This is a genomic window from Streptomyces sp. NPDC059832 (assembly GCF_042731715.1).
In the GTDB taxonomy this organism is placed as follows: Bacteria; Actinomycetota; Actinomycetes; order Streptomycetales; family Streptomycetaceae; genus Streptomyces.
Genome location: NZ_JBHWIY010000003.1, coordinates 512,575 through 565,641, shown reverse-complemented (window position 1 = coordinate 565,641; position 53,067 = coordinate 512,575). Strand labels below are relative to the sequence as shown.

General features: G+C 71.8%; 52 protein-coding genes. 29 read left to right on the top strand and 23 right to left on the bottom strand.

The annotated features are described in order from the left end of the window. Positions 1–231: 231 nt before the first annotated feature. Positions 232–816, top strand: a complete 585-nt coding sequence (locus ACFV8T_RS07855) for an isochorismatase family protein (protein ID WP_385325537.1) — start codon at positions 232–234, stop codon at positions 814–816. Between the two features lie 118 nt (positions 817–934). Continuing rightward, on the top strand, positions 935–1,585 hold the full coding sequence (locus ACFV8T_RS07850) for a hypothetical protein (protein ID WP_385325536.1): 651 nt from the start codon (positions 935–937) through the stop codon (positions 1,583–1,585). A gap of 60 nt (positions 1,586–1,645) precedes the next feature. Here the strand turns inward: ACFV8T_RS07850 and ACFV8T_RS07845 are convergent, their stop codons facing one another. Further along, positions 1,646–2,614, bottom strand: a complete 969-nt coding sequence (locus tag ACFV8T_RS07845) for an oxidoreductase (protein ID WP_385325534.1) — start codon at positions 2,612–2,614, stop codon at positions 1,646–1,648. A 105-nt stretch (positions 2,615–2,719) separates the two neighbouring features. Here ACFV8T_RS07845 and ACFV8T_RS07840 point away from each other — a divergent pair, with 105 nt between their 5' ends. Then, the gene (locus ACFV8T_RS07840) at positions 2,720–3,334 is read left to right on the top strand and encodes a TetR family transcriptional regulator (RefSeq protein ID WP_385325581.1); all 615 of its coding nucleotides are present in this window, start codon (positions 2,720–2,722) and stop codon (positions 3,332–3,334) included. A 30-nt stretch (positions 3,335–3,364) separates the two neighbouring features. Here the strand turns inward: ACFV8T_RS07840 and ACFV8T_RS07835 are convergent, their stop codons facing one another. Further along, complete coding sequence (locus ACFV8T_RS07835) at positions 3,365–4,114, bottom strand: class I SAM-dependent methyltransferase (protein WP_385325532.1); 750 nt, start codon at positions 4,112–4,114, stop codon at positions 3,365–3,367. Positions 4,115–4,594: 480 nt separating this feature from the next. On the opposite strand from ACFV8T_RS07835, the gene ACFV8T_RS07830 reads away from it, so the two are divergent. Beyond that, entirely contained in the window at positions 4,595–5,185 is a 591-nt protein-coding gene (locus ACFV8T_RS07830; protein ID WP_385325580.1) for a TetR/AcrR family transcriptional regulator, read from the top strand. A 34-nt stretch (positions 5,186–5,219) separates the two neighbouring features. After that, the gene (locus ACFV8T_RS07825; RefSeq protein WP_385325531.1) at positions 5,220–5,840 is read left to right on the top strand and encodes a helix-turn-helix domain-containing protein; all 621 of its coding nucleotides are present in this window, start codon (positions 5,220–5,222) and stop codon (positions 5,838–5,840) included. Between the two features lie 72 nt (positions 5,841–5,912). Here the strand turns inward: ACFV8T_RS07825 and ACFV8T_RS07820 are convergent, their stop codons facing one another. Continuing rightward, positions 5,913–6,599 (bottom strand): GDSL-type esterase/lipase family protein, encoded by a 687-nt coding sequence (locus ACFV8T_RS07820; protein WP_385325530.1) that lies wholly within the window; start codon positions 6,597–6,599, stop codon positions 5,913–5,915. Positions 6,600–6,657: 58 nt separating this feature from the next. Here ACFV8T_RS07820 and ACFV8T_RS07815 point away from each other — a divergent pair, with 58 nt between their 5' ends. From ACFV8T_RS07815 to ACFV8T_RS07805, 3 genes are all read left to right on the top strand, one after another. Further along, positions 6,658–7,650 (top strand): WD40 repeat domain-containing protein, encoded by a 993-nt coding sequence (locus ACFV8T_RS07815; RefSeq protein WP_385325529.1) that lies wholly within the window; start codon positions 6,658–6,660, stop codon positions 7,648–7,650. A gap of 61 nt (positions 7,651–7,711) precedes the next feature. After that, positions 7,712–8,239: a GNAT family N-acetyltransferase gene (locus ACFV8T_RS07810; protein ID WP_385325527.1), complete on the top strand. Its 528-nt coding sequence runs from the start codon at positions 7,712–7,714 to the stop codon at positions 8,237–8,239. Between the two features lie 66 nt (positions 8,240–8,305). Next, the gene (locus ACFV8T_RS07805) at positions 8,306–8,710 is read left to right on the top strand and encodes a DUF4259 domain-containing protein (protein WP_385325525.1); all 405 of its coding nucleotides are present in this window, start codon (positions 8,306–8,308) and stop codon (positions 8,708–8,710) included. Here ACFV8T_RS07805 and ACFV8T_RS07800 read toward each other — a convergent pair whose 3' ends face one another. From ACFV8T_RS07800 to ACFV8T_RS07765, 8 genes are all read right to left on the bottom strand, one after another. Continuing rightward, on the bottom strand, positions 8,711–9,322 hold the full coding sequence (locus tag ACFV8T_RS07800; RefSeq protein ID WP_385325523.1) for a Uma2 family endonuclease: 612 nt from the start codon (positions 9,320–9,322) through the stop codon (positions 8,711–8,713). A 146-nt stretch (positions 9,323–9,468) separates the two neighbouring features. Then, positions 9,469–10,587 (bottom strand): phosphoserine transaminase, encoded by a 1,119-nt coding sequence (gene serC, locus ACFV8T_RS07795; protein ID WP_385325521.1) that lies wholly within the window; start codon positions 10,585–10,587, stop codon positions 9,469–9,471. Between the two features lie 96 nt (positions 10,588–10,683). After that, positions 10,684–11,892: a cytochrome P450 gene (locus ACFV8T_RS07790; protein WP_385325519.1), complete on the bottom strand. Its 1,209-nt coding sequence runs from the start codon at positions 11,890–11,892 to the stop codon at positions 10,684–10,686. Then, a complete protein-coding gene (locus tag ACFV8T_RS07785; protein WP_385325517.1) occupies positions 11,889–13,169 on the bottom strand; it encodes a cytochrome P450 in 1,281 nt (426 codons plus the stop codon). Before ACFV8T_RS07785 ends, ACFV8T_RS07790 begins: the two co-directional genes overlap by 4 nt. After that, on the bottom strand, positions 13,166–13,819 hold the full coding sequence (locus tag ACFV8T_RS07780) for an ATP/GTP-binding protein (protein WP_385325515.1): 654 nt from the start codon (positions 13,817–13,819) through the stop codon (positions 13,166–13,168). The genes ACFV8T_RS07785 and ACFV8T_RS07780 overlap by 4 nt, the downstream gene beginning before the upstream one ends. Continuing rightward, entirely contained in the window at positions 13,800–14,162 is a 363-nt protein-coding gene (locus ACFV8T_RS07775) for a DUF742 domain-containing protein (RefSeq protein ID WP_362195378.1), read from the bottom strand. The genes ACFV8T_RS07780 and ACFV8T_RS07775 overlap by 20 nt, the downstream gene beginning before the upstream one ends. After that, positions 14,159–14,602 (bottom strand): roadblock/LC7 domain-containing protein, encoded by a 444-nt coding sequence (locus ACFV8T_RS07770; protein WP_266415874.1) that lies wholly within the window; start codon positions 14,600–14,602, stop codon positions 14,159–14,161. The genes ACFV8T_RS07775 and ACFV8T_RS07770 overlap by 4 nt, the downstream gene beginning before the upstream one ends. After that, complete coding sequence (locus ACFV8T_RS07765) at positions 14,599–16,128, bottom strand: ATP-binding protein (RefSeq protein WP_385325513.1); 1,530 nt, start codon at positions 16,126–16,128, stop codon at positions 14,599–14,601. Before ACFV8T_RS07765 ends, ACFV8T_RS07770 begins: the two co-directional genes overlap by 4 nt. Before the next feature lie 293 nt (positions 16,129–16,421). Between ACFV8T_RS07765 and ACFV8T_RS07760 the strand changes: the two genes are divergently transcribed. Continuing rightward, a complete protein-coding gene (locus ACFV8T_RS07760) occupies positions 16,422–19,268 on the top strand; it encodes an FAD-binding and (Fe-S)-binding domain-containing protein (protein ID WP_385325512.1) in 2,847 nt (948 codons plus the stop codon). A 25-nt stretch (positions 19,269–19,293) separates the two neighbouring features. Here ACFV8T_RS07760 and ACFV8T_RS07755 read toward each other — a convergent pair whose 3' ends face one another. The 3 genes from ACFV8T_RS07755 to ACFV8T_RS07745 form a co-directional block, all read right to left on the bottom strand. Next, positions 19,294–20,022 (bottom strand): 2OG-Fe(II) oxygenase, encoded by a 729-nt coding sequence (locus ACFV8T_RS07755; protein WP_385325510.1) that lies wholly within the window; start codon positions 20,020–20,022, stop codon positions 19,294–19,296. Continuing rightward, positions 20,019–20,369 (bottom strand): tail fiber domain-containing protein, encoded by a 351-nt coding sequence (locus tag ACFV8T_RS07750; protein WP_385325508.1) that lies wholly within the window; start codon positions 20,367–20,369, stop codon positions 20,019–20,021. Before ACFV8T_RS07750 ends, ACFV8T_RS07755 begins: the two co-directional genes overlap by 4 nt. 101 nt (positions 20,370–20,470) lie before the next feature. Then, positions 20,471–21,010, bottom strand: coding sequence for a hypothetical protein (locus tag ACFV8T_RS07745; RefSeq protein ID WP_385325507.1), 540 nt, complete (start codon positions 21,008–21,010; stop codon positions 20,471–20,473). A gap of 600 nt (positions 21,011–21,610) precedes the next feature. Between ACFV8T_RS07745 and ACFV8T_RS07740 the strand changes: the two genes are divergently transcribed. The 5 genes from ACFV8T_RS07740 to tgmC all read left to right on the top strand — a co-directional run bounded on the left by ACFV8T_RS07740 (position 21,611) and on the right by tgmC (position 26,344). Then, entirely contained in the window at positions 21,611–22,546 is a 936-nt protein-coding gene (locus ACFV8T_RS07740) for a MarR family transcriptional regulator (RefSeq protein WP_385325505.1), read from the top strand. A gap of 294 nt (positions 22,547–22,840) precedes the next feature. Next, on the top strand, positions 22,841–23,296 hold the full coding sequence (locus tag ACFV8T_RS07735; RefSeq protein WP_385325504.1) for a DUF6879 family protein: 456 nt from the start codon (positions 22,841–22,843) through the stop codon (positions 23,294–23,296). A gap of 72 nt (positions 23,297–23,368) precedes the next feature. Further along, entirely contained in the window at positions 23,369–24,205 is an 837-nt protein-coding gene (locus tag ACFV8T_RS07730; protein WP_385325503.1) for a helix-turn-helix domain-containing protein, read from the top strand. 536 nt (positions 24,206–24,741) lie between these two features. Continuing rightward, the gene (locus tag ACFV8T_RS07725) at positions 24,742–25,209 is read left to right on the top strand and encodes a hypothetical protein (RefSeq protein ID WP_385325501.1); all 468 of its coding nucleotides are present in this window, start codon (positions 24,742–24,744) and stop codon (positions 25,207–25,209) included. Continuing rightward, on the top strand, positions 25,202–26,344 hold the full coding sequence (tgmC, locus tag ACFV8T_RS07720; RefSeq protein ID WP_385325499.1) for an ATP-grasp peptide maturase system methyltransferase: 1,143 nt from the start codon (positions 25,202–25,204) through the stop codon (positions 26,342–26,344). The genes ACFV8T_RS07725 and tgmC overlap by 8 nt, the downstream gene beginning before the upstream one ends. 44 nt (positions 26,345–26,388) lie before the next feature. On the opposite strand, the gene ACFV8T_RS07715 is transcribed toward tgmC, so the two are convergent. Both ACFV8T_RS07715 and ACFV8T_RS07710 read right to left on the bottom strand, forming a co-directional pair. Beyond that, positions 26,389–26,520 carry a DUF397 domain-containing protein gene (locus tag ACFV8T_RS07715; protein WP_385325497.1) on the bottom strand — a complete coding sequence of 44 codons (132 nt, stop codon included), beginning with the start codon at positions 26,518–26,520 and terminating at the stop codon, positions 26,389–26,391. Between the two features lie 258 nt (positions 26,521–26,778). Further along, entirely contained in the window at positions 26,779–27,681 is a 903-nt protein-coding gene (locus ACFV8T_RS07710; protein WP_385325496.1) for a LysR family transcriptional regulator, read from the bottom strand. A gap of 149 nt (positions 27,682–27,830) precedes the next feature. On the opposite strand from ACFV8T_RS07710, the gene ACFV8T_RS07705 reads away from it, so the two are divergent. After that, positions 27,831–28,814, top strand: coding sequence for a DMT family transporter (locus tag ACFV8T_RS07705; protein WP_385325495.1), 984 nt, complete (start codon positions 27,831–27,833; stop codon positions 28,812–28,814). A gap of 255 nt (positions 28,815–29,069) precedes the next feature. On the opposite strand, the gene ACFV8T_RS07700 is transcribed toward ACFV8T_RS07705, so the two are convergent. After that, complete coding sequence (locus ACFV8T_RS07700; protein ID WP_385325494.1) at positions 29,070–29,405, bottom strand: hypothetical protein; 336 nt, start codon at positions 29,403–29,405, stop codon at positions 29,070–29,072. Between the two features lie 103 nt (positions 29,406–29,508). On the opposite strand from ACFV8T_RS07700, the gene ACFV8T_RS07695 reads away from it, so the two are divergent. The 11 genes from ACFV8T_RS07695 to ACFV8T_RS07645 all read left to right on the top strand — a co-directional run bounded on the left by ACFV8T_RS07695 (position 29,509) and on the right by ACFV8T_RS07645 (position 42,608). Then, on the top strand, positions 29,509–30,450 hold the full coding sequence (locus ACFV8T_RS07695; RefSeq protein WP_385325493.1) for an ABC transporter ATP-binding protein: 942 nt from the start codon (positions 29,509–29,511) through the stop codon (positions 30,448–30,450). Then, positions 30,447–31,421, top strand: coding sequence for an ABC transporter permease (locus ACFV8T_RS07690; protein ID WP_385325492.1), 975 nt, complete (start codon positions 30,447–30,449; stop codon positions 31,419–31,421). The genes ACFV8T_RS07695 and ACFV8T_RS07690 overlap by 4 nt, the downstream gene beginning before the upstream one ends. A 45-nt stretch (positions 31,422–31,466) precedes the next feature. Continuing rightward, positions 31,467–31,871 (top strand): GntR family transcriptional regulator, encoded by a 405-nt coding sequence (locus ACFV8T_RS07685; protein ID WP_385325491.1) that lies wholly within the window; start codon positions 31,467–31,469, stop codon positions 31,869–31,871. Between the two features lie 355 nt (positions 31,872–32,226). Next, positions 32,227–33,024 carry a TIGR03084 family metal-binding protein gene (locus ACFV8T_RS07680; protein WP_385325489.1) on the top strand — a complete coding sequence of 266 codons (798 nt, stop codon included), beginning with the start codon at positions 32,227–32,229 and terminating at the stop codon, positions 33,022–33,024. Continuing rightward, positions 33,021–34,754 carry an acyclic terpene utilization AtuA family protein gene (locus tag ACFV8T_RS07675; RefSeq protein WP_385325488.1) on the top strand — a complete coding sequence of 578 codons (1,734 nt, stop codon included), beginning with the start codon at positions 33,021–33,023 and terminating at the stop codon, positions 34,752–34,754. Before ACFV8T_RS07680 ends, ACFV8T_RS07675 begins: the two co-directional genes overlap by 4 nt. Next, entirely contained in the window at positions 34,751–36,349 is a 1,599-nt protein-coding gene (locus ACFV8T_RS07670; protein WP_385325487.1) for an acyl-CoA carboxylase subunit beta, read from the top strand. The genes ACFV8T_RS07675 and ACFV8T_RS07670 overlap by 4 nt, the downstream gene beginning before the upstream one ends. 44 nt (positions 36,350–36,393) lie before the next feature. Then, on the top strand, positions 36,394–38,349 hold the full coding sequence (locus ACFV8T_RS07665; protein WP_385325578.1) for a biotin carboxylase N-terminal domain-containing protein: 1,956 nt from the start codon (positions 36,394–36,396) through the stop codon (positions 38,347–38,349). After that, positions 38,346–39,506, top strand: a complete 1,161-nt coding sequence (locus ACFV8T_RS07660; RefSeq protein ID WP_385325485.1) for an acyl-CoA dehydrogenase family protein — start codon at positions 38,346–38,348, stop codon at positions 39,504–39,506. Before ACFV8T_RS07665 ends, ACFV8T_RS07660 begins: the two co-directional genes overlap by 4 nt. Positions 39,507–39,556: 50 nt before the next feature. Continuing rightward, positions 39,557–41,167, top strand: coding sequence for a 4-coumarate--CoA ligase family protein (locus ACFV8T_RS07655; protein WP_385325484.1), 1,611 nt, complete (start codon positions 39,557–39,559; stop codon positions 41,165–41,167). Positions 41,168–41,289: 122 nt separating this feature from the next. Further along, positions 41,290–42,027, top strand: coding sequence for an enoyl-CoA hydratase family protein (locus ACFV8T_RS07650; RefSeq protein WP_385325482.1), 738 nt, complete (start codon positions 41,290–41,292; stop codon positions 42,025–42,027). Continuing rightward, positions 42,015–42,608 (top strand): TetR/AcrR family transcriptional regulator, encoded by a 594-nt coding sequence (locus ACFV8T_RS07645; RefSeq protein ID WP_385325481.1) that lies wholly within the window; start codon positions 42,015–42,017, stop codon positions 42,606–42,608. Before ACFV8T_RS07650 ends, ACFV8T_RS07645 begins: the two co-directional genes overlap by 13 nt. A gap of 62 nt (positions 42,609–42,670) precedes the next feature. On the opposite strand, the gene ACFV8T_RS07640 is transcribed toward ACFV8T_RS07645, so the two are convergent. After that, on the bottom strand, positions 42,671–43,780 hold the full coding sequence (locus tag ACFV8T_RS07640; RefSeq protein ID WP_385325479.1) for a citrate synthase 2: 1,110 nt from the start codon (positions 43,778–43,780) through the stop codon (positions 42,671–42,673). Positions 43,781–44,016: 236 nt separating this feature from the next. Here ACFV8T_RS07640 and pdxH point away from each other — a divergent pair, with 236 nt between their 5' ends. After that, the gene (gene pdxH / locus ACFV8T_RS07635; protein ID WP_385325576.1) at positions 44,017–44,643 is read left to right on the top strand and encodes a pyridoxamine 5'-phosphate oxidase; all 627 of its coding nucleotides are present in this window, start codon (positions 44,017–44,019) and stop codon (positions 44,641–44,643) included. 260 nt (positions 44,644–44,903) lie between these two features. Here the strand turns inward: pdxH and iscB are convergent, their stop codons facing one another. Beyond that, positions 44,904–46,235, bottom strand: coding sequence for an RNA-guided endonuclease IscB (gene iscB / locus ACFV8T_RS07630; RefSeq protein ID WP_385325574.1), 1,332 nt, complete (start codon positions 46,233–46,235; stop codon positions 44,904–44,906). A gap of 619 nt (positions 46,236–46,854) precedes the next feature. Here iscB and ACFV8T_RS07625 point away from each other — a divergent pair. After that, on the top strand, positions 46,855–48,210 hold the full coding sequence (locus ACFV8T_RS07625; RefSeq protein WP_385325478.1) for a PAS domain-containing protein: 1,356 nt from the start codon (positions 46,855–46,857) through the stop codon (positions 48,208–48,210). A gap of 87 nt (positions 48,211–48,297) precedes the next feature. Here the strand turns inward: ACFV8T_RS07625 and ACFV8T_RS07620 are convergent, their stop codons facing one another. Genes ACFV8T_RS07620 through ACFV8T_RS07605 form a run of 4 tightly spaced genes read right to left on the bottom strand, consistent with a single transcriptional unit; the run spans position 48,298 to position 51,903 of the window. Next, complete coding sequence (locus tag ACFV8T_RS07620; RefSeq protein WP_385325476.1) at positions 48,298–49,533, bottom strand: ABC transporter permease; 1,236 nt, start codon at positions 49,531–49,533, stop codon at positions 48,298–48,300. Beyond that, positions 49,530–50,312 carry an ABC transporter ATP-binding protein gene (locus ACFV8T_RS07615; RefSeq protein ID WP_385325474.1) on the bottom strand — a complete coding sequence of 261 codons (783 nt, stop codon included), beginning with the start codon at positions 50,310–50,312 and terminating at the stop codon, positions 49,530–49,532. Before ACFV8T_RS07615 ends, ACFV8T_RS07620 begins: the two co-directional genes overlap by 4 nt. Next, positions 50,309–51,349 carry a peptidoglycan-binding protein gene (locus tag ACFV8T_RS07610; RefSeq protein ID WP_385325473.1) on the bottom strand — a complete coding sequence of 347 codons (1,041 nt, stop codon included), beginning with the start codon at positions 51,347–51,349 and terminating at the stop codon, positions 50,309–50,311. Before ACFV8T_RS07610 ends, ACFV8T_RS07615 begins: the two co-directional genes overlap by 4 nt. A gap of 14 nt (positions 51,350–51,363) precedes the next feature. Next, positions 51,364–51,903 (bottom strand): hypothetical protein, encoded by a 540-nt coding sequence (locus ACFV8T_RS07605; RefSeq protein ID WP_385325472.1) that lies wholly within the window; start codon positions 51,901–51,903, stop codon positions 51,364–51,366. Between the two features lie 127 nt (positions 51,904–52,030). Between ACFV8T_RS07605 and ACFV8T_RS07600 the strand changes: the two genes are divergently transcribed. Continuing rightward, complete coding sequence (locus ACFV8T_RS07600) at positions 52,031–52,819, top strand: response regulator transcription factor (protein ID WP_385325471.1); 789 nt, start codon at positions 52,031–52,033, stop codon at positions 52,817–52,819. Positions 52,820–53,067 lie beyond the last annotated feature (248 nt).

The window sequence follows — 53,067 nt, the reverse complement described above, 5'->3', positions numbered from 1 at the left end:
AACAACTGACGAATCAACGTACCCAGATCATCACTCGACCCACGCGACTTCGACGACAGATTCGTCAGAACCTGCGCCCCCATGTCGAACTTCATGCCGGTTTTCCCCGTTCCATGCATGCGCTCACATCACATTGAGCTGAAGACCCTACCAACGGGCCCGGTGGTGCGTGGAAGCACCTTCCGATTCAAACAGGTGGAGGTGCCCGGCGACGGCGGACATGATGGCTCCATGAGCAATCGCGCACTTCCCGTACAGGCACTGGTCGTTGTGGACGTTCAGGCGGACGCGGTCGGCGGTGACCGGGCGGTGCCCGAGGCGGCCCGGCTCCTGGACCGGACGACGGATCTGATCGCTCGGGCACGCAGGGGCGGTGCGCTCGTCGTCCACGTACAGAACGACGGGCAGCCCGGAGCGGGGGACGAGCCGGGCACGCCCGGGTGGGAGCTCCACCACGCCGTCGAGGCCTCGCCCACGGAGGTCGTGATCCGCAAGACCAGGGACGACGGGTTCCACGGGACGCCCCTGGAGGGCCTGTTGACCGGGTCGGGGGTACGGGCGCTCGCCATCTGCGGCGTGATGTCCGAGATGTGCGTACAGGCGACGGCCCGTACGGCGTTGGCGCTGGGGTACCGGGTCGTCATGCCGCACGACGCCCACGCGACGCACGACATCCCGGCCGCGCCCGGAATCAGCGACAGGATCCCGGCCGCCGCGGTCTCACGGGTCGCCGAATGGGCCCTCGGCAGCGATCTGGAGGTCGTGCCGCACGCCGCGGACGTGGCGTTCGCCGCCCTTCCCGCGCGGGCCCGCTGAATCGGCCGGATCGGGAACCGCGGCGCCCGGTCCTGTCGTCATCAGGCGCGCCACCACGCGCGGGCCACGCCGAGTGCCGTGCGGGCCGCGCCCCATACACGCAACTCGAAGGAGCAGCATGAGAGTTAACGGCAGCACGCGACCTCGAAGCGGCAGCCGGAGCAGCACCGTATCCTCCTCGCGACGCAGCTCCCGTACGGCTCTCCTGAACGGCTCGAAGGCGGTGCTGGCCGTCGCACTCGTGCTGGGGGCGGCCACCGCCTGCAACAAGTCGTCGAGCGACGGGACCCACGCGGCCAAGGACTGGAAGGTCGGCGACTGCGCCGGGCCCGACAGCAGCGAGAAGGACGCCTACCAGCCCCTGGACTGCGGCGACTCCAAGGCGACGCTCAAGGCCCTGGAGATCAAGGACGGCGCCATCTTCTCCGATTCCATCCAGTGCCCGGCCGGCACGGACGCGATCATCTCGGTGAAGGTCTCCTTCGGTTCGGGTGACGCCAAGTCCGGCATCCCCAGCAAGACCATCTGTGGCCGCAACCTGACCGGCGACCACCCCGGTGACGCCGGTGCGGGCGGCGGCCAGCTGGTGAAGGGCGACTGCGTGGACGACCAGGCCAAGGAGGTCGCCTGCGGCAGCGGGGGAAGCGGTGTGAGCAAGGTGCTCGACCTGACGAAGACGGCCGAGCAGTGCCCGGTCGGAAGCAAGCCGCTGGAGCTGTTCCCGAGCCCGGGGCGGCCGTACGACGCGATCTGTACCGGCAAGGCCTGACCGGCCGGCGCCGGCCGGCGCCACGCCCACGAACACACCGCGGCCGGTGAAGCCCACGCTTCACCGGCCGTGCGGTGTCCCGGAGGAATCGACGGGCCCCGGGGCCGGGAACGCGAACCGTACGTCGGTCAGCCGTTCCGACAGCTCCCACAGACGGCGCCCCGTCCCGGCATCCGCTGCCGCCGGGGCCAGCCGCACCCGGGTCGGCCCGCCGCGCAGCTCGGCCGGGCCGTCCGGCCCGATGAACTCGCCGCCCCGTACGTCCGGGTGGGTCGCCGCGTACAGCTGCGGCAGTGCGCCGCGCGCCGGGGTCTGGGCGAGCGGGCGGAGCACGCGGCCGTACAGCAGCTTCACCAGGCCGACCGGCGCGCTCGTCTGCAGGTTGGTGGAGGTGTAGCCGGGGTGGGCGAGCAGGCTGAGCACCGGGCTGCCGGCCGCGGTCAGCCGCAGATGGAGTTCCCGGCCGAAGACGGCGTTGGCGAACTTCGACTGGTTGTAGAACCCCATCGGCGCGTACGAGCGCTCCCCCGAGAGGTCGTCGAGGAAGAGCCGTCCCTGCCGGTGGTTGGGTGAACTCACCGTGACCACACGGGGATCGCGCCCGACGGACAGCAGGTCGAGCAGTAGCCCGGTGAGCGCGAAGTGGCCCAAGTGGTTGCAGGCGAACTGGAGTTCGTGGCCCTGTGCGCTCAGCGACCGGGGCGGTGCCATCACCCCGGCGTTGTTGACGAGCACGTCCAGTCGTGGATGGTCGGCGCGCAGCCGGTCGGCGAAGGCCCGGACCGAGTCGAGGTCCGCCAGATCGAGACGGCGCACCTCCAGGTCGGCGTCCGGCTGCTCGGCGGCGATCTCCGCGGCCGCCCGGCGGCCCTTCTCCTCGTCGCGTACGGCGAGGATCACGTGTCCGCCCCGGAGGGCGAGCGCCCGGGTGGTCGCCAGCCCCAGGCCGCTGTTGGCTCCGGTGACGACGCACACCCGGCCGGTCTGGTCCGGGATCTGCTCGGTGGTCCAGTGCTGTTGCCGTGTCATGTGACACACGTTGCCCCCAGTGGCACTCGGTGTCAAGAAGTCTCCCGAGTGCCACAGAAGGCATGGGGTTACCATGAGGGGGTGAGCTCCCGCCCCGAAGTGACCATGGCCCAGCGCAAACGCCGTCTCGTCTCGGGCGAGCTGACCGAAGCGGCGCTGCAACTGCTGGCGTCGAAAGGGTTCGACGCGGTCACCGTCGACGAGATCGTGACCGCCGCCGGTGTGTCCAAGCGGACGTTCTTCCGCTACTTCGCGTCCAAGGAGGACGTGGTCGTCCAGTTCCTGGCCGACATGGGCGCCGGTATGCGCGAGGAGCTGGCGGCCCGCCCGGCCGGGGAGCGCCCCTCGGTGGCGCTGCTGCGCGCCGTCTCCGTCTCCCTCGCCGCCTGCGCTCACCCCGACCACTCCGAGCGGGCGCTGCGCGTGGTCCAGCTGATCCTGCGTACGCCCGCCCTGCGGGCACGCTTCATGGAGCGTCAGGCGCAGTGGCGCGAGGAGCTGACGGCGGAGCTGGCGCAGCGGACGGGGCTCGGGTCCGACGCCGATCTGTACCCGCGGCTGGCCGCCGGGATGGCGCTGACCGCCTTCGACGCGGTGCTGGAGCGGTGGAGTGCCGGCGACGGCGCCGAGGATCCCGTCGCGTTGCTGGACCGGGCCTTCGACGTGATCGCCCCGGCGCTGGACGCCGACGCGGGCCGGGGCGGCACCGCGGCTTCCTGACTCCCGCTTCCGCCGCCCGCCCCCAGTCGGTCAGACGCCCTCCCCGGCGGTCCGGCGGAACAGGGCCGTCCAGAGGAAGGGCTCGCCGAAGAGCGGGGAGTCGGACGGTTCGTCCTGCATCCGGCGGAGCTCGACCTCCGTCAGGTCCGAGAAGATCCGGCGCAACGACTCCGGTGTGTAGGCAAGGCCGCCCCGCAGGCCGCCCCGGTCGTAGAAGGCCTCGTCGGGGAGTTCGGAGCCCATGCCGCCCTCGCCGGACGCGAAGCAGGTGAGGGCGAAGCAGCCGCCGGGGGCGAGGACGCTGTCGAGCAGGGCGAGGTAGCTGATGCGGCGGTGCGGCGGCAGGTGGTGGAAGCAGCCGGAGTCGTAGACGAGGTCGTACGGGCCGGTCAGTTCCGTCGACGTGAGGGCGAAGACGTCGCCGCGATGGAACCGGACGTCGGCCCCGGCCTCGCGGGCGCGGTCCTCGGCCCACGCGAGGGCCGAGGGGGACAGGTCCACCGCGTCGACCTCGAAGCCCAGGGACGCCAGATGGACGGCGTTGCGGCCCGGCCCGCAGCCGAGCTCCAGGGCACGGCCCGGGGCGATCAGCCCGCGGTCCGCGTACGAGGCGAGGTTCTCGTCCGGCTTCGCCACGAAGAACGGCACGGGCTTCTCCCGGTCCGCGTAGAAGCCGTCCCACCAGGAGCTCGCGTCGGCCGTCCACCGGTCGGCATCCCGTGCGAACAGGCCGTCCATGAGCCTCAGTACGTCATCCGTCGTGCGTATGTTCCGGTCCATGTGGACCCCCCTTTCCACCAGGGGAAAGCGTAGATCCGCGGGGCCCGGGGGCCCAGTTGGGAAGGTGCCGGCGAAACCCGTCGGCGGCAGCGTGGCGGGCGGCCGGAGACGGGGTCGAGACCCCCGTCGTGCGGGCCTGCTCCGGGCGCCGGGGCACCCGCGCCGAGGCGTGAAGAGGCAGGTTTCGCGCCCCCCGACGGTGGTTTCTTGGAGAGTTCCGGAGGCGAGGGAGGCCCGGAGGTGATGGAGTCCGGGAGGTGGGCCGAGGGAGCGGGAGAGCCGCGAACGCCCCCCATACCAGCGACGGTTCGATGGGTAATCGGACTTGGCCGGGGTACCACCCTGCGCGGGCCGGAGTGCGTGGCGGACCCACCACCGACCGGGCGGAGCGGGGAGAGTGGGGGCAGCGGTACGGACGACGAAGGAGGACCGATGACGGGTGTCGTGGCGAGCCGGCGGAACGGGGCGGCCGGGCAGTCCATGGAGCTCCTGGGAGCACGGGACCGACTCCTGCGGGCAGGGCGCGAGTTGTTCGGCGCGTACGGGTACGCGCGCACGGGCGTCGAGGAGCTGTGCGCTCGGGCGAAGGTGCCCGTCCACGTCTTCCAGCAGGAGTTCCTCTCCCGGGAGGTGCTGCTGATGGCGCTGTACGACGAGGTGGCGACCTACGGGCTGCGCGCCGCCGAGAACGCGCTGATGGCGGAGGGCATGGAGGACTGCCCGACGTCGGAACGGGTCCGGCTGCTCTTCGAGGCCTACGTGAAGGCGGTCACCGAGGACCGGTGCGCGGCCCGGGTGGCCTTCGTCGAGGTGCTCGGGGTGAGCCGCGAGGTGGACAGGCACCTGGCGACCTGGCGGGCGATGTGGATCGAGTTCCTGACGTCCGAGGCCGAGCGTGCCGTGCGCCGGGGCGAGGCGGTGCCGAGCGACCACACGGTGACCGTCACGGTGCTGAACCACGCGGTGGACGAACTCATGGCCCACCACGGCCGTCGGCCCCGCCAGGTCGACGCCGAGTGGCTGACCGACGAGCTGACCCGGCTCTCGCTGGCCATGATCCTGTCGTCCTGACGCGTCCGGCGCCGGGACTGCAAATAATGGGGAGATGGAAGACGGCGCGGAGCACGCGGAACGACCGGACGACGAGATCACGACGGTCCTGACAGGCGTCGGCCCGCGCCTGCGGGCCCTGCGCCAGGAACGCGGCACGACCCTGGCGCAGCTCGCCGAGACGACCGGGATCTCCCTCAGCACCCTCTCGCGCCTGGAGTCGGGCGGCCGCAAGCCCACGCTCGAACTGCTGCTGCCGCTGGCCAAGGCGTACGGGGTGCAGCTGGACGAACTGGTCGGCGCCCCGGCCACCGGCGACCCGCGCATCCACTTCCGCCCCTTCACCCGCGACGGCATGACGTTCGTACCGCTCACCCGGCACCTCGGCGGACTGCACGCGTACAAGCAGATCCTGCCCGGCGGCCGTGGGGCCACGGGGCCGCTGGAGCAGCGGGTGCACGAGGGATACGAGTGGCTGTACGTGCTGGCGGGGCGGTTGCGGCTGCTGCTGGGGGAGCACGATCTGGTGCTCACGGCCGGCGAGGTCGCCGAGTTCGATACGCGTACGCCGCACGCCTGGGCCAGCGCCGGGCCCGATCCGGTCGAATTCCTCAGCCTGTTCGGGCAGCAGGGGGAGCGGATGCATGTGAGGGCCCGGCCTTCCTCGGAGCGGTGAGCCGCCCCGCCCCCGGGCTCGGAGCCGGAGGTCCGGCGACCGGTTGACTCCGCCGGGGCGCGACGCGTCCGGTCACGGGCGGGGCGTGTACGGGCCGCCCAGTCCCCACGCCTGATGCATCGCGTCGGCGAACGCGCCCGCCAGCGCGTGCTCGCCGGTGGGACCGGGGTGCGTTCCGTCGTACGTGTCCTCGTGGATGTCGTACCCCGGGGGGCGGGAGGCCAGCAGGACCGGGGACATCGGGTCGTCGAGGTCGGCGACGGCCTTCGCCAGCAGTTCGTTGAAGCGGTCGCACTCGGCGGCGAACGGGGCGTCCGACTCGGCCCGGATGTTCGGTATCACGGGCATGAGGACCATCTTGACGTGCGGGTTCGCGGTGCGCGCCGCCGCGATGAACGCCCTTGCGTTCAGGGCGGTCTGTGCGCTGTCCGTGTAGAACCCGAGGTCTATCAGGCCGAGCGAGACGAGCAGGACGTCCGTGCGGTGTCCGGCCACCGTGCCGGCGATCACCGGGGCCATGTGCAGCCAGCCCTCGCCCCAGCCGGCCAGGTGGGTGCGGGCGTCGGCGGGGAAGTCCGGCGCGCCGTACGCGTGACTGACCGGGGCGCCCGCCGCCGTGTCGTACAGCGTGCTGCGCGGCCCGACGATCGCGAACGGCTCACCGAGGGCGGCGGTGAGGTGCTGCCACATCCGGTAGCGCCAGGTGAAGTCGCCGGCGCAGCCGATGGTCATGGAATCGCCGACAAACGTGAACCGCATGGCGTCATCATCGCGGATCGCTCCTGCCGCCTGCGACGTGACGATGGACACTTGTGCCATGCGTTCGTACCTGACTGTGTCCGGAGCCGCCGCGCTGCTCCTCCTCGCCGGGTCGGCTCCGGCCGTGGCCGACGACGGAGCCGACCGGAGCTTCACGATCGAGGACCCCCGGATCACCGAGTCCAGCGGCCTCGCCGCGAGCCGCGCCCACCCCGGCATCTACTGGACGCACAACGACAGCGACGACGGGCCGTACGTCTACGCCGTCGACTCCCGGACCGGGAAGACCGTGGCGACCATCACCATGAAAGGGGTGGGCGAACCCCGCGACGTGGAGGCCATCTCGCTGGGACCCGACGGCAATCTGTACGTCGGTGACATCGGCGACAACCTGAACGGCAGCTGGGACCACGTCTGGATCTACCGCTTCCCGGAGCCGAAGCAGCTGAAGGACGCGACCGTCGGCGCCACCCAGTTCGACGTGAAGTACGCGGACGGCCCGCGCAACGCCGAGGCGCTGATGGTCCACCCCATGACCGGGCGCGTCTACATCGCGTCGAAGAACGAGGATGGCGGCGGGCTGTACGAGGGCCCGGCGAAGCTGACCACCGGAGCCACCAACGTCTTCCGGCGGGTGGGTGAGGTGCCGTGGGTGACGGACGGGGCGTTCTCGCCGGACGGCAAGGAGCTGGTGCTGCGCTCGTACTTCAGCGCCCGTGGTTACGTCTTCGAGAACGGCAGGCTCGGCGCCGACCACGCGGTCCGGGCGCCGATCCAGCGACAGGCCGAATCCGTGACGTACACGGCGGACGGCTCGGCGCTGATGTTCGGCTCGGAGGGGGAGCAGAGCGACGTGGAACGGGTGGATGTGGACAGCGGCGGCGCGGGCGGCGGGAAGTCGCCGTCCCGGGGCGGCGACGCGTCGGCCTCGTCCGCCGGAGCGGGGAGCGGGGGCACCGGGGACGTGAAGGGGACGACCCTGACCGGGGTGCTCGTGCTCGCCGGCATCGGCTTCCTGGTGCTCATGGGGCGCCGACGGAAGGGGAACTGAGGACGCCGCGGCCCGGCGCACACCGGGGCGCGCGTAGGGTCGGGGCCCTATGGAGAGCCAAATGATCACTGAGCCCGAACCGTTCGCCACCGCACGGCTGGACGCGCTGCCGCTGCGGGTCGCGTACGCGGACGAGATGGCGGCGGTGCTCGACGACCCGGCCCTGCACACGTACACCGGGGGCGCCCCGGAGACCGCCGACGAGCTGAGGGCCCGCTACGGACGCCAGACCGCCGGTTCGCCGGACCCCGGGGTGCGGTGGTGGAACTGGGTGCTGCGGGTACGGGGCGAGGGCCGCCTGGCCGGATACGTCCAGGCGACGGTGGACGTGCCGGGCGCGGAGGCGGAGATCGCCTGGGTGGTCGGGACGCGGTGGCAGGGGCGCGGGTACGCGAAGGAGGCCGCGGCGGGGCTGGTGGCGCACCTGCTGGCGGTGGAGCCGGAGCCGGGGGCGGTGCGTACCGTCCTCGCCCACATCCATCCGGACCACGACGCCTCCGCAGCCGTGGCCGGTGCGGCGGGGCTGGGACCGACGGAGCAGTGGTGCGAGGGCGAACGGCGCTGGGAGCGGGGCGCGGGAGAGGACTGACCCGCCGTTGTCAGTGGCAGGTGCGAGAGTGGTCCACGTACGGACAGCACTTGCGGAGGGGACCTCATGGGCACCTGGGACACCGGCCATTTCGACAACGACACCGCTGCGGACTTCTCGGGGAAGATCGACGATGCGCCGGAGGCGGGGCGGGAAGCGGTGATTCGCAAGGCCCTGGAGGGGGCGGTCGCTCCCTCGGACTACCTGGACAGCGACGACGCCGTGATCGCCGTCGCCTCGGCCGCGCTGGTCGCCTCCCAGTGCCCGGGTGGCGAGCCGGTGACCACCGCGTACGGCCCCGACAAGCCGCTGCCCGTCCTCGCGACGGACCTGCGCCCCCTCGCGGTGAAGGCCCTCGACGCGGTGCTGGGCGAGAATTCGGAGCTGCGCGAGCTGTGGGACGACGCGGGGGACAAGGAGTGGGCCCCGGGCATAGCCCGCCTTCGGGAGGTCCTGGCGGCGGCCGGGTGATCAGGCGCGGGGGCGGCCGGCCCGGATGAGTTCGGCGACATCGAGGGTCACCGGGGCACCGATCGACTCGGGCAGCGTGACCGACTGCCCGGGGGCGTACACCTGGTGGCTCTCGTAACCGCCGCCCATGGGCTCGGTCAGGACATGCACCCGCCCGTGCCTGCGGTCGATGATCACGTAGACCGGGATCTTGGCCTCGGAGTAGGCGGCGACCTTGTTGCGCAGGTCGTTGTTGTAGTTGCTGGAGGTGACCTCCAGGACGAGACGGAAGACGGCGGGGTCGTAGCAGTTGTTCTCGACCAGATGCCCGTCGAGATCGGCGTCGACGATCGCCAGGTCGGGGATGGCGAAGTCCGCAGGGCTGCCGGGGAGCCACACTCCGAGTGCCTGGATGACCTCCGTCTCGCCGTCGTCGAGACCGGCTGCGATGAAGGGGCGCATGATCTTGGTCAGCGCTCGGCCGTGCGGGCCGTCCGGGGGTGGGGCCACGGTGATGACGCCTCCGATGATCTCGACACGGCAACCCGGGTTCTGCTCCGCGAGCCTGTTGGCCGTGTCGAGCAGCGAATCCGGCTCACCGTCACAGGGGTGCTCCACTGCTGCTGCAGACATTGCGGGCCTCCCGAAGGGGTGATGTCGAGGCCATCATCGTAGGCCGGTCCGGTCGCCAGTGCCCGAAAGCTGTTCCGCCACCCGACCGAGTGAACGAGGAAGGGCCCCGCGCAACAGCGCGGGGCCCTTCCTCGTGCGGGTACGCGTTACAGCTTCTCGATCGCGTAGTCGATGCAGGCGGTCAGCGCCTGGATGTCCGACGGGTCGATCGCCGGGAACATCGCCACGCGCAGCTGGTTGCGGCCCAACTTGCGGTACGGCTCGGTGTCGACGATGCCGTTGGCGCGGAGCACCTTGGCGACGGCGGAGGCGTCGATCTCGTCCGCGAAGTCGATCGTGCCGATGACCTGCGAGCGCTTCGCCGGGTCGGTGACGAACGGGGTCGCGTACTTCGACTCCTCGGCCCAGCCGTACAGGTTCTGCGCCGACGCGGCCGTGCGGCCGGTGGTGAAGTCCAGGCCGCCCTGGGTGTTCATCCAGGTCAGCTGCTCGTTCAGGAGGAACAGCGTGGCCAGGGCCGGGGTGTTGTACGTCTGGTTCTTCAGGGAGTTGTCGATCGCCGTGGGCAGCGAGAAGAACTCCGGGATGTGGCGGCCCGAGGCGTGGACGCGCGCGGCGCGCTCCAGGGCGGCAGGGGAGAAGACGCCGATCCAGAGGCCGCCGTCGGAGGCGAAGGACTTCTGCGGGGCGAAGTAGTAGACGTCCGACTCGGTGATGTCGACGGGCAGGCCGCCCGCGCCGGAGGTGGCGTCCACCAGGACCAGGGAACCCTCGTCGGCGCCCGCGACGCGCTTGACGGGTGCGGCGACACCGGTCGAGGTCTCGTTGTGCGTGAAGGCGTAGACATCGACGCCCGCCTCGGCCCGCGGGTCCGGGTGGGTGCCCGGGTCGGAGGCGATCACGGTCGGGTCGGCCAGCCACGGGGCGAGCTTGGCGGCCTTCGCGAACTTCGACGAGAACTCGCCGAAGTTGAGGTGCTGGGACTTCGTCTCGATGAGTCCGTGCGTCGCGATGTCCCAGAAGGCGGTGGAGCCGCCGTTGCCCAGGATCACCTCGTAGCCCTCGGGGAGGGAGAAGAGGTCGCGCACGCCCTGACGCACCGCGCCGACCAGGTTCTTGACCGGGGCCTGGCGGTGGGACGTACCGAGAAGAGACGTACCGGTGGCGGCCAGCGCGTCGAGCGCCTCCGTCCGCACCTTGGAAGGACCGGCGCCGAAGCGTCCGTCGGCGGGCTTGATGTCAGCGGGAATCTGGATATCGGCCACGAACCGGAGCGTAGTGCCTCACGGACACGGCCGAGCACCGTGTCCGTCGGATGAGACGCCCGCTCCGGTTCGTGGACGGCGTGCGGGGACCGCCGGTCAGCCCAGATCCACCGGCAGGTCGTGCAGGTCGTTCTGGGTGACGATCGGCTTGTTCCGCAGCTCGGACGCGGGTACGGCGAGCTCCAGCTCCGGGAACCGCTCGTACAGCGCGGGCAGTGCCACGCCCGCCTCCAGCCGGGAGAGCGCCGCACCCGGACAGACGTGCGGGCCGTGGCCGAACGCGATGTGGCGGTTGGGGGAGCGGGTGATGTCGAACTCACCGGCCGTCGGGCCGTGCTGCGCCTCGTCGCGGCCGAGCGCGCCGAAGGAGACGATCAGCGCCTCGCCCTTGGGCAGGACCTTGTCGCCCACCTCGACGTCCTCGGTGGCGAACCGGATCAGGACGTGCGACGTGGGGGTGTTCCAGCGCAGGGTCTCCTCGATCACGTTCTCCCAGGGCACCTCGCCGCCGAGCACCTGCTCGCGCTGCTCGGGGTGCGTCTGGAGCGCGACGACCGCGTTCACGATCAGGCTGATCGTGGTCTCGTGACCGGCCGCGATGATCAGCTGGAGGGTGTTGACGATCTCCTCGTCGGTGAGCTGGTCACCGTTCTCGGAGGCCGCGATCAGGGCGCTGGTGAGGTCGTCGCCCGGGTTCTCCCGCTTGCCGTCGACGATCTTCGTGAAGAGCGCGCCGAGGTCCGCCATCATCTGCGGGACCTCCTGGGGCGGCGTCTGCGTCGAGAAGAACTTCTCGAACAGCTCCTTCAGCCGCGGGTGGTCCGCGCTGTCCACGCCCATCAGCTCGCTGATGACGTTCATCGGCAGCGGGTAGGCGAACTCCGCCTTCAGGTCGACCCGCTCGCCCTTCGGCAGCGCGGCCAGCCGGTCCAGGCTCGCCGTGGTCAGCGCCTCGATGCCGGCCCGCAGCCGCTCCACCCGCTTCACGGTCAGCGCCTGCGCGACCAGGGCGCGCAGCCGGCGGTGGTCCGCGCCGTCGACCGTGAGCATGGAGCGGCCCGGGTTGGCGAGGCCGATCAGCGGCCAGTCCATCGGTATCTCGCCGCGCTGCCAGGCGTTCCAGACATCGATGTCCTTCACGATCCGGCTGTCGGTGAGCAGCTGCCGCGCCTCGGCGTGGTGGGTGACCGCGTAGCAGTGCACCCCGCCCGGCAGTTCCACCTCGGCGAGCGGGCCCGCGGCACGCAGCCGGGCGCTCTCGCCGTCGAGGTCGGTGACGAAGGGGTCGAGGGCGATCCGGGTCATCTCTGGCCTCCGGTGGCGGTTCCCGCGGTGGGTCCCAGGGCGAGGGTGGGCGTGAAGGTCAACGGCAGGTCGGTCAGGCCTCGCAGCCACGGGGACGGGCGCCGGGTGAGCTGTCCGGCGGGGACGGCGAGGTCGATGTCCGGGAGCCGGTCGAGCAGTACTTCGATGCCGGTACGGGCGATGACCTCAGCGGTCTCCTGGGCCGTGAACGGGCAGCGGTGCTCGCCGTGGCCGAAGGAGAGGAACGCGTTGTTGCCGCCGGTCAGTGTGGAGCCGTCGGTGCGGACCTGCGGGTCCGCGTTGGCGGCGGCGATGCCCAGCAGCAGGAGGTCGCCCGCCTGGATGTGACGGCCGCCGAGGCGGGTGTCGCGCGAGGCCCAGCGCCCCGCGACGTTCTGCGTCGGAGTGTCCTCCCACAGGACCTCGTTCATGGCCTCGGCGACGCTGTGCCGGCCGCCCGAGAGGGAGGCGGCGAACCGGTCGTCGGTGAGCATCAGCCGCAGCGAGTTGCCGATCCAGTCGGCGGTCGGCTGGTGGCCCGCGGCCATCATGACCATCAGGTCCTGGGCGATCTCCTCGTCGGTGAAGCCGCCGCGGTCGGCGAGCATCCGCGAGGCGACGTCGTCGCCGGGCTCGGCGTGCTTGTCGGCCAGCAGCTGGAACATGGACGAGGCGAGGTGCTGCTGACCGGCCAGCGCCCGCTCCCGGCCGTCGATCATGTCGTTGAGCGAGCCGACCAGCGCCGCGCCGATGGTGTCGCTGAAGCCGTAGATCTTCGCCAGGACGAGGGCGGGCAGCAGCATCGCGTACTCGGCGATGATCTCGGTGCCGCCGGTGGCGCAGAACCGGTCGATGAGACCGTCGGCGAACTCCTCCGCGTACCGCTTCAGCGCGAACGGGTCGACGGCCTCCAGCGCGTTGCTGATCATCGCGGCGCGCTCGGTGTGCCGGGGGCCGACCGTGTACAGGATCGACGGCTGCTTGCGGCCGATCATCGGCAGCAGCGGCCAGTCGTCGGGGATGCGGTCCCACTGGTTCCACAGGTCGGAGTCGCGGCTGAACAGCACCGGGTCGCCGGTGAGCTGGTGCAGTTCGCGGTAGCCGAGCACGAGCCAGGCGGGGATGTCGCCGTCGAGGACGACCGGTGCCACGGCCCCGTGGTCGCGGCGCATGTCCCGGTAGAGCCCGGTCGGATCGGTCTGGAACCGGGGGCCGGAGAGCGGCACGCGGCCCTGGGAGACGGGGCAGCCGACGGGCGGCGCCGGGGGCTGGGTCACGGGGTGGGCTCCGGGGTCTTCTCCGGCGCGATCTCCGGACGGGCGGCGGCGGACCGGGCGGAAGCCCCGCCCTGCGAGAGGGTGTGGAGGTACTCGACCAGCGTGATCAGTACGTACTTGCTGGACGAGCGGTCCCGGGCGTCGCACTCCACCAGGGGCACGTCGTCCGAGAGGGCGAGCGCCTCGCGTATCTGCTGTTCGGTGTGGAGCGGGCCGCCGAAGTCGTTGCAGGCCACGATGAACGGCGTGCCGTGGTGCTCCAGCCGGTCGATCGCGTACCAGGAGTCGGCGAGCCTGCGGGTGTCGACGAGCACGACGGCACCGAGCGTGCCGGAGAACAGCCGGTCCCACAGGAACCAGAAGCGCTCCTGGCCGGGGGCGCCGAAGAGGTACAGCACGGAGCGCTCGTCGAGCGAGATCCGGCCGAAGTCGAAGGCGACGGTCGTGGACGTCTTCGACTGCACACCGTCGAGGTGGTCGACGGCCTCGCCCGCGCGGGTCATGGTCTCTTCCGTGTTCAGCGGACGGATCTCGCTGACGGAGCGGACCATGGTGGTCTTGCCGACCCCGAAGCCGCCGACGACGACGATCTTCAGTCCGTTGTCGGCCGTCGCCTGCAGGGCGGCACGGTCAGAGGTTGCGGAGTCCAACGAGCACCTGTTCCAGGATGTCGGGGTCGGGGAGCCGGTCCGCGACACGGGCAGTACGGGGGTGGCGGGCGCTGATCCGTCCGGTGTCCAGCAGGTCGGACAGCATGATCCGGACGATGCTGACGGGCAGGCCGAGGCCCGCCGCGATCTCCACGACCGCGGTGGGCAGTTGGCACATCCGCAGGATCGTGACGTGCTCCGACTGCATGCCGGGGGTCGGCTCGCACTCGGAGACCACCAGCGTCACCAGGTCGAACGCGTCCGAGTCGGACCGGCTGCGACCCCCGGTGAGGGTGTACAGCCGGTCCGGATCGTCGTCCCGGCCGGGGCGGGGGCGGGTCATACGGCCGCGTCGGCGTCGGCGGCGGTGACCTCGGAGGCGGAGGGGGAGCGCGGCGGGGCGCTGAGGTGCTCGCCGAGCTGCTCGACGAGCTCGCTCATGTTGTGGCCGATGAGGCCGACGTCGGAGTCCTCGGAGGCGACGACCGCGAGATGGGCGCCCGCGCCCGCCTCGACGATGAAGAGCACACCGCCGTAGAACTCGGCCATCGCGGACCGTACGCCGCCGGTGCCGTCACCGAACTCGATGGAGGCGCCGTGCGACAGGCTCTGGATACCGGCCGAGATCGCGGCCAACTGGTCGGCCTGGTCGACGGAGAGCTCGGGGGTGCGGCACAGCTTGAGGCCGTCCCTGGACAGGACGAGGGCGTGACGAGTGCCGGGGGTGCGCTCCAGGAGCCCCTCCAGCAGCCAGTTGAGCTTCTCGTCGGTGGTGGCGGTCATCGGGTGTTGCCTTCTTCCGGGTGCGGGGAATTGGCCCGAACAGCCTGGCGGAAGCTGCTGAAGCGGGCTGCCTGTTCCTTGGGGTCGGAGGTGCGGGGCCGGGGGGCCGTGGCGTCGTCGGCGTGCGCGTGGGCGCGCGCCTCGGCGGCGGCGAGGGTACGGCCTCGGGAGCGCTTGGGCAGCCCGCTCTCGCCGAACCGGGGGAGGCTGCCGGTGGTCTCGGACGCCGGGGAGTCCGTGGGGTCGGGTTCGGCCGGTTCGGCGGCGGTCGGTGTGTGCTGCGGGTCGGCCGGGACCGGGTGCTGTGCGTCGGCCGTGACCGGCGCCGCCGTCCCCGACGCCGACGCGGTGCCGTGCGTGGGCTCGGGCACCGGCCGGGACACCGGTTCCGGGGCCGGTACGGGGGTCCGGGTGAGGAGCTCCTGCGGGAGCATCATCAGGGCACCCGTACCACCGCGCGCGGACGGCCGGAAGGAGACGGTCAGACCGTGCTTGCGGGCCAGCCGGCCGACGACGGCGAGGCCGAGCCGGGTGCCGGAGAGACCCGTCAGGTCGTGGTCGGTGGCCGACACCGCACGCTCGGCGCGGCGCAGCTGCACATCGCTCATGACCAGGCCGCTGTCCTCGACGGTCAGGACGATGCCGGCCGGCACCTCCTCGACGTACACATGGACCTCCGCCGTGGGCGGCGAGAAGTTGGCGGCGTTGTCGAGGAGTTCGGCGAGCGCGTGCATGACGCCCTCGGCGGCGTGGCCGGCGACCGCGACATCGCTGGTCGAGTGGAGCCGCACCCGCTGGTAGCCGCTGATCCGGCCCATGGCGCCGCGCAGGATCGACTCCATCACGATCGGCTTCGCCCAGCGCCGCCCGGAGCGGGCGCCGGTCAGCACGGCGATGGAGTCGGCGAGCCTGCCCGCCTGGGCGGTGCGGTGGTCCAGGTGGAGCAGATCACCGAGCACCTCCTCGGCGGAGTGCCGGTGCTCCATCTCGCGCAGGTCGGCGAGCATGCTGGTGGCCAGGGCCTGCATCCGGCCCGCGGCGTTGGCGCAGGCCGCCACCGCGGCGGACCGCTCGGTCTCGCTGCGGGTCGCGCGGGCGGTGAGCCGCGCGGTCTCGGCGGTGAGCCGTTCGATGTCGGCGGCGGCCTGCGTGGTGATCCGCACGGTCTCGGCCTCGGTCGCGGACCTGAGCCGTGCCGTCTCGGCCGCCGCCGCGGACTTGATCCGGGCGGTTTCGGCGGTGAACCGCTGGCCCTCGGCCGCCGAGGCGGACACGAGGCGGCTGATCTCGCCGGTGAACCGCTGGGTCTCCGAGGCGAGCCGGGCGCGCAGGCGGCCGGCGTTGGCACGGGCCTGGACGGCGGTGGCCACGGCGGCGGACAGCAGTACGGCGGCGGCACCCGCCCCCCAGGCCAGCTCGGTCCGTACCGAGTCGGGGGCGGCGGCGACCGCCCACAGACACAGGGATCCGGTGACGGCCAGCGATACCAGCAGGGCCGCTGCGGTCGGCCGGGATGAGGGGCTCAATGGGAGTCCTTGGTGGCGGACGGGTAGGGACGGAACGGACAGGTCGGGCAGATTGAACGGTTCAGATCAGGACAGTTCGGAACTGCCAGGGTGAACGCGGCAACTGGAGCTGACAATTCCAAGGCAAGTCTCGGTCACTATATGAGAATTGACGCTCTCTTTGGGAAGATCTTGTAGCGTTCTTTGTTACGTATGTGACTACGCGTCCGACGTATTCCGGCGTATTGACGTATTCAGGGGAAACGTGCGGCGCCGGACGGTCCAGTGGCCCGATCAACGGCATCCTGGCCCGCATGGCCGCACATCAGAATCCGACGGAACGCGCCGAACTCGCACAGGCCCTGCGCGCCGCGGTCCGCGGCGAGGCCGACTTCGGCCCCACCGCACGGGCGTTGACGACGATGGACGCCTCCAACTACCGCCGCGTACCGCTCGGCGTCGTCTCCCCGCGCGACGCCGACGACGTGGCCGCCGCACTCGCCGTCTGCCGTGCGCACGGGGTCCCCGTGGTGCCGCGCGGCGGCGGCACCTCCATCGCGGGACAGGCCACCGGCACCGGCGTCGTGTTCGATCTCACCCGCCATCTGCGCGGGATCGTCGAGCTGGACCCCGGCTCCCGTACCGCCGTCGTCCAGCCGGGCGTGGTCCTGGACGAGCTGCGCGCCGCCGCCGCCCCGCACGGCCTCACCTTCGGCCCCGACCCGTCCACGCACAGCCGCTGCACGCTGGGCGGCATGATCGGCAACAACTCCTGCGGCGCGCACTCGGTCGCCTGGGGCACCACGGCCGACAACGTGCACGCCCTGACCGTGACCCGCTACGGCGGCGACACCCTGCGGCTGGGCCGCGGCACGGTCCCCGAGGCCCTGGCCGGCCTCCCCGAACTCATCCGCACCAACCTCGCCCCGCTGCGCACCGGGTTCCCCGAACTCCCGCGCCGCATCTCCGGATACGCGCTGGATGCCCTCCTGCCCGAGCGCGGGACCGACCTCGCCCGTGCCTTCTGCGGCAGCGAGGGGACGCTCGGCGTGGTGACGGAGGCGACCGTACGACTGGTCGAGGCGCCGGCCGCCCGCGCACTGGCCGTACTCGGCTACGCCGACGAGGCCGCGGCCGCCGAAGCCGCCCCCGGTCTGCTCCCGTACCACCCGCTCACCGTCGAGGGCATGGCCGCCGATCTCGTACGGGAACCGGCCGGGCTGCCGCGCGGTGGCGCCTGGCTCTTCGTCGAGACGGGCGGCGCCACCCCGGCCGAGGCACGGGCGCACGCCGAGCGCGTCCTGCGGACGGCAGACGCGCTGGACGGCACGGTCGTCACCGACCCGGCCGGGCAGCGGGCCCTGTGGCGCATCCGCGAGGACGCGGCAGGCACCGCGACCCGGATGCCGGACGGCACGGAGGCCTGGCCCGGCTGGGAGGACTGCGCCGTACCGCCCGCCCGCCTCGGCCCCTACCTCCGCGACTTCCGTGCCCTGCTCGCCGAGCACGGGCTGCGCGGCACCCCGTACGGGCACTTCGGCGACGGCTGCATCCACGTCCGGATCGACTTCGACCTGTTGAGCACGCAGGGCGTGGCCCGCTTCCGCCGCTTCTCCGGGGAGCTCGCGGACCTGGTCGTCGCGCACGGCGGATCACTGAGCGGCGAACACGGCGACGGCCAGGCCCGCGCCGAACTGCTCCCGCGCATGTACGGGGACGAACTGGTTGCCCTCTTCTCCCGTTTCAAGGACGTCTGGGACCCGGACGGCGGCATGAACCCCGGCATCCTCGCCCGACCCGCCCGGCTCGACGAGAACCTCCGCTTCGAGGTGCTGCCGAAGCGCCCGGTGGACGTCGCGTTCGGCTACCCGCACGACGGCGGCGACTTCTCGGCGGCGGTACGCCGCTGCGTGGGCGTCGCCAAATGCCGTACGGCGGAGCCGGCGGGCGCGGGCGTGATGTGCCCGTCGTTCCGGGCGACCGGTGAGGAGGCCCACTCCACCCGCGGCCGGGCCCGGCTGCTGCACGAGATGCTCGCGGGCGACGCGGGCGGGGTGATCACGGACGGCTGGCGCTCGACGGAGGTACGGGACGCGCTCGACCTCTGCCTGTCCTGCAAGGGCTGCCGGAGCGACTGCCCGGTGGGCGTCGACATGGCCACGTACAAGGCCGAGTTCCTGCACCACCACTACCGGCGGCGGCTGCGCCCGGCCGCCCACTACACGATGGGCCGGCTGCCGACGTGGCTGCGCCTGGCGTCCCGCTTCGCGGGCCCGCTGAACGCGCTGGCCCGGGTCCGCCTCCTCGCCGCCCTCGCCAAGAGGTTGGCGGGCATCGCACCGGAGCGCGGGATTCCGGTCCTGGCGCGGGAGACGTTCACCCGGTGGCTGAACCGGCGCTGGGGCAAGGGCACGTTCGTCTTCTCGAACGACGAGGTGGCCATGGTCTGGCCCGACACCTTCACCGAACACCTCTCGCCCGAGGTGGGCCGGGCGGCGGTACGGGTCCTGGAGGCGGCGGGCCGCCACGCGATCCCGGCCGGCCGCGGGCTGTGCTGCGGCCTCACCTACGTATCGACGGGCCAGCTGGACAAGGCCCGCAAGGTCATGCGCCGCACCCTGGACCGGCTGGGCGGCACGCTCGGCGCCCCCCTGGTCGTCCTCGAACCGAGCTGCGCCGCCACCCTCCGCACGGACCTGCCCGAACTCCTCCCCGACGACCCGAGGTCCGCCGAACTAGCGGCATCCGTAAGGACGTTGACCCAGTACCTGGAGGAGTACGCCCCTGACTGGCGGCCACCCCGCCTGGACCGCCCGGTCACCGGCCAGACGCACTGCCACCAGCACGCGGTCCTGGGCGACGCGGCGGAACGCCGACTGCGCGAACGGGCGGGACTGATCGGCGAGTTGAGCGGCGGCTGCTGCGGCCTGGCCGGAAACTTCGGCTTCGAACGCGGCCACTGGGACGTATCGGCGGCCTGCGCGGAGGAACAACTGCTGCCTGCGGTACGGGCCGCCGAGCCGGGCACGGAGGTCCTGGCCGACGGATTCTCCTGCCGGACGCAACTGGAACAGCTGGGCGGCGTACGGGCCCGGCACCTGGCGGAGGTACTGGCGCAGGGCCTGGCGGAAGGACCGGCCGACGGGCGGGAAGCGGGGTAGCGCCGGGACGACGGGTCTCACCGGCTCACGTCATGCCCCGAGGCGTGCGGTGTGCGGGGTCGGGGCTGCACAGCCAGCCGTTGACGGCGAAGCGGCTGTCCGCGTGCTGCTTGCTCGGGCAGCCGACCGGCCGTACCTCGTGCCAGGCGGCGGGCGGGAAGAACACGATGCTGTCGTGCTCGGGCTCCCAGTCCCGCCAGGTGCGCTCCTCCCACTTCCCGGTCGTGTCGGTGTGCAGCGGCAGGGCGGCGTCGAACACACGCAGCTCGCCCCCGTCGAAAGGCCGGGGCGTGCGATGCAGGTAATACACGAACGTGAGCAGGCGCCGGGGGGAGAAGTCGCCGCTGGTGTCCTGATGCGGCCGGTAGTAGTCGCCGTCGTTGTGCACGTTGAGGCCGTAGTCGGGTTCGGTGTACCGGCAGGAGATGCCCAGCGTGTGCTCGACCGCCTCCAGTACGTCGTCGATGGCCGCCAGCAGTTCGGGCGCGGCGAAGTCCTGGCACGACCGGGACCGCCGAACGTCGGGAACCACCTCCCGGTCCCGGATCATGGAGGGCTTCAACGTGTCGCCGGTGGCGGCGATGGCGCGCTCCAGCAAGGCGCCGGCCGTCCGCTCACCCAGGAACCGGGTGATGCGGCAGACCGTCACCGGAAGCCGCCAGATCGCGTCCGTACACACCGGTGACGGCTCATCCACAGCCCCGGACGGCTCCGCGACGGATCCGTGCCGTGCCAAGGTGTCCTGTTCTGTCATGCTGTCCTGCTTGTCATGGTGTCCTGATCCTCTGGTCCGGATCCCGGTGTCGTCACGCGGCCTCGGGCGGGTTCGCGCGTGGCTTCTCGCAGACGGTCCACCTCGGCCGTGAGCTCTTCCACCCGGCGGTGGAGTGCCTGGACGCACACCAGGGTGACGCCGAGTCCGTCGACGACGGGGATGGTGGTGTCGTCCCGGTTGAAGCCGAAGGCGGCGTGCCAGTCCTGGGCCATCGGCCCGAGATGACGCACGTCCTCGGGCTCCCAGAGGTAGCGCCAGGTACTGATGGGCAGCGCGGCCACGGTGTCCAGGACCGCGTGGCCGTTGACCGCACCGACCGGGGCCACGGCCCCGCTCTCCTGGGCCCCGCTCTTTCGGACCCCGGCCGGACGAGGGCCCGGGATGCCCTGACCGGCCGCCCGGGACCGGCGGCGGAGGACCCGCATCCTCACCGGCTCCAGTCGACCGGGACCACGTCCTGCTTGAGCCCGCGGTCGCTGCAGATGCCGCACGGGCCGCTCGGGACACCAGGGCCCTGGTCGGTGCCGACGGTGATCGCTCCATGGGCCCCGACCGGGGCGTGGACGCCGTCGCCGACCAGCGCGGCTTCGTAGCCGCCCAGCAGCTCCTGGAGGGTTCCCGGACCCAGGTTCTCCGGGGCGGTGATCGCGGCCACGCCGTCGTAATCGGTGTAGGCGGCTCCCAGCGTCCGGCCGCCGACGGTGGCGAACACGACCTTCGCACCGCGGATGGGCTCCCCGGTCACCGCGTCGGACGCCATCGCGTGGATGTTCTCCAGTTGCATCTGGGTGATGTTCAAGGTGGCCTGACTGGCCACGAGCCTGACCGGCTTCAGGCTGGAGCATTCCGCCCCGCTGCACGACGTGGCCGGCGGGGTGGCCGCGGACGCGGCGACCCCGCTTCCCGCGCCCAGCGACGCCAGAGCCGCGGCCATCACCGCGACGGTCTTACGGCCTACAGAACTCATGTCCACTCCCATGGGAACCGCCCTGGCGCGAGCCCCGTACCGGCGCATGACGGACGGGGCGGCCCGGGGCGCGTGCGGCACGTGACGGGTGCCGGCCTCTCCGGACGGCGCGGACGACGCTATCCACGCCGATCCGGCCCAACCAGCCGACAAACGCGAGTTCGCGCTATCTGATGAACCGCCGCTAGAACAGTGACGAACGCGATCAACACGCACAAACTGCCGAACGGCCGCCGAAGCCCGTGCTGGGGGCATGACCGGAGCCCGAGTTCCGGGAGCCGGGTTTCGAGCTTCGGGGAGGGCTTGTTCACTCTTTCGTGGGTACGCGGAGAGGTCCGGGGCCGGGTCTTGAGCTTCGGGCTTCGGGGGCCGGGATCCGGACGTCGGGATTCGAGCGATGTCTTGCAACAGGTGGGAAAATGAAGGGGGTTGGGAGAACCTCCCCGCCCGACCCGACCCGTCACGGCCAGCAAGTATGACTAGTCGTGACCGACTTGCGGCGCGGAGTCGCGGCTGCTTACGGTGCCCAACGTAACGACCCCGACGCGGTGTTCGTAGCACCGGCCGGGGTCTGACCCCAAGACCGAAACAGGCGATCCCGTGGCTGTCCCAAACCTTAGCCCTGCCCTGCGTGCGCCCGCATCCTCGCGCGCCCACCCGAAGGCCAAGCCCGGTTACGGAAAGCGATCCGTACCGAAGCAACGCCATGACAGCGGGGGCGACTTCACACTGCTCCCCGAGCGCGAGCGGCACATCGCCGGTTACGTGGACGCGCTGCCCGAGGGCGCGGCGATGGACATCAAGTCGCTGGCCAGGAGCCAGCCGTTGTACGGACAGATGGCCGTCGGCAGCGCTCTGCGGGCCCTGGGCGTGGCGGGCCATCTGCGACATGTGCGATGCCTGAGCGGCGAGGGCGACCAGGTCCGCTGGGTGACCCGCACCTTCTGGTCCCGCACCGCCCACGACAACGAGTGGTGGAACGCCTTCCTGGCCGCCGAGGAGCACCACGCCGCGCCGCAGGAGGCGGCAGAGACCACAGAGGCCACCGAGGTGGACGTCTCGGACGAAGCGCCCGAGCCCGAGCCCGCGCCTGCACCCATGCCCGTCATGGTGGTACCGCAGCAGCGCACCGTGGGGCAGGTGTCGGCGCCAGTCCACACGGTGGGGGACTCCTCTCCCGCCTTCGCCGCCCTGGCCCGCCTCGGCCGTACCGACTCCCGCCTGGCTCTCTCGGCAGCGGACTGTGCGGCACTGGAGCAGGCGGCCGCCGAGTGGTTCGCGCGCGGCGTGGACGCCGAATACCTGACGCACGCCCTCACCGCCGGGCTCCCCGCGTCCGTCGACTCACCCTTCGGCTTCGTCCGCCGCCGCCTCCACGACAAGCTCCCGCCCCGCCTGCCCGCCGCAGCCCCGACCGCGCAGGGAACTCCTGTACGCCGCCTGATGGCCGAGTGCACCGAGTGCGGCGCCCCGGGCAGGCCCGAAGCGTTCCGCGACGGCCTGTGCAGGCCCTGCCGCGAACCCGACCCGGCCTGATGACGAGGGAGTCCGGCGCTCTGTTGTGGCGCTGACCCGCGCGGCTACGGTGCGCAGCAGATCACCAGCCGCAGGAGGACACCATGGAAACTGCGCAAGGTCGGGACCAACTCGGGCAACGACGGATGCCCGACTCTGTACGAGATCCCTGGCACGGATCGATACGTCGTCCAGGGCGACCGCGTCACCGACGCAGCCGAACTCGACCAGCTCGACAACCTTGCCCCCGAAGAGGGTGCTGTCACCGTCCCACGCGAACTGCTTGCGAACTTCGGTCCGAAGGAGCCTGTGCATGTGCCCCAGCTCATCACCTTCGACGCATTCGGCGGCATGTTCGCCACGCTGAAGCACTCGGCTTGGAGGCTGGAGACACGCCGCCGCTACGCCTCGGACGAGGAGACCGACACCTATCGACAGTTCCTTGCCGAGGGGCGCGTCGACTGGGACCTCGACGACCCATGGTGCGCCGGACGGCGCGATCAGTCCGCGCTCGGCAAGCGGTTCGAGCGCGTCCGCATTCTCGACGAGCCGCCCACCCCCGGGCAGCGCTACCTCCTCGACAACGCCCGTCGCAACACTGCGGTAGGCGAGGACATCCGCGCGCTGCCCCGCAGCAGGGCCGACGAACTCAAGCTGCCGCACGAGGACTTCTGGATCTTTGACAGCCGAGTTGTCGCCCTGCTCCACCACAACGACGCTGACGAGATGACCGGGGTCGAGCTGATCACCAACCCCGTGGATGTCTTGTGATACGCGCAGGTCCGCGAGGCCGCCTGGCACCACGCTGTGCCCTACGACCAGGTGCAGAGGTAACTTCGCCGTGTGAGCACTGACTTCCAGCACGCCCGTGAGGCGCTCGGCCGTCGGCTCCGCGAGCTGCGTGGCACGACGACGCAACGAGCACTGGCGGCCGAGTTGGGGTGGCCACAGGCCAAGGTTTCCAAGCTGGAGACCGGTCGGCAGACGGCCACCCCGGACGACCTCACAGCATGGGCCGTGGGCGCGGGGCACCCCGAGGCCGCTGAGGAGCTCCACGCCCACGTCCAGGGTCTGGAGACCCGCACCCGCTCGTGGCGCCGGCAGCTGAGGGCCGGTCATCGACCAGTACAGGACGCCCTCACTGTCGAGTACGAGCGTTCGTCCGAACTGCGGGCATGGCAGGGTGCGATGGTCGTCGGCATGCTTCAGACCCCGGATTACGCCCGGCACATCTTCACCGGGTTCGCCACGCTCTACCAGTCGCCCCGCGACATCGAAGCGGCAGTACGGGCCCGGATGCGGCGCCAGGACCTGCTTTACCAGTCGGGCCGAACGTTCGACATCGTCATGTGGGAGGCCGCCCTCCACGCCAGAGTGTGCCCTCCCGATGTGCTCTCCGCCCAGCTCGACCGACTCGTCGGCGCGATCGGACTGGATACCATCCGGCTCGGCATCGTCCCACTCGGCGCCCAGGTGGCCATCCCGCCGGGGCCGGGGTTCTGGCTGTATGACGACCGGCTGGCCATCGTCGAGGACTGGCACGCCGAACTCTGGATCGACGACCCGGAGAGCACCGGTGTGTACCGACGGGTGTGGGACAGCCTCACGGAATCAGCCGTGTACGGGACCAGCGCACACCGGTTGATCGCGCGGGCACGGGCTCAGCTGAACCTCTCATGAGCATCCTCGCGAATCGCGCCTGACGGCTGGGGAATATTCGCGAATCAAGGTGCACTCTGATTCCCCCGAGCTCCTAACGTGCTGGTCATGGCCTTGCGGACACCTGATCCCGGCACGGACCGGCGGCCCTCCTGCGCTCCGAGCCCGGTACCGATACACCAGGAGCGCGCCGTCGGCGGACTCGACGTATGCGGATCCACCATTCACTGGTTCCCCCGTTCCTGTCGGAAGGACATGCCGACGTGATCCCCCTGACGAAGACCGCCCGCTCGCGCGGAGACACGGCGTACCGCGCGCTCCTCGGCCACACCTGCACGTGCGCCGCCTGCCGGTGTGCGCCGTGCCCGGTCGCGGTCCGGCTCATCCGTGTGTGGCGGGAGGGCCGCCAGTGAGGTGCGACCACTGCCAACAGCCCATGGATCTTAGGGAGTCGAAGGCGTACGACATCCCCGGCGCGACCGGGCCCGGCATCACGATCCGTGTCCACGAGCGGCCGTGCTCGCCGCCCGTGTCGGCGCGGCCGACACCGTACCCGCGTGACCCTGCACGCGGGGGCGTACGACGTCGAGGGTGAGCCTGCCGGGATCTGGGCCGCCCAGGTCGAGGCCGGCGAGATCGACGGTGCGGTGAGCCGCAGCGCGCACCTGTTCCAGGCGCGGGTGCCCAAGGTGGCGGACGTGCGGGCGGTCGTGGTCGGCGAGCGGGTGTTCAGCGCCCGGATCACCGCGCCGCCCGGGGTCGTGGACTGGAGATCCGAGTACCGGAACCTCACCTACGAGCCGGTCGCCTGCCCGGAGGAGACGCGTGGGTTACTGGCGCGCTTCCTCGCCGGATTCGGGCTGAACTTCGGAGCCTTCGACTTCGCCGTGACCGGCGACGGCGCATGGTGGTTTCTGGAGTGCAACCCCAACGGCCAATGGGCGTGGCTCGAAGACGCGGCCGGACTGCCGATCACCACGGCAATCGCGGACCTGCTGGAGAACGGAGCGAGCCGCCATGACTGACCCTCTGACCTCGAAGACTGATCCCCTGACCTCGAAGGACCTGCGGGCCGATCTCGCGCGGTGCCTGTCGGACTCCGGCACTCTGCGCAGCCCGGAGTGGGAAGCGGCCGTCATGTCGGTGCCCCGCGAGGCGTTTCTCGCGCACGGCTGGTTCGAGTACGAAGACGGCGGCTGGTACCGCCCGGCATCCGGGGACTCCACGGGAGGACTCACGCGGATCTACCAGGACGACACCCTCGTGACCCAGGTGGCCGGGGGCGTTTTCCCCGACCAGGTCGAGGGGCGCATCGCCGCGGCCCCCTCGTCGTCGTCCACTCTGCCGAGTCTGGTCGTGCGGATGCTCGAAGACCTGCGGGCGACCGAGGGGACGCGCGTCCTTGAGATCGGTACAGGCACCGGCTACTCCACCGCGCTGCTGTGCCATGTCGTCGGCGAGGACAACGTGACCACGGTCGAGGTGGACGCAGAGGTGTCCGCCCGCGCCGGAATGGCCCTCGCGGGGGTGGGGTACTGGCCTCGACGCGTGGTCGGTGACGGTCTGGCGGGCTACGAGGAGGGCAGTCCGTACGACCGCGTGATCGCTACGTGCGCGGTGCGCACCGTGCCGGCCGACTGGCTCGCACAAACCCGGCCAGGCGGTGAAATCCTGGTCACGGTCGGCGGGTGGATGCACGCATCCGAACTCGTACGGCTCACCGTCGCCGACGACGGCACGGCCGACGGCCCGGTCCTCGGCGGACAGGTCTCGTTCATGCTCGCCCGGCCCCACCTTCCGCCCCCGCTGGGCATCCTGCCGAACCTCGGTGAGGGCGACACGGTCCCCGCCGAGCTGGGCGCGGACGTACTCGACGACTGGACGGCCCGGTTCATCGCGCAGTTCGCCGCGCCCCGCGCGCAGCGGCTCACGCTGGAACGTGACGGCCGAACGGAACACGTCGTGGTCGACGCCCACGCCGAGGCGTGGGCGGTCCTCTTTCAGGACGGCGGGCGGTGGATGGTCCGGCAGGGCGGCCCGGTGCGTCTGTGGGACGAGATCGCCGAGCGTGTCTCACAGTGGCAGGCGGACGGTCGGCCGTCGCCCGACCGCATGCGGCTGCACGTCGGCCCTGGCGGGCAGCGCCTTACCTGGGCATGACAACGGCCCCCGCCGCACGGCGAGGGCCGGGCATTCGGGGTCGGTCATCCGTGGTGCTTGGCGAATTCCACGAGACCGGTGAACCCCTCGTTCGTCAGGGTCAGGCGCGGGCCGTCCAGTGTCTTGCTGTCACGGATCAGGAACTCACCGGTCGTGCGCGCGTTCGGCGAGGGCACCTCGGCCGAGGCGTGGGCGTACCGGCGGTATGTGGCCAGGCTCCGCGATCCTCTTCCCCTGCGGGTGGGACGGGCGGTCCGCCCTGAGTTCGGCACCAGGATGCGGCCGCGCTCTGTGAGCTGACAAGGATGGCGCTCCCACTCGCTCCGGCCGGGGCGACTGGGAGCTCGACGGCCCATGGTGGGCCGGACGGCGCGATCGGTCAGCGCTCGGCGAGCGGTTCGAGCGTGTCCGCATTCTCGACGTGCCACGCGGCCTCAGCCGCCACCGGTATCCCGCCCCACGACCTCGCGCGCCAGTGCGATCAGCTTCGGCAGCGCGGGATGCCCCGGGACGTCCCGCCGGGCGAGCAGGACGGGGACGGACGGGGCGTCGAGCAGCGGCCGGTAGGCGACGCCGGAGTGCGGATGCATGTCGGCGGTGGACGCGGCGGAGACGCCGACTCCGCGTCCCGCCGCGATGGCGGTCAGCCAGTCGTCGGTGTTGGCGACGGTGAGGGTCGCGGTGGGGCGGGCCGACGGTGGCCACAGGTCCACGGTGGTGGTGCCGGAGACGGTGTTGAGGACGACGGTCTCGCCCGTCAGTTCGGCGAGCCGGAGCGTGGCACGGCCCGCGAGCGGCCCGTCCGCCGCCACCGCCGCCACCCGATCCTCCTCGAACAGCACCTCGGTGACGAGTCCGGGCGCCTCCACGGGCCCCCGCAGCAGCGCGGCGTCGACCTCGCCACGGGTGAGCCCGGCGGTGCGGTCGTCGATCCGCAGCAGTTCGAGCGGGGTCCGCGGATACAGCTCCTGCCAGCGGCGCAGCAACGGTGTGGTGTACGGGCCGAATGCCGACCAGGCGTGCCCGAGCCGCAGCGGCCAGTGGCGCAGCCCGCCGGAGTCGAGCGCCTCGTCGAAGGCGGCGACCGCGGCGGCGGCCTTGTCCCGGAAGACGACGCCTTCGGGGGTGAGGGCGAGATGGTGGGTGGAACGGTCGACGAGCCGGACGCCGAGGTGCTGCTCCAGGGCGGCGAGGGTGCGGGAGACCGCGGGCTGGGTGAGGCGGAGGCGGGCGGCGGCGCGGGTGACGTTGCCCTCGTCGGCGACGGCGAGGAAGGCGCGCAGATGCCGCACTTCGATGCCGCGACCAGCACTTTCCCCAGAACGCCCGATGCTCATGCGCGGGGAGCATAACCGGAGCTCGATCGACATTTCACGTGGCACGCGGAGGTACCTACCGTAAGAGGACGTACCGCACGAGCGAAGTGCAGTATCTTCAATCGAACGGTGCATTGAGTTGCACTATCGGATCGGGAGGGACACCGCAGGTGAACGACCAGCGCAGTGCAGCAGTGGCCGCGGCGGCCGTGGAGCGAGCCGCAGCCGTCGCCGTACCCGAGGCGGCTGCCGTCCTGGGCGATGTGGCGGGCCCCGCGGGCCCCAAGGGCCGGCGCGCGGCACTCGCCCCGGTCGCGCTGGTGGTCGCGGGCGGTCTCTCCGTCCAGTTCGGCTCCGCGGTCGCGGTCCTGCTGATGCCACGCGCCGGCGCGCTCGGCGTCGTCACCCTGCGCCTGGCCGTGGCCGCGCTCGTGATGCTGGCCGTCTGCCGCCCGAGGCTGCGCGGCCACTCGCGCGCCGACTGGGGCACGGTCCTCGCGTTCGGGCTGGCCATGGGCGGCATGAACACGCTCTTCTACCAGGCGGCCGACCGCATCCCGCTGGGCGCGGCCGTCACCCTGGAGGTGCTGGGCCCGCTCGCCCTGTCGGTGTTCGCGTCCCGCCGCCTGATCAACGTGGTCTGGGCCGGGCTCGCGCTGGGCGGCGTCCTGCTGCTGAGCGGGGGAGGCTTCGACCGCCTCGATCCGGTGGGCGCCGCCTACGCCCTGGCCGCGGGTGCCATGTGGGCGACGTACATCGTCTTCAGCGCCCGCACCGGCCGCCGCTTCCCGCAGGCGGACGGCCTGGCCCTGGCCCTGGTCGTCGCCGCGCTCCTCTCGCTGCCCCTCGGCATCATGGAGTCGGGCTCGAAGCTGCTGGTCCCCTCCACGCTGGGGCTGGGCGCGGCGGTGGCGCTGATGAGCTCGGTGCTTCCGTACACCCTCGAACTCATGGCGCTGCGCCGCCTGCCCGCGCCCACCTTCGCGATCCTGATGAGCCTGGAACCGGCGATTGCGGCCACGGCCGGCTTCCTGATCCTCGACCAGGCCCTGACGACCACCGACGCGCTGGCGATTGCGCTGGTCATCGGGGCGAGCATGGGGGCGGTACGCAGCCAGGTGCGCGGGGTGCGGCCGGAGAAGCGCCAGGGCTGACGGTCGCGCGCCTCGCCGGGTCCCGCCACCGCACCCGGGCGCCAGGGCGCCTCTCGTTCGGATCGGGCCGGACCGGGCCCCGTCGTCGCGGCCCGGCTGCCGCGGCGCAGGGCGATGAGCTCGGCGACCGTGTCCGGCCGGCGTGCGGCGCGCGCCTCCTCATCCCGTGTGCCGGCGACCTGCGCGGCGGTCTCCGGCCAGTCCCCCAGGCATGCGGACGCGGCACCCGACGGCAGGGGTCCGAGGCGAGGGCCTTCATGAGCTGCGCCTTCTCCCGCGGGCTCGACGCGTTCGCCGGGAGCTGTTCCGTACGGGCCCGTTCGGCGGGCGAGAGGTTCGCCGTGGCGTGGCCCGAGCGTTCGAGGCCGTTGGTGTTTCGCTGAGGATCTCGTCCAGTTCGGCGTCGCCGCCGAAGTTGCCGGTGTCGGCGTGGACGTCCTCGATCGCGTCGGTCAGGTCGTTCTTGCTGCCGGCCGAGCAGATGCGCCCGCGCAGGCCGTCGAGCTGCTGCCTGCGGTCGTTCGTGGATTGCGTGGTCCAGTCCTCGGAAGGGAGCGCGACACGCAGCCCGAACAGGTTCATTACGGACACCCGCGCCATGGTCCGCCGGGGCGGACGCCCGGGGTGGTTTGACAGTCTCTCCCGCACCAGACCATGATTCCATTAATTGAGTAGTGGAATTGAGGCGAAGCGCATGGCAGACGCATTCACTCCGGCAGGTGCCTCCGGCGCCTGGGCGCTGGAGGCCCGCGGGCTCGGTAAGCGGTACCGGCGCGGTTGGGCGCTGCGTGACTGTTCCTTCCGGCTTCCGGCCGGACGGATCTGTGGTCTCGTGGGCCCCAACGGGGCGGGGAAGAGCACTCTGTTGGGGATGGCGACGCAGCAGGTGCAGCCGACGCAGGGGGAACTCCGGGTCTTCGGCGTGCCCGTCGACGACTCCGCGGTGATGCCGAGGTTCGCCTTCCTCGGGCAGGACAAGCCGCTGTTCAAGAGGTTCACGGTGGCGGAGACGCTGCGGCTGGGCGCGGAGTTGAACCCCGGCTGGGACATGGCCGCGGCGGAGCGGATCGTCCGCTCGGGCCAGGTGCCCCTGCACGCCAAGGTCGGCACGCTCTCCGGCGGTCAGCGCACCCGCGTCGCGTTCGCGCTCGCCTTCGGCAAGCGGCCCGACCTGCTGCTGCTCGACGAGCCGATGGCCGACCTCGACCCGCTGGCCCGTCACGACATGGGCGCACTGCTGATGTCGGAGGCCGTCGAGCGCGGCACCACCGTGGTGATGTCCTCCCACATGCTCTCCGAGCTGGAGGACATGTGCGACTTCCTGCTGGTCATCTCCGAGGGCAGGCTGCGGATGGCGGGTGACGCCGACGCGCTGGTCCCGGCCCACGCGCTGGTGACGGGGCTGGTCACGGACGGGAACCCGGCCGATCTGCTGGCTCCCCACACCGTGATCGAGACCCGTGTCCAGGGCAGGCAGTTCCACGCGCTGGTGCGGCCCAACGGCCCCCTGCCCAGCGACTGGGTGGTCGCCGAGCCCGGCCTGGAGGAAGTACTGCTCGCGTATCTCCGCTCGCCGGACGCACCCTCGCTGTTCACCCCCGGTGCCCGCATCGAGGAAGGGATCCGCACCGCATGAGCACCACCCCGACCGAAGCCTCCCGGACCGACCGGAAGCCCCGGCCCCGCCTGCTGCACGGACTGAACTGGCTCGTCGTGCGCCAGCACCGCGCCTCGATACTCGCCGTGCTCGCGCTGACGGCCCTCGGCGCGCTCTGGATCGTCTACCAGCGCGGCCAGATGCATGACGCGCTCGTGGCGGTCGGCTGGCCGAAGAAGCCCCTTGACCAGTCGATGTCCTCGGGTGGGCTCATGCTCACCGTCAACGCCCTGAGCGCGCTCCCCGTGGTCCTCGCGGTCTTCCTCGGCGCCACCCTGATCTCGACGGACCAGGAGCACGGCACCGCGCAACTGGTGACCACCCAGTCCGTTTCGCGCCGCCGCTGGCTGACCACCAAGCTCTTCTGGTGCTACCTGATGGTCACCGTCTGCGGTGTGGGCCTCTCGGCGCTCTTCACCTGGTGGTGGGAGCCCTATCGTTCCGCGTTCTCCTTCGTGTGGTACTCCGGGCCGGTCTTCGACAACACGGGTCCGGTACTCCCGGCGCTCTGCCTCTTCCTGACCGCGGCCGGCATCGCCATCGGGCTGCTGCTGCGTCGCGTCCTCATGTCCATGGTGGTCACGTTCGGCTTCGCCATCGCCGTGGAAGTCGCCTGGGGCCTGGTCCGCGAATCCCTCGCCTCGCCGCGGATGATCAACTACCCGTTGAACGCGAATCCCCCGGCCGAGCTCGACGACATGTACGAAATGGATCGTTGGGTCAGCAGCTCCGACGGCACGCTCTTCGGCTATTTCCATTGCAGCGGCCTGAAGACCGAGGCGGCCGCCAACGCCTGCGTCAAGGAGAACGGCATCGTCGACAACGTGGTCAAGTACCTGGGGTACGACCAGATGCCGGCCATGCAGTGGACCGGGGCGGGCTTCCTGCTCCTGGGTACGATCGCCCTCACCGTGTTCACCCTGTGGTGGACCTCCCGGCGCCCCCTTTAGGACATACCACCGCAAGTGCGTAATGTTTCGGCAGTCCCACGGGAGGTGAAGGCAGTGGTCGTGTTCCGTATCGACAGGCGCAGCGGAGTGGCGACGTACCTCCAGATCGTGCGACAGGTCGAACAGGCGCTGCGGATGGGCACTCTGAAGGTGGGGGACCGGCTGCCCACGGCCGCACAGGTCGCGGCGGACACCAAGGTCAACCCGAACACGACCCTCAAGGCGTACCGCGAGCTGGAGCGCGCGGGCCTCGCCGAGGTCCGGCAGGGAGCGGGGACCTTCGTCACCCGCTCCCTCGCCCCGGCGCAGGCGGCCTCCGAATCGCCGTTGCGGGCGCCGCTGGCCGAGTGGCTGAACGAGGCGCGCTCCCAGGGCCTCAGCGGCCAGGAGGTCCTCGCTCTCTTCGAGTCGGTCCACGCGGCGGTGTATCCGGGCGGGACGGACGGCTGAGCCTCGATCCGCCGCTGTGCGCAGTCGCCGCCGCCTCCCGCACAGTGGGACGAACGCTGTCGGTCGCCTTCCATCATGGGGTCCTCCCATGGTGCGCGAGCGATGACACGGATGAGGTCCTGTGACCCACGGCGAGGCAGGGCCGACCGTTCCATGAGGTCGGGCAGAACTTGCCCTGGACGGTGAAGGGTGGCCGTCGGATGCGGTGGTCGCGCAGGCTGCCGGTGGCCCGGTGGCCCGGTGGCCGGCAGTCGGCGGGCGGCGGGCGGCGGAAAATAATGCAAGCATGCTTGCTTGTTTATTGCTCCGCTGCCATGCTCCTGGGCACACCGCCACGCCCCGAGGGGAGCGCACCGTGTCCGAAGTCGCAGCCGTGATCGACGATCTGCGCGACGAGAGCGATGAACTCGACGTACTGGTACGGGGGTTGAGTCCCGCGCAGTGGTCCGCGCCGACCCCCGCGCCCGGCTGGAGCATCGCGCACCAGATCGCCCATCTCACCTGGACCGACGAGGTCGCGTTGCTGGCCGCCACCGATGCCGACGCCTTCGCGGGGGAGGTGGCCAAGGCCATGGAGGCGCCCGAGTCCTTCGTCGACCGGGGTGCCGAGCAGCTGGCGGCGCCGGCGCCCGACGAACTGCTCGCGCGGTGGCGCGGCGGGCGGGAGCGGCTGGAGGCGGCGCTGCGGGACGCCCCGGCGGGCACCCGCATCCCCTGGTACGGGCCGCCGATGAGCGTCGCGTCCATGGCGACCGCCCGGATCATGGAGACCTGGGCGCACGGCCAGGACATCGCCGACGCCCTCGGGGTCACCAGGACCCCCACCGCCCGGCTGCGGCACGTCGCCCGGATCGGGGTGCGGGCCCGCGACTACGCCTATCTGGTACGGGGGATCAAGGCGCCCGAGGAGGAGTTCCGGGTCGAACTCGACGCCCCGGACGGGGAGTTGATCGTCTTCGGGGCGCCGGACGCGACGCAGCGCGTCACCGGGCCGCTCGTCGACTTCTGCCTCCTCGTCACCCAGCGCGCCCACCGCGACGACCTCGCCGTCCGGGCGGTCGGCCCCGACGCCGACCAGTGGCTCGACATCGCCCAGGCCTTCGCCGGCCCCGCCGGACCCGGCCGCGCCCCGAAGCGGGGGAGCGGGGCGTGACTTCGACGACGGACGCGCCCGGACCGCTGCGCATCGGCAACGCCTCCGGGTTCTACGGCGACCGCTTCGACGCCATGCGCGACATGCTCACCGGCGGGCCCCTCGACGTCCTCACCGGGGACTACCTCGCCGAGCTGACCATGCTCATCCTCGGCCGCAGCAGGCTCAAGGACCCCGCGCGCGGCTACGCCACCACCTTCCTGCGCCAGCTCGAAGAGGGCCTCGGGCTCGCCCACGAGCACGGGGTGCGGATCGTCGCCAACGCCGGCGGACTCAACCCGGCCGGACTGGCCGACGCGGTACGGGAGTTGGCGCGCAAGGTCGGCGTCCCCGTGCGCGTCGCCCATGTGGAGGGCGACAGCCTCCCCGTACCCGAGGGGTTCCTCACCGCCAACGCCTACCTCGGCGGCGCCGGGATCGCCGCCTGCCTCACCGCGGGCGCGGACGTCGTCGTCACCGGACGGGTCACCGACGCGGCGCTCGTCACCGGACCCGCCGCCGCCCGGTTCGGCTGGGGGCCAGGCGACCACGACGCGCTCGCCGGGGCTGTCGTCGCCGGACACGTCCTGGAGTGCGGCACCCAGGCCACCGGCGGGAACTACTCGTTCTTCCGGGGCCACGACCTGCGCCGGCCCGGCTTCCCCGTCGCCGAGATCCACGCCGACGGCTCGTCCGTCATCACCAAGCACGACGGCACCGGCGGCGTCGTCGACCTCGGCACCGTCACCGCCCAGCTGCTGTACGAGACCGGCGGCGCCCGGTACGCGGGACCGGATGTCACCGCCCGGCTCGACACCGTACGGCTGACCATGGACGGACCCGACCGGGTCAGGATCTCCGGGGTGCGCGGCGAGGCCCCGCCGCCCACCGTCAAGGTCGGACTGAACCGGCTCGGCGGCTGGCGCAACGAGGTCGTCTTCGTGCTCACCGGCCTCGACATCGAGGCCAAGGCGCAGCTGGTACGGGAACAGTTCGCGGACGCGCTCGCCCGCTCCGGCGCCGAACCCGACGAGGTGCGGTGGGAGCTGTCCCGGACCGACCGGGCCGACGCCGCCACCGAGGAGACCGCGAGCGCCCTGCTCCGGCTCGTCGTCCGCGACCGGGACCGGGAGACCGTCGGACGCGCGGTCTCCGGCGCCGCGATCGAACTCGCGCTCGGCAGCTACCCCGGCTTCCACGTCACCGCCCCGCCCGGCAAGGGCGCGCCGTACGGGGTGTTCGAGGCGCGCTACGTACCGGCCGGCGAGGTCCCGCACATCGCCGTGCTCCCCGACGGGCGGCGACAGAGCCTGGCACCCCCCGCGACGACACGGCCGCTCCGGGACGCCGACGAACCCCCGCTGCCCGAACCCCTGCCGGACCCCGGCCCCACCCGGTCCGCCCCGCTCGGCCGGATCGCGGGCGCCCGCAGCGGCGACAAGGGCGGGGACGCCAACGTGGGCGTGTGGGCCGTCGGGGACGACGCCTGGCGGTGGCTGGCCCATGAACTGACCGTCGAACGGTTCCGGGAGCTGCTCCCGGAGACCGCCGGTCTCACCGTCGTACGCCACCTCCTGCCGAACCTCCGCGCCCTGAACTTCACCGTCCACGGGCTGCTCGGCGAGGGCGTCGCCGCCCAGCACCGGTTCGATCCGCAGGCCAAGGCGGTGGGGGAGTGGCTGCGCTCCCGGCACCTGCCCCTTCCCGTATCGCTGCTGGAGACCGTCCACGCACCGGAGGCGAACGCATGACCGTCCTGCCCACCGCGCTCGACACCGCGAGCCCCGAATACGCCGCGAACCGCACGGCCATGCTCGCGAAACTCGACGAGCTGTCCGCCGAGCACACCAAGGCGCAGGCGGGCGGCGGCGAGAAGTACGTGGCGCGGCACCGCTCGCGCGGCAAGCTCCTGGCCCGCGAGCGGATCGAGCTGCTGATCGACGAGGACACCCCGTTCCTGGAGCTGTCGCCGCTCGCCGCCTGGGGGAGCGAGTACGCGATCGGCGCCTCGCTCATCACCGGGATCGGGGTGATCGAGGGCGTGGAGTGCCTGATCACCGCCAACGACCCGACCGTACGCGGCGGCGCCTCCAACCCCTGGACCCTGAAGAAGGCCCTGCGGGCCAACGAGATCGCCTTCGCCAACCGGCTGCCCTGCGTCAGCCTCGTCGAGTCGGGCGGCGCCGACCTCCCCTCGCAGAAGGAGATCTTCATCCCCGGCGGGGCGCTGTTCCGCGACATCACCCGGCTGTCGGCGGCCGGGATCCCGACCGTCGCCGTCGTCTTCGGGAACTCGACCGCGGGCGGGGCGTACGTCCCCGGCATGTCCGACCACACCGTGATGATCAAGGAACGGTCCAAGGTCTTCCTCGGCGGACCGCCCCTGGTGAAGATGGCGACCGGCGAGGAGAGCGACGACGAATCGCTCGGCGGCGCCGAGATGCACGCCCGCACCTCCGGGCTCGCCGACCACTTCGCCGTCGACGAGCAGGACGCGCTGCGCCAGGCCCGTCGGATCGTCGCCCGCCTCAACTGGCGCAAGGCGCACGCCGATCCGGGCCCGGCCGAACCGCCGAAGTACGACGAGGACGAGCTGATCGGCATCGTGCCCGGCGATCTGAAGGTGCCCTTCGACCCGCGCGAGGTCATCGCCCGGCTCGTCGACGGCTCCGACTTCGACGCGTTCAAACCGCTGTACGGGACCAGCCTGGTGACCGGCTGGGCGAGCCTCCACGGCTACCCCGTCGGCATCCTCGCCAATGCCCAGGGGGTGCTGTTCAGCGAGGAGTCGCAGAAGGCCGCCCAGTTCATCCAGCTCGCCAACCAGCGCGACATCCCGCTGGTCTTCCTGCACAACACCACCGGCTACATGGTCGGCAAGGAGTACGAGCAGGGCGGCATCATCAAACACGGCGCGATGATGATCAACGCGGTGTCCAACTCGAAGGTCCCGCACCTGTCCGTGCTGATGGGCGCCTCGTACGGGGCCGGGCACTACGGCATGTGCGGCCGGGCCTACGACCCGCGCTTCCTCTTCGCCTGGCCCAGCAGCAAGTCCGCCGTCATGGGGCCGCAGCAGCTCGCCGGAGTGCTGTCCATCGTCGCCCGCGCCTCCGCCGCCGCGAAGGGACGGCCCTACGACGACGAGGCCGACGCCGCACTGCGCGCCATGGTCGAGCAGCAGATCGAGTCCGAGTCGCTGCCGATGTTCCTGTCCGGGCGGCTGTACGACGACGGGGTCATCGACCCGCGCGACACCAGGACCGTCCTCGGGATGTGCCTGTCCGCGATCCACACCGCCCCGGTCGAAGGCGTCCGCGGCGGCTTCGGAATCTTCCGGATGTGAGGCCACGGATGACCTCGACGAACCAGACGGACGGGAAGGCGAAGATGATCTCCACGCTGCTCGTGGCCAACCGGGGCGAGATCGCCTGCCGGATCTTCCGCACCTGCCGCGCGCTCGGCATCGCCACCGTCGCGGTGTACTCCGACGCGGACGCCGGCGCGCTCCACGTACGGGAGGCCGACACCGCCGTACGGCTGCCGGGCGCCGCCCCGGCCGACACCTATCTCCGCGGTGACCTCGTCGTACGCGCCGCGCTCGCGGCCGGTGCCGACGCCGTCCACCCCGGCTACGGCTTCCTCTCCGAGAGCGCCGGATTCGCCCGCGCCGTGCAGGACGCCGGCCTCCTCTGGGTCGGCCCGCCGGTCAAGGCCATCGAGCTGATGGCGTCCAAGACCCGCGCCAAGGAACTGATGGCCGCCGCCGGGGTGCCGCTGCTCGCCCCCGTCGACACCGGGCGGGCCACCGCCGACGACCTGCCGCTGCTGCTCAAGGCGGCGGCGGGCGGCGGCGGACGCGGGATGCGGATCGTGCGCGAACTCGCCGAACTGCCCGCCGGGTTGACGGCAGCCGCCGCCGAGGCCACGGCCGCCTTCGGGGACGGCGAGGTCTTCGCCGAGCCGTACGTGGAGCGCGGCCGGCACGTCGAGGTCCAGGTCATGGCCGACGAGCACGGCGGGGTCTGGGCGCTCGGCACCCGCGACTGCTCCCTCCAGCGACGCCACCAGAAGGTCGTCGAGGAAGCCCCCGCACCCGGTCTCGACGACGCGCTGCGGACCCGGCTGCACGACGCCGCCGTGGCCGCCGTTCGCACCGTCGGCTACCGGGGCGCGGGCACCGTCGAATTCCTCCTCGCCGCCGACGGGCGCCCGTACTTCCTGGAGATGAACACCCGCCTCCAGGTCGAACACCCCGTCACCGAAGCCGTCTTCGGGCTCGACCTCGTCGCCCTCCAACTCCGCATCGCCGAAGGCGAACCGCTGCCCACCACCGCACCCCCCGCACCGCACGGCCACGCCGTCGAGGCCCGCCTCTACGCCGAGGACCCCGCCCGCGACTGGCAGCCGCAGACCGGAGCACTGCACACGCTGGACGTGCCCGACGAACCCGGCATCCGCCTGGACACCGGCTACACCGGCGGCGACACCATCGGCGTGCACTACGACCCGATGATCGCCAAGGTCATCGCCCACGCCCCCACCCGCACCGAAGCCGTACGCCTCCTCGCCCGCGCCCTGGAACGCGCCCGCATCCACGGCCCGGTCACCAACCGCGACCTGCTCGTACGGTCCCTGCGCCACCCCGACTTCCTCGCCGCCCGCCTCGACACCGGCTTCTACGACCGCCACCTGGACGCCCTCACCCCGGCCCCGTCCCCGGACGAAGCCGGGCCGCACCTCGCCGCCCTGGCCGCCGCACTCGCCGACGCCGCCGCCCGGCAGCACGGCCCCGGACCGGGCCCCGTCCGCCTCGGTGCCTGGCGCAACATCTCCTCGCGACCCCGGACCAAGCGCTACCGCGCCGAACCCGACGGCACCGAACACGAGGCCGCCTACCGCACCACCCGCACCGGCCCCGTCCCCGAGACCGGCGAACGAGTCATCGCCGCCGGGCCCGACCGCGTCACCCTCGAAACCGACGGCATCACCCGTCACTTCGACATCGCCGTCCACCGGGACAAGGTGTACGTGGACACCGCCCACGGCTCGTACACCTTCGCCGCCCTGCCCCGCTTCACCGACCCCACCGACCGCACCGAACCCGGCTCACTGCTCGCCCCCATGCCCGGCACCGTCGTCCGCGTCGCCGAAGGGCTCACCACCGGGGCGGCCGTCCAGGCCGGACAGCCCCTGATCTGGCTGGAGGCGATGAAGATGGAGCACCGCATCCTCGCCCCCGCCGCCGGCACCCTCACCGCGCTCCACGCCGCTCCCGGCCTCCAGGTGGAGGTCGGTGCCCTGCTCGCCGTCGTGCAAGACGTACAGGAGGAACCGAAGCCATGAGCACCGTCCTCGAAACCGAAGAGCACCAGGCCCTGCGCGCCACCGTCGCCGCACTCGGAAGGCGCTACGGACGCGACTACATGACCTCCGTCGTCCGCGACGGCGCCCACCCGCGCGAACTGTGGACCGAAGCCGCCAAGCTCGGCTACCTCGGCGTGAACCTCCCCGAGGAGTACGGCGGCGGAGGCGGCGGCATGGCCGAACTCTCCATCGTCCTGGAGGAGTTGGGCGCGGCCGGCAGTCCGCTGCTCATGATGGTGGTCTCCCCGGCGATCTGCGGCACCGTCATCGCCCGCTTCGGCACCGACACCCAGAAGCGGCAGTGGCTCCCCGGTCTCGCCGACGGCAGCCTCACCATGGCCTTCGGCATCACCGAGCCCGACGCCGGATCCAACTCCCACCGCATCACCACCACCGCCCGCAAGGACGGCGAGGACTGGCTGCTCGCCGGCCGCAAGGTCTTCGTCTCCGGCGTCGACATCGCCGACGCCACCCTCATCGTCGGCCGCACCGAGGACGCCAGGTCCGGCAGGCTCAAGCCCTGCCTCTTCATCGTCCCCCGCGACGCCCCGGGCTTCGGCCGCTCGCAGATCGACATGGAACTCCAGGCCCCGGAGAAGCAGTTCGAGCTGGTCCTCGACGACGTACGGCTGCCGGCCGACGCGCTGGTCGGCGATGAGGACGCGGGGCTCCTCCAGCTCTTCGCCGGGCTCAACCCCGAACGCATCATGACCGCCGCGTTCGGTATCGGCATGGGCCGCTACGCACTCGACCGCGCCGTCGAGTACGCGAAGACCCGCCAGGTGTGGAAGGACCCCATCGGCTCCCACCAGGCCATCGCCCACCCCCTCGCCCAGGCCCACATCGAACTGGAGCTGGCCCGGCTGATGATGCAGAAGGCCGCCCGGCTCTACGACGACGGCGACGACATCGGCGCGGGCGAGGCCGCCAACATGGCGAAGTACGCGGCCGGTGAAGCCTGCGTCAGGGCCGTCGACCAGGCCGTGCACACCCTCGGCGGCAACGGCCTCACCCGCGAATACGGCCTCGCGTCCCTGGTCACGGCGGCCCGCGTCGCCCGGATCGCCCCCGTCAGCCGGGAAATGATCCTGAACTACGTCTCCCACCAGTCCCTGGGCCTCCCCAAGTCGTACTGACACACGGCAGTCCGTCTCCCCACACCGCCGCTCCGAAGGGACCCACCGCCATGGCGCACGTGTTCCACAGCGACTACCCCGCCGTACAGACACTCGACGTGCCCATCCATGACGCGGTCCTGGGGCAGGCCACCACCTCGTACGGCGACACGGTGGCCCTGATCGACGGGACGGACGACCACTCCGCCCTCACCTACCGGCAGCTCGACGCCTTCCACCGGAAGATCGCCGCGGCGCTCGCCGGGGCCGGGGTGCGCAAGGGCGACGTACTGGCCCTGCACAGCCCCAACACCATCGCCTACCCGGCGGTGTTCCTCGGCGCGACACGGGCCGGCGCCACCGTCACCACCGTCCACCCGCTGGCCACGGCGGAGGAGTTCGCCAAACAGCTCCGCGACTCCTCCGCCCGCTGGATCGTCACCGTCTCCCCACTCCTGGACACGGCGCGCGAGGCCGCCGGACTCGTCGGCTCCATCGAGCAGATCTTCGTCTGCGACCGGGCCGAGGGACACACCTCCGTACTCGACATGCTCGCCACCACCGCCCCCGAACCCCGCGTCACCGTCGACCCCGGCGAGGACATCGCCGCCCTGCCCTACTCCTCCGGCACCACCGGAACCCCCAAGGGCGTCATGCTCACCCACCGCTCCATGGGCACCAACCTGGAGCAGCTCCGCCCCTTCATCCCCATGGGCCCCGGCGCCCGCATCCTGGCCGTGCTCCCCTTCTTCCACATCTACGGGCTGACCGCCCTGATGAACGCCCCGCTGCGGATGGGCGCCACCGTCGTCGTACTGCCGCGCTTCGACCTCGACCAGTTCCTCGCCGCGATCGAGAAGCACCGGATCACGGGCCTGTACGTGGCCCCGCCGATCGTCCTCGCACTCGCCAAGCACCCGTCGGTCGACCGGTACGACCTGTCCTCGCTGGAGTACGTCGTCAGCGCCGCCGCCCCGCTCGACGCCTCGCTCGCCGCCGCCTGCTCCGAGCGCCTGGGACTGCCGCCCGTGCGCCAGGCGTACGGCATGACGGAACTCTCGCCCGGCACCCATGTGGTCCCGCTCTCCGCCGAGAACCCGCCCCCCGGCGCGGTCGGCAGGCTCCTGCCCAGCACCGAGATGCGGATCGCCCCGCTCGGCGACGACCCCGAGGACGCCCCGGCCGGCACCGACGGCGAGATCCTGATCCGCGGCCCGCAGGTGATGAAGGGCTACCTCGGCCGCCCCGAGGCCACCGCCGACATGATCGACGCCGACGGCTGGGTGCACACGGGCGACATCGGACATGTCGACGCCGACGGCTGGCTGTTCGTCGTCGACCGGGTGAAGGAACTGATCAAGTACAAGGGCTACCAGGTCGCCCCCGCCGAACTCGAAGCACTGCTGCTCGGCCACGAGGCGCTCGCGGACGCCGCCGTCATCGGGGTGCACGACGCCGACGGCAACGAGGTCCCCAAGGCGTACCTGGTCCGTCAGGCCTCCGCCGCGGGCGACGCCCTCACCGCCGACGACGTCATGGTGTACGTCGCCGAGCGCGTCGCCCCGTACAAGAAGGTCCGGCAGACCGAATTCATCGACGCGGTCCCGCGCGCCACCTCCGGCAAGATCCTCCGCCGCGAGCTGCGCGACCGGGAGAAGTCCCGCGCAACCACCACCGGCTGAGGAACCCACGAGCCGGGGACCCACGAGACGTCGAGGCTTCCCGGGCCGCGGCTTCCCGGGCCGCGGATCCACGAGCCTCGGATCCACGAGCCTCGGACCCACGAGAAGGAGACGACCGACCCATGACGGCGCTCGCCGGCCCCACCCACGACCGGGGCATCACCACGCTCACTCTCGACTCGCCCGCCAACCGCAACGCACTCTCCGCGGCACTCGTCGGCGAGCTCTCCACCGCCCTGGACGCGTGCGCGGCCGACGACACCGTACGAGCGGTCGTCCTCACCCACACCGGCAACACCTTCTGCGCGGGCGCCGACCTGACCGGACCGCCCGACCCGGCCGCCTTCGTCGCCCTGATGCGGCAGATCGTCGCCCTGCCCAAGCCCGTCGTCGCCCGGGTCACCGGCCACGTCCGGGCGGGCGGCCTCGGCCTGCTCGGCGCCTGCGACATCTCCGCGGCCGGCCCCGAGGCCTCGTTCGCCCTCACCGAATCCCGGCTCGGCCTCGCCCCCGCCGTCATCTCGCTGCCCCTGCTGCCCCGCACGGACCCACGCGCCGCCGCCCGCTACTACCTCACCGGCGAACGCTTCGAGGCCACCGAAGCGGCCCGCATCGGCCTGATCACGCTCGCCGCCGAGGAGGTGGACAAGGGCCTCGCCCCCGTCCTGGACGGGCTGCGCAAGGCGTCCCCCCAGGGGCTGGCGGCATCGAAGGAGCTGGTCACGGCTACTGTGCTGGAAAGTTTCGACCAGCATGCCGAAGACCTCATCGCCCGCTCGGCGGCCCTCTTCGCCTCCGCCGAGGCCCGGGAAGGAATGACGGCCTTCCTCGAACGACGGGACCCCGCATGGGAGTTGTGACGCCCCCCACCGACCGGACCCCCAAGCAGGATCGCAGCCGCGCAACCCGCCGCCGGCTCCTCGAAGCCGCCGTCGCCTGCCTTGCCGAACACGGCTGGGCGGGCTCCACGGTCTCCGTCGTCGCCGAGCGCGCGGGCGTCTCGCGCGGCGCCGCCCAGCACCATTTCCCCACCCGCGAGGACCTGTTCACCGCAGCCGTCGAATACGTCGCCGAGGAACGCTCCGCCGCCCTGCGCGCCCTGCCCGTCCAGGGCCGCGCGGCCGTCGTCGCCGCCCTCGTCGACCTCTACACCGGCCCGCTCTTCCGCGCCGCGCTCCAACTCTGGGTGGCCGCCTCCAACGAGGCACAACTCCGCCCCCGCGTCACCGAACTCGAAGCCCGCGTCGGCCGCGAGACCCACCGCATCGCCGTCGAACTCCTCACCGCCGACGAGACGAAGCCCGGCGTGCGCGAAACCGTCCAGGGCCTCCTGGACATGGCCCGCGGCCTGGGCCTCGCCAACGTCCTCACCGACGACACGGCCCGGCGCCGGAGGGTCGTGGCGCAGTGGGCGTCGCTGCTGGACGGCGTACTCGACTGAGCATGGCGGACCGGCCGGGCGGGACCGGACGACGTCCCGCCCCGCCCGGTCCGGAACGGCGCTCAGTTCCCCAGATCCGCGAGCTGGTCGTACCCCTCGATCTCCCGGGGATCACGCGAACTCGGACCCACGTACCGCGCCGAAGGACGCACCAGCCGCCCCGTCCGCTTCTGCTCCAGGATGTGCGCCGACCAGCCCGCCGTGCGCGCGCAGGTGAACATTGACGTGAACATGTGCGCCGGGACCTCCGCGAAGTCCAGCATGATCGCCGCCCAGAACTCCACGTTCGTCGCCAGCACCCGGTCCGGGCGCCGCGCGTGCAGCTCCTCCAGCGCGGCCTTCTCCAGCGCCTGCGCCACCTCGAAGCGCGGCGCGCCCAACTCCTCGGCCGTGCGCCGCAGGACCCGCGCCCGCGGGTCCTCCGCCCGGTAGACCCGGTGCCCGAAGCCCATCAGCCGCTCGCCCTTGTCCAGGGCCTTCTTCACGTACGCGGTGGCATCGCCGGTCCGCTCGATCTCCTCGATCATGCCGAGCACCCGGGACGGCGCACCGCCGTGCAGCGGTCCCGACATCGCACCCACCGCGCCCGACAGCGCCGCCGCCACATCGGCGCCGGTCGACGCGATGACCCGGGCGGTGAACGTCGAGGCGTTCATGCCGTGCTCGGCGGCCGACGTCCAGTACGCGTCGACGGCCTTCACATGTTTGGGGTCCGGCTCGCCCCGCCAGCGGATCATGAACCGCTCGACCACGGAATTCGCCTTGTCGATCTCGCTCTGCGGGACCATCGGCAGCCCCTGCCCGCGCGCCGACTGGGCGACGTACGACAGCGCCATCACGGCGGCCCGCGCCAGATCGTTGCGCGCCGTCTCCTCGTCGATATCGAGCAGCGGCTTGAGACCCCACACCGGCGCGAGCATCGCCAGCGCGGACTGCACATCGACCCGGATGTCCCCGGAGTGCACCGGGATCGGGAACGGCTCGGCCGGCGGCAGTCCGGGGTTGAACGCCCCGTCGACCAGCAGACCCCAGACGTTGCCGAACGACACATGACCGACGAGATCCTCGATGTCGACACCCCGGTAACGGAGCGAACCGCCTTCCTTGTCCGGTTCGGCGATCTCCGTCTCGAACGCGACGACTCCCTCTAGTCCCGGTACGAAGTCGGACATGGCGGCTCCCTCGGTCGACGGCTCTGCGGAGGCCACAGTGGCCTGCTCAAGATACTGGCGGGTTCCCCCGACGCGGGGAAGCGTGACATCCGGCACAGCCCCCCGGATCGACGCCGCCGCGACGCCGCCCGGACCGCTCGCCACCCCTCCTCGCCGGGCCCGCTCGACCGCTGCGGCAGGATGACCCCGTGCCCACCGCAGACTCCCCCTCCGATTCCACCACCGATCCGGCCGCCATGCGCGAGCAGTACCGCTCCGAGGGCTTCACCGAGGACACGCTGGCCGCCGACCCGATGCAGCAGTTCGCCCACTGGTTCCGGCAGGTCGCCGTCGGCGGGCTGCTCCACGAGCCCAACGCCATGGTGGTCTCCACCGCCACCCCCGAGGGCCGGCCGTCCTCGCGCACCGTGCTGCTGAAGAAGTACGACGCGCGCGGCTTCGTCTTCTTCACCAACTACGAATCACGCAAGGGCCGCGAACTGACCGCCAACCCGTACGTCTCGCTGCTCTTCCCCTGGCACCCGATGGCCCGCCAGGTCATCGTCACCGGCAGGGCGGACCGGACCGGCCGCGACGAGACGGTCGCCTACTTCCGCACCCGCCCGCACGGCTCCCAGCTCGGCGCCTGGGCGAGCCCCCAGTCCACGGTGATCGCCTCCCGCGACGAGCTGCTCGCCCGCTACGAGGAACTCGCGGCCCGCTACCCCGAGGGCGAACACGTCCCCGCGCCCCCGCACTGGGGCGGCTTCCGCGTCGTCCCCGACACGATCGAGTTCTGGCAGGGCCACGAGAACCGGCTGCACGACCGGCTGAGGTATGTACGCGAGGGCGAGCAGTGGCGCGTCGAGCGCCTGTGCCCGTAATCCGCCCCATTCCCCTCCGGACATGCAGAAACCCGCAGGCTCTGGTTCCTCCGTGCACGAAGGAGCCGGCCGGACTTACCGGCGAGCCTGCGGGTCGGTGACTGCTTGGGATTGGCCGATGACCGGCCTGCACTGCAAAGAGCGCGACAACGGGCGTCAGCCCGCAGTCACCTCACGAGTCCGAGAAGAAATCACTTCCGGAACACCTCCTTTCTTCGCTGGCAGCAGCCTAGGAACCCTCGGCGAATGTCTCAACCCATTTATTCGGTGACTTCCTGCCGGTAGCTGTACGCGTATCCGTCGGCACGCTGCAGTAGTCGAAGGTTCCTGTGGGACACGGTGCAGCGGCCCGCCGGCGTGCTGAGGCTGTGTTTCCCGGAGGCACGGACGGAGATGCGTCCGGTCCGTACTCCTGCCCACTTGCCCTTGGAAATGGAGGCGCGGACCAGGTCGCCGGTGGCGAACCCGTGATGGCGTTTCTGGCGCGCGCGGGCGAGCCGGGGGAATCCGTACCGGTCGGGGGTGGTGCGGGCGTAGCTTCCGCGCCCCGTTGCCGTGACGACGTGGACCTGCTGGGGCACGCGGACAGTCCCAGTTCCCGCCTCGTGGTCGAGCTGCCCGACGCAGAGGGCGTCGAGTGTGTGCGTCTTGGGCAGGCCCATGGCAGTGCGGTTCCACTTCGTACGACCTCCCGACCAGGTCTGCACCGGTTTTCCGAGGGTCGCGAGGGCGACTGTGAGCAGCTGTCGGGTCGCGTTCATGACGGCGGCGTCGCGGAGTGGTGCCTTGATCTGCGCGCGGATGGCCGCGAGGCGGGTGGGGTGGTGGTCCAGGAATTTTTCGACGGGGGTGGAGCCCTTGGCCTGGTTGCAGCTGATGCAGGCGAGGGTGAGGTTGGAGATGCGGCTGGAGCCGCCGTGGCTGAGGGGCTGGATGTGGTCGATGTTGAGAGGTACGCCGGAGGCTCCGCAGTAGGCGCAGGTGCGTCCCCATGTGGCGAGCAGGTACGCGCGGATCTCGGTTCCCGCGAGGGTGCCGTTGCGGTAGTCGGTGGCGGTGAGGTCGCGGCCGGTGGTCATGGCGTGGGTGTCGAAGGCGACCTGTTCGATGTGGATCTCGGTGACCGGTGCGTATCGGGCGAGGCGGTGGGCGGTCGCCAGTGTGGTGTCGACCCGGTGCTGCACCGAGGGTGGCAGCCAGCCTTTCGGGCGGGTGCGGTTGTGTGATCTACGGGTGCGGTAGCGGCAGTTCGCGGAGCGTCGTCGGTGGCGGTATCCGGCTCGTTGTCCCATGGCTCGGTGGATCTGCTGGCCCCGATGTCGTAGTTCGATTGAGACGAGGCCGCGTCGAACAGTCACGGGTGTCCCGGCCGGGGTGGATTCCTGCTTCGTATCGGTGAGCGCGATCCCGGTTCCCTTGGAGCCGGGATCGATGCGCAGTTGTACGCCTTCGACGGCGGATTCGGCGTCTGTGCGGTCTTTGAGACGGATGGTGAAGGGGGTGTGTCGTGCGACGGCGGCGCGGCCGTTGGTGAGCAGTTCGCGCGCGCGGGCGGGATGGCAGGGCATGAGCGGCTCTCCGCCCTTTGCCAGGACGAAGACTCTGCCTGCGCCTGTTCCGCCGCTGTAGGTGTTGTTCGGTGGGGGGACGTCACCGTCCCCGTTCTCTGCCTTTGCGGCGTGACGCCGACGGGGCTGGGTGCTGTCTCCGTCGGTCTCCCCTCGCCCATGTTCCCTGCCGGTGCCCCGCGCAGGGGCGGGGTGTCCGTGAGCCGTTTCGTCCCTGCTCCCAGGGGTGTCTGCTCTCGCGGATTCCAGTGCGGGCTGCTGAGGAAGCACAGCTCGGTGGGTCTGCTCGCCTGCGGGAAACGTAGTCATCAAGGGCACCTGCCTCTGATAGACGATCGTGATGACTGGGGCTGTTCACTCGGCTCGCCCTGTGAGAGGGAGCGGGAGCGAGTGATCTCCTTTCGCGTGTTGGTCAAGGACGCTAGCTGTGCCTGTGTCGGGTGTGGCTCGGCGGACCGGTATCACCGCACATATGCGTGATCTTTTATCGAAGGTCGAATGTGTGATCGTTCGGCGTGTTAGTCGGCCGGATTCTGCACCGGGTGGGGAGCGGATTTCGGAGAAGTCGGTGTGCGCTGGGTCACGTTCGAGTTCAATGGTCTGACGTGCGGCAATGCCGGATACGTCCTGCGGGGGGTACGGGATGAGTGCGTCCACGAGCAGTGGGACGACCGACGCGCTCGAGCCCGAAGAGGGTCCGAGGGCGGGGCCCGGGGCCGAGTTGCTTGCGGCGCTGCTCGACGGGATGGACGCCGCGCTCTGCGCCTTCGACGCGGGCGGCACGATCACCCACTGGAACCGCGAGGCCGAGCGGATTCTGGGCTGGTCCGCCGCGGAGGCCGTGGGGCGGTCCGGGTTCGCCGGGTGGGCGGTGCGGCGGGCGGACGCGGGCGAGGTGCGGGAGCGGCTGATGGCGGCCATGGACGGGCCGGGCCGCCGCGTCCACGAGTTCGCGCTGCTGCGCAAGGACGGCGGGCGGGTGCTCGTACGGACCCAGTCGGCCGGGGTACGGGGCGCGGACGGCAGACCGGCCGGGGTGTACTGCGCGTTCAGCGAGGCGCAGGCGCAGATCGATCTGGAGCGGTCGATCGCGCTGAGCGAGGCGTTGTTCCAGGACGCGTCCTGGGGTGTGGTGCTGGTCGACGCGGATCTGCGGCCGACGGTCGTCAACGCGCACGCGGCACGGGAACTGGGCGGCGGTCGCAAGACGATGCTGGGGCGCCCGCTGGGGGAGCTGATCGTGCAGGGCGTCGAGGATCTGGAGGGCGCCTTGCAGCACGTGCTCGCCGAGGGCGCACCACCGGCGCCCACCGAGTTGTGGGTGACGCTGCGGACGGCGGAGGGGGACCGGCGGCGCTGCTGGCGCAGCGGTTTTCTGCAGCTGGCGTCGCCGCTCGCCGAGGAGCCGGTCCCGCTGGGGGTCGGCTGGCTGTTCCAGGACGTGACGGTGGAGCGGCTGGCGGCGCAGGAGGCGGACCGGGTGCGGTTCCGGTCGAACCAGCTGCACCGGGCCTCGCGGTCGGCGTCCGAGTGCGAGGACCCGATGGAGGCGGCGACATCCTGTCTGGACTACGCGCTCGCGGGCTTCGCGGACCATGCGCTGGTCGATCTGGTGGCGGGGGAGCGGCTGGTGCGGGTGGCGGCGACCCCCGCCGGTGAGCCGGGGCCGTGCCTGCCGGTGGCCGACGGCTCCATTCCGCTGCGGTACGCGGCGGGGCACCCGGCGCTTCAGGCGGTGGACCGTACGGGTTCGGTACGGGCCAGCGCGGAGGCCGGGCCCGGGGCCGGGGTGTGGGCGGCCGAGCGGCAGTGGCCGGGCGATTCCGCGCACGCGCTGTGTGCGGTGCTGCGGAGCAGGGGGCGCACGCTGGGCGTGGTGACCTTCCTGCGCTCGGCCCACCGCACCGCGTTCGAGCGCCCGGACGCGGCGTACGCGGAGACGGTGGCGGCCCGGGTCGCGGGGGCGGTCGACCTGGCGCAGGTGACGAAGCGGCCGTAGACGACGCGGCTGTAGGCGACGCGGTCCGGCCAGGGGTGCGCCGGGCCCCGTCGGAGCCGGGCGCCGACCCCCGGCCGGGGCCCGTCCTCACGCCGCGTGCAGCGCCAGCGTCGGTGAGAGGCGGGATGCCCGCACGGCCGGGTAGAGGCCCGCGATCGTGCCGATCACCAGCGTCGCGCCGAAGCCGCCGCCGACCGCCCACGGCGGCACCACCCAGGGCAGCCCGCCGGAGTACGCGTACACCCCGGTCGCCGCCGCGCCGAGCGCCACGCCCGCCAGGCCGCCCAGGCCGGAGAGCATCAGCGACTCCGTGACGAACTGGATGCGGATCTGGCCCCGGGTCGCGCCGAGCGAGCGGCGCAGCCCGATCTCGTACCGCCGCTCCAGCACCGAGATGATCATGGTGTTGGCGACCCCGACGCCGCCGACGAGCAGCGCGATGCCGCCCAGGCCCAGCAGCATGCTGCTGAACGCCCCTTCGGTCGCCGCCTTGGCCTGGAGCGCCGACGACGGGTCGGTGACCTTCACGTTCTGCGGGGTCTGCGGGTCGACCGTCGCCGCCATGACCTTGCGCACGTCCTGCACCGCCGCGTCGGCCGAGCGCTCGTACACCGATGTCGGGTGGCCCTTGAAGCCCAGCAGGCGCTTCGCACCCTCCCAGCCGACCAGTGCGGAGCGTTCGATCTCCGGGGCGAGCGGCAGCGGGGCGAGGATGCCGACCACGGTGAAGTACCGGTTGCCGATCCACACCTGCCGGCCCGGAGCGGTGATGCCGAGACGCTCCGCGGAGACATGGCCGAGCACGACGGAGGGGTAGCGTCCGGTCGCGTCGTTGAGCCAGCTGCCGCTGTGGACCTCGCCGCGCAGTACCCGCAGCAGGTCTCCGGTGGTCGCCTTGACGACGATCCCGCCCGTATCGTCCTTGTCGATCTTCTCGTTGCGGCGTGCGGTCGTGTCGAGGTCGGCGGTCGCGCCCACCTCCTGGACGCCCTTGATGCGGCCCACCATCCCGACCGCGTCCTCGGGCAGCTCGACGTCCTGCCCGGCGAACATCGAATCGCCGGGGGAGGCCACGAGCAGGTTGGTGCCCAGCTTGTCGAGCTCCCGGAGCAGCTGGGCCTGGCTGGAGGCGGAGATGCCCACCACCGAGATCATCGTCGCGATGCCGATGGCGATGCCCAGGGCGGAGAGCACCACCCGCATCGGCCGGCTGCGCAGCCCCGCCGAACCGACGTGCAGCACGTCCCGGGGGCCGAGCCGGGCCGCTTTCAGCCGCTCCCCGCCCCGGCCGTCGGCGTCGCGGGCCGCGCGCCGCGCCCTCACTGGTCCGCTCCCGTCGCGGCGGGGGAGTGGCCGTTTCCGGAGCCGTCGCGCACATCCGTGGACGGATCGCGCATGCCCGTGGACGGACCGCGTACGTCCGCGGACGGATTGCGTACGTCCGCGACCACCTGGCCGTCCCGGATGCGCACCTCGCGCGGCAGGTCCCGGGCGATCTCGGTGTCGTGCGTGATGACCGCGATGGTGGCGCCCTCCCGGTTGAGGTCGCGCAGCAGCTTCATCACCGCTTCCCCGGACGCCGAGTCGAGCGCCCCGGTCGGTTCGTCGGCCAGCAGCAGCGCGGGTTCCCCCACGACGGCCCGCGCGATGGCGACCCGCTGTTTCTGCCCGCCGGAGAGCTGGTGCGGCTTGTGGTCGAGGCGGTCGGCGAGCCCGACCCGCTCCAGCGCGTCGGCTGCCCTGCGTCGGCGTACGGCACGGGACAGGCCCGAGTACAGCAGGCCCTCCGCGACGTTGTCGCGGGCGCTGACGCCCGGCACCAGGTGGAACGCCTGGAAGACGAAGCCGACGTGCTGGGCACGCAGCGCGGAGAGCCTGCGGTCGGAGAGCGCCGCCACGTCGTGCCCGGCGATGTGGACGGACCCGGCGGTGGGACGGTCCAGGGTGCCGATGATGTGCAGCAGCGTGGACTTGCCGGAGCCGGACGGGCCGACGATGCCGAGGAGTTCGCCCTCCTCGACGGTGAGGTCCACCCCGCGCAGGGCGGCGACCGGGCCCGGGTACTCCTTGGTGACGCCGCTGAGGCCGACGACCGTGTTCATATCTTCGGCACCCCGACCTTCATGCCCTCGCGCAGCCCGCCGCCGGACACCTCGACCCGGCCCTCGGCGAACATGCCGAGCTCGACCTTCACATCGCGGACCGTGCCGTCCTGGACGACCTGGAGGCCGAAGCCGCCGCCGGGCAGTGCGAGCAGCGCGTTCACCGGGACGCTGAGGACGTCCTTGTGCAGCTCGCCGGTCAGGTTCACCGTGACCGGCGCCTGGTCGAAGCCGCCGACCTTGTCCGGCTTGTCGAAGGAGACGGTCAGGGTGACCTTCGGGCTGTTGTCCTGCGGGTCCTTGCCGGGCTTCGCCGTCCGGCCGACCGAGGAGACCGACCCGGCCGCGCTGCTGCCGTCCGGCAGCTCGACGGTGACCTTGGTGCCCGCCTTGGAGAGCTGGCTCTCGGCGACATCGAGCTCGAACGTCACGATGCGCTCGGAGCCGGTCGTGGTGAGGACCGGAGCGCCGGGCTGGGCCAGTTCGCCGACGGCCGCCTCGACGCTCTTGATCCGGACCTCCCCCGGGGCGAAGGCGATGTCCTGTGGTCCCACCGTTCCGGTCCGCTCGCTGTCGTGGGACTTCTGCCAGCGCTTGACGGCGGCCGCCGTCAGCTCGGTGTACTCGTCGTCCGGGGTGAAGCCGGTGTAGCCGAGCTCCACGAGATTGCGCTCCAGCTGCTCCACGTCCCGGCCCCGGTCGCCCGGCTTCAGCGTCCGGTACATCGGCCCCGAGCCGTACATCAGCCACACCGCCCGTCCGTCGACCTCGTACAGCCGCTCGTTCCGCTTGACGGTCGAGCCGGTGCGCGGGGTCCAGGTCATGGTGCCCGCCGCGCCCGCGTTGACCTTGCGCTGCTTGTCGTAGCCGAGCGTCCCGTCCGCCTGGGCGCTGTCGCGCAGGTCGCCGCGCTCGACCGCGGCGGTGGCCGGGGGCAGCCCGGTGTTCTTCGGGCCGCCCGTCTCCCCGGCGGAGCCGAACTGGGTGAGAGCCAGTGACCCGGCCGCCACGGCGAGCACCGCCGCGGCGGCCACCATGACCCGTCCGCGCCTCACCGCCCGGCGCTTTCGCACGCCGCGTTGGCCTTCTCGAACTTCTTCATGTCCTTCTGCTGCATCGCGGGCGCCTGCGCCATCCCGCCGTCGAACTTCGGGTCGGGCATGTCGATGCCGTTCTTGCGCATGCACCGGGCGAAGGCGAGCATCTTGTCCTTCTGGGCCTGGGTGATCTCCTTGGGCCCGCCGCCGACCGCCTTGTCCTGGCAGGCCTTGAACGCCTTCTCCATCTCCTGCTTGCTCTTGCCGCCGCCGTTGATGGTCATTCCGCGGACGTCGTCGCCCGGCTTCGGCTCCGCGACCTTCAGGCCCTGCTCCCGCAGGCACTTGCGGTGCTCCAGGGCCTGGTCCTCGTCCGTCTTCTTGGTGTCCGAAGCAGATCCGCCGTTCTTGGTTCCGCTTCCGCTTCCGCTTCCGCCGCCGTCGCCCGAGCAGGCGGTGGCCGACAGGACGACGGCGGCGGCGATCAGGCAGGCGGCGACGACGCCGCGGCTTTGTGTGCGGGAGGTGGTCCGGCGGGAAATGGTCGGGTTCATGAGGGCTCCTCGTCCGTTGCTGACAGGCTGGGTACGAACGGCTTGAGCGTGCGCGAGGACGCGGTTTCGTTTCTCTCAGCCCGGATGTTTACACCGACGAAACATCGCTTTGGGTTACACAGGACCCATGCGTGTGCTGGTGGTGGAGGACGAGGAATTCCTGGCCGGGATGATCGCCGAGGGGCTGCGCCGCGACGCCGTCGCGGTGGACATCGCCACGGACGGCCGGGCAGCGCTGGACCGGCTTCGGTTCGGCGCGTACGACGTGATGATCCTCGACCGCGATCTGCCGGGGCTGCACGGCGACGAGGTGTGCCGGCGGGTCGTCGGTATGCGCCTGCTGACCCGGATCCTGATGCTCACCGCGTCCGGGACGGTACGGGACCGGGTGGCCGGCCTCGGGCTCGGCGCCGACGACTACCTGACCAAGCCGTTCGCGTACGACGAACTCCTCGCCCGGGTCCTGGCGCTCGGCCGCCGTGCCCGCCCCGCTCTCCCGCCGGTCCTTCAACGGGCCGGGCTGACGCTGGACACCGCCCGCCGCCAGGTCTGCCGCGACGGCCGCTACCTCTCGCTCTCCCGCAAGGAGTTCGCGGTGCTGGAGACCCTGCTGCGGGCCGAGGGCGCGGTCGTCAGCGGCGACGACCTGATCGAGGAGGTGTGGGAGGAGGACACCAGCTACCGCACCAACGCGGTCCGGGTCACGCTGTCCAAGCTCCGCGCCAAACTGGGCGCGCCTCCGGTGATCGAGACGGTCCCGGGGGCCGGCTACCGCATCGGGGACGGCCTCGCCGACGGGCCGGGGGGCCACGGCCCCGTGAGCGGACCGGTGGGCGGCGACGCGACCGGACCGCTCCACGGGCCGGCGGATCAGCCGGACGACGGCTCCGCGAACCGGCCGGGGCAGGGCCGGTGAGCAGCGAGCGCGCCCGGCTCACCGCGCTGTACGGCGGACTGCTGGTGCTGGCCGGCGCCCTGCTGATGGGGCTGGTCTACCTGCTGGTCAGCGAGGGCCTCTACGCCAGTGTGCTGACCGCGGTGGGACCTCAGGGCCCCCCCCGGGGCCCCCCCCCCCCCCTCCCCCCCGCCCCCACCCCCCCCCCCCCCCCCCCTCCCCCCCCCCCCCCCCAAACAATAGTCATCCCACCCCCCCCCTCCTCCCCA

Coding starts and splice junctions, on each gene's coding strand:
- ACFV8T_RS07655 (WP_385325484.1), top strand. CDS start 39,557: ATGGCGCACGTGTTCCACAGCGACTACCCCGCCGTACAGACACTCGAC.
- ACFV8T_RS07645 (WP_385325481.1), top strand. CDS start 42,015: ATGGGAGTTGTGACGCCCCCCACCGACCGGACCCCCAAGCAGGATCGC.
- ACFV8T_RS07800 (WP_385325523.1), bottom strand. CDS start 9,322: ATGTCTGCAGCAGCAGTGGAGCACCCCTGTGACGGTGAGCCGGATTCG.
- ACFV8T_RS07760 (WP_385325512.1), top strand. CDS start 16,422: ATGGCCGCACATCAGAATCCGACGGAACGCGCCGAACTCGCACAGGCC.
- tgmC (WP_385325499.1), top strand. CDS start 25,202: ATGACTGACCCTCTGACCTCGAAGACTGATCCCCTGACCTCGAAGGAC.
- ACFV8T_RS07805 (WP_385325525.1), top strand. CDS start 8,306: ATGGGCACCTGGGACACCGGCCATTTCGACAACGACACCGCTGCGGAC.
- ACFV8T_RS07755 (WP_385325510.1), bottom strand. CDS start 20,022: ATGACAGAACAGGACACCTTGGCACGGCACGGATCCGTCGCGGAGCCG.
- ACFV8T_RS07810 (WP_385325527.1), top strand. CDS start 7,712: ATGATCACTGAGCCCGAACCGTTCGCCACCGCACGGCTGGACGCGCTG.
- ACFV8T_RS07600 (WP_385325471.1), top strand. CDS start 52,031: ATGCGTGTGCTGGTGGTGGAGGACGAGGAATTCCTGGCCGGGATGATC.
- ACFV8T_RS07665 (WP_385325578.1), top strand. CDS start 36,394: ATGATCTCCACGCTGCTCGTGGCCAACCGGGGCGAGATCGCCTGCCGG.
- ACFV8T_RS07660 (WP_385325485.1), top strand. CDS start 38,346: ATGAGCACCGTCCTCGAAACCGAAGAGCACCAGGCCCTGCGCGCCACC.
- ACFV8T_RS07790 (WP_385325519.1), bottom strand. CDS start 11,892: ATGACCCGGATCGCCCTCGACCCCTTCGTCACCGACCTCGACGGCGAG.
- ACFV8T_RS07815 (WP_385325529.1), top strand. CDS start 6,658: ATGCGTTCGTACCTGACTGTGTCCGGAGCCGCCGCGCTGCTCCTCCTC.
- ACFV8T_RS07820 (WP_385325530.1), bottom strand. CDS start 6,599: ATGCGGTTCACGTTTGTCGGCGATTCCATGACCATCGGCTGCGCCGGC.
- ACFV8T_RS07835 (WP_385325532.1), bottom strand. CDS start 4,114: ATGGACCGGAACATACGCACGACGGATGACGTACTGAGGCTCATGGAC.
- ACFV8T_RS07845 (WP_385325534.1), bottom strand. CDS start 2,614: ATGACACGGCAACAGCACTGGACCACCGAGCAGATCCCGGACCAGACC.
- ACFV8T_RS07650 (WP_385325482.1), top strand. CDS start 41,290: ATGACGGCGCTCGCCGGCCCCACCCACGACCGGGGCATCACCACGCTC.
- ACFV8T_RS07695 (WP_385325493.1), top strand. CDS start 29,509: ATGGCAGACGCATTCACTCCGGCAGGTGCCTCCGGCGCCTGGGCGCTG.
- ACFV8T_RS07825 (WP_385325531.1), top strand. CDS start 5,220: ATGGAAGACGGCGCGGAGCACGCGGAACGACCGGACGACGAGATCACG.
- ACFV8T_RS07610 (WP_385325473.1), bottom strand. CDS start 51,349: ATGGTGGCCGCCGCGGCGGTGCTCGCCGTGGCGGCCGGGTCACTGGCT.
- pdxH (WP_385325576.1), top strand. CDS start 44,017: ATGCGCGAGCAGTACCGCTCCGAGGGCTTCACCGAGGACACGCTGGCC.
- ACFV8T_RS07690 (WP_385325492.1), top strand. CDS start 30,447: ATGAGCACCACCCCGACCGAAGCCTCCCGGACCGACCGGAAGCCCCGG.
- ACFV8T_RS07670 (WP_385325487.1), top strand. CDS start 34,751: ATGACCGTCCTGCCCACCGCGCTCGACACCGCGAGCCCCGAATACGCC.
- ACFV8T_RS07615 (WP_385325474.1), bottom strand. CDS start 50,312: ATGAACACGGTCGTCGGCCTCAGCGGCGTCACCAAGGAGTACCCGGGC.
- ACFV8T_RS07770 (WP_266415874.1), bottom strand. CDS start 14,602: ATGACCGCCACCACCGACGAGAAGCTCAACTGGCTGCTGGAGGGGCTC.
- ACFV8T_RS07625 (WP_385325478.1), top strand. CDS start 46,855: ATGAGTGCGTCCACGAGCAGTGGGACGACCGACGCGCTCGAGCCCGAA.
- ACFV8T_RS07830 (WP_385325580.1), top strand. CDS start 4,595: ATGGAGCTCCTGGGAGCACGGGACCGACTCCTGCGGGCAGGGCGCGAG.
- ACFV8T_RS07710 (WP_385325496.1), bottom strand. CDS start 27,681: ATGAGCATCGGGCGTTCTGGGGAAAGTGCTGGTCGCGGCATCGAAGTG.
- ACFV8T_RS07775 (WP_362195378.1), bottom strand. CDS start 14,162: ATGACCCGCCCCCGCCCCGGCCGGGACGACGATCCGGACCGGCTGTAC.
- ACFV8T_RS07850 (WP_385325536.1), top strand. CDS start 935: ATGAGAGTTAACGGCAGCACGCGACCTCGAAGCGGCAGCCGGAGCAGC.
- ACFV8T_RS07605 (WP_385325472.1), bottom strand. CDS start 51,903: ATGAACCCGACCATTTCCCGCCGGACCACCTCCCGCACACAAAGCCGC.
- ACFV8T_RS07855 (WP_385325537.1), top strand. CDS start 232: ATGAGCAATCGCGCACTTCCCGTACAGGCACTGGTCGTTGTGGACGTT.
- ACFV8T_RS07745 (WP_385325507.1), bottom strand. CDS start 21,010: ATGAGTTCTGTAGGCCGTAAGACCGTCGCGGTGATGGCCGCGGCTCTG.
- ACFV8T_RS07640 (WP_385325479.1), bottom strand. CDS start 43,780: ATGTCCGACTTCGTACCGGGACTAGAGGGAGTCGTCGCGTTCGAGACG.
- ACFV8T_RS07840 (WP_385325581.1), top strand. CDS start 2,720: ATGGCCCAGCGCAAACGCCGTCTCGTCTCGGGCGAGCTGACCGAAGCG.